The organism is Pseudomonas sp. MIL19 (genome assembly GCF_028680365.1).
Classification (GTDB): Bacteria; Pseudomonadota; Gammaproteobacteria; order Pseudomonadales; family Pseudomonadaceae; genus Aquipseudomonas; species Aquipseudomonas spirodelae.
The window spans coordinates 1-52,079 of record NZ_JAPPVG010000027.1 but is presented as its reverse complement, the minus strand read 5'-3'; the positions used below and the strand labels follow the sequence as shown (position 1 = coordinate 52,079).

General features: G+C 58.3%; 45 protein-coding genes, 2 tRNA genes and 3 rRNA genes. 24 read left to right on the top strand and 26 right to left on the bottom strand.

Features of this window, described 5'->3' with window-relative positions:
- Positions 1 to 549: 549 nt before the first annotated feature.
- The 3 genes from rpoD to rpsU form a co-directional block, all read right to left on the bottom strand.
- Entirely contained in the window at positions 550 to 2,397 is a 1,848-nt protein-coding gene (gene rpoD / locus N1078_RS15515; protein WP_274089060.1) for an RNA polymerase sigma factor RpoD, read from the bottom strand.
- A 67-nt stretch (positions 2,398 to 2,464) separates the two neighbouring features.
- Positions 2,465 to 4,450, bottom strand: a complete 1,986-nt coding sequence (dnaG, locus tag N1078_RS15510) for a DNA primase (RefSeq protein WP_274089059.1) — start codon at positions 4,448 to 4,450, stop codon at positions 2,465 to 2,467.
- A 139-nt stretch (positions 4,451 to 4,589) separates the two neighbouring features.
- Positions 4,590 to 4,805: a 30S ribosomal protein S21 gene (gene rpsU / locus N1078_RS15505; protein WP_003290642.1), complete on the bottom strand. Its 216-nt coding sequence runs from the start codon at positions 4,803 to 4,805 to the stop codon at positions 4,590 to 4,592.
- Positions 4,806 to 5,009: 204 nt separating this feature from the next.
- Here rpsU and tsaD point away from each other — a divergent pair, with 204 nt between their 5' ends.
- Positions 5,010 to 6,035 (top strand): tRNA (adenosine(37)-N6)-threonylcarbamoyltransferase complex transferase subunit TsaD, encoded by a 1,026-nt coding sequence (tsaD, locus tag N1078_RS15500; protein WP_274089058.1) that lies wholly within the window; start codon positions 5,010 to 5,012, stop codon positions 6,033 to 6,035.
- A gap of 26 nt (positions 6,036 to 6,061) precedes the next feature.
- Here the strand turns inward: tsaD and plsY are convergent, their stop codons facing one another.
- A complete protein-coding gene (gene plsY / locus N1078_RS15495; RefSeq protein WP_274089057.1) occupies positions 6,062 to 6,631 on the bottom strand; it encodes a glycerol-3-phosphate 1-O-acyltransferase PlsY in 570 nt (189 codons plus the stop codon).
- A gap of 73 nt (positions 6,632 to 6,704) precedes the next feature.
- Here plsY and folB point away from each other — a divergent pair, with 73 nt between their 5' ends.
- Both folB and folK read left to right on the top strand, forming a co-directional pair.
- Complete coding sequence (gene folB, locus N1078_RS15490) at positions 6,705 to 7,061, top strand: dihydroneopterin aldolase (RefSeq protein WP_274089056.1); 357 nt, start codon at positions 6,705 to 6,707, stop codon at positions 7,059 to 7,061.
- Entirely contained in the window at positions 7,052 to 7,588 is a 537-nt protein-coding gene (gene folK / locus N1078_RS15485) for a 2-amino-4-hydroxy-6-hydroxymethyldihydropteridine diphosphokinase (protein WP_274089055.1), read from the top strand. Before folB ends, folK begins: the two co-directional genes overlap by 10 nt.
- On the opposite strand, the gene N1078_RS15480 is transcribed toward folK, so the two are convergent.
- The 11 genes from N1078_RS15480 to lptD all read right to left on the bottom strand — a co-directional run bounded on the left by N1078_RS15480 (position 7,585) and on the right by lptD (position 21,825).
- Entirely contained in the window at positions 7,585 to 8,829 is a 1,245-nt protein-coding gene (locus tag N1078_RS15480; RefSeq protein WP_274089054.1) for a multifunctional CCA addition/repair protein, read from the bottom strand. The genes folK and N1078_RS15480 overlap by 4 nt on opposite strands.
- Positions 8,830 to 8,972: 143 nt before the next feature.
- Positions 8,973 to 10,541 (bottom strand): SpoVR family protein, encoded by a 1,569-nt coding sequence (locus N1078_RS15475; protein ID WP_274089053.1) that lies wholly within the window; start codon positions 10,539 to 10,541, stop codon positions 8,973 to 8,975.
- A complete protein-coding gene (locus N1078_RS15470) occupies positions 10,538 to 11,809 on the bottom strand; it encodes a YeaH/YhbH family protein (protein ID WP_274089052.1) in 1,272 nt (423 codons plus the stop codon). The genes N1078_RS15475 and N1078_RS15470 overlap by 4 nt, the downstream gene beginning before the upstream one ends.
- Before the next feature lie 96 nt (positions 11,810 to 11,905).
- Entirely contained in the window at positions 11,906 to 13,828 is a 1,923-nt protein-coding gene (locus tag N1078_RS15465) for a PrkA family serine protein kinase (protein WP_274089051.1), read from the bottom strand.
- Positions 13,829 to 14,104: 276 nt separating this feature from the next.
- The gene (gene glpE / locus N1078_RS15460) at positions 14,105 to 14,434 is read right to left on the bottom strand and encodes a thiosulfate sulfurtransferase GlpE (RefSeq protein ID WP_274089050.1); all 330 of its coding nucleotides are present in this window, start codon (positions 14,432 to 14,434) and stop codon (positions 14,105 to 14,107) included.
- Positions 14,431 to 15,252, bottom strand: coding sequence for a symmetrical bis(5'-nucleosyl)-tetraphosphatase (locus N1078_RS15455; protein ID WP_274089049.1), 822 nt, complete (start codon positions 15,250 to 15,252; stop codon positions 14,431 to 14,433). Before N1078_RS15455 ends, glpE begins: the two co-directional genes overlap by 4 nt.
- Positions 15,252 to 15,632 (bottom strand): Co2+/Mg2+ efflux protein ApaG, encoded by a 381-nt coding sequence (apaG, locus tag N1078_RS15450; protein WP_274089048.1) that lies wholly within the window; start codon positions 15,630 to 15,632, stop codon positions 15,252 to 15,254. Before apaG ends, N1078_RS15455 begins: the two co-directional genes overlap by 1 nt.
- Positions 15,633 to 15,663: 31 nt before the next feature.
- The gene (rsmA, locus tag N1078_RS15445) at positions 15,664 to 16,476 is read right to left on the bottom strand and encodes a 16S rRNA (adenine(1518)-N(6)/adenine(1519)-N(6))-dimethyltransferase RsmA (protein WP_274089047.1); all 813 of its coding nucleotides are present in this window, start codon (positions 16,474 to 16,476) and stop codon (positions 15,664 to 15,666) included.
- A 107-nt stretch (positions 16,477 to 16,583) separates the two neighbouring features.
- Positions 16,584 to 17,585 carry a 4-hydroxythreonine-4-phosphate dehydrogenase PdxA gene (gene pdxA / locus N1078_RS15440; protein ID WP_274089046.1) on the bottom strand — a complete coding sequence of 334 codons (1,002 nt, stop codon included), beginning with the start codon at positions 17,583 to 17,585 and terminating at the stop codon, positions 16,584 to 16,586.
- 150 nt (positions 17,586 to 17,735) lie between these two features.
- Entirely contained in the window at positions 17,736 to 19,028 is a 1,293-nt protein-coding gene (locus N1078_RS15435; RefSeq protein ID WP_274089045.1) for a peptidylprolyl isomerase, read from the bottom strand.
- Entirely contained in the window at positions 19,009 to 21,825 is a 2,817-nt protein-coding gene (gene lptD / locus N1078_RS15430) for an LPS-assembly protein LptD (RefSeq protein ID WP_274089044.1), read from the bottom strand. Before lptD ends, N1078_RS15435 begins: the two co-directional genes overlap by 20 nt.
- Before the next feature lie 125 nt (positions 21,826 to 21,950).
- On the opposite strand from lptD, the gene N1078_RS15425 reads away from it, so the two are divergent.
- From N1078_RS15425 to N1078_RS15415, 3 genes are read left to right on the top strand one after another with little or no spacing between them, the layout of a single operon-like run.
- Positions 21,951 to 22,967: an aminoglycoside phosphotransferase family protein gene (locus N1078_RS15425; RefSeq protein ID WP_274089043.1), complete on the top strand. Its 1,017-nt coding sequence runs from the start codon at positions 21,951 to 21,953 to the stop codon at positions 22,965 to 22,967.
- Positions 22,964 to 23,635 (top strand): N-acetylmuramate alpha-1-phosphate uridylyltransferase MurU, encoded by a 672-nt coding sequence (gene murU, locus N1078_RS15420; protein WP_274089042.1) that lies wholly within the window; start codon positions 22,964 to 22,966, stop codon positions 23,633 to 23,635. Before N1078_RS15425 ends, murU begins: the two co-directional genes overlap by 4 nt.
- Before the next feature lies 1 nt (position 23,636).
- Positions 23,637 to 24,398, top strand: coding sequence for a DnaJ domain-containing protein (locus N1078_RS15415; RefSeq protein WP_274089041.1), 762 nt, complete (start codon positions 23,637 to 23,639; stop codon positions 24,396 to 24,398).
- Positions 24,399 to 24,400: 2 nt separating this feature from the next.
- Here N1078_RS15415 and N1078_RS15410 read toward each other — a convergent pair whose 3' ends face one another.
- On the bottom strand, positions 24,401 to 25,423 hold the full coding sequence (locus tag N1078_RS15410; protein WP_274089040.1) for an alpha/beta hydrolase family protein: 1,023 nt from the start codon (positions 25,421 to 25,423) through the stop codon (positions 24,401 to 24,403).
- Positions 25,424 to 25,558: 135 nt separating this feature from the next.
- On the opposite strand from N1078_RS15410, the gene rpe reads away from it, so the two are divergent.
- The 6 genes from rpe to trpC all read left to right on the top strand — a co-directional run bounded on the left by rpe (position 25,559) and on the right by trpC (position 31,143).
- The gene (gene rpe / locus N1078_RS15405; protein WP_274089039.1) at positions 25,559 to 26,233 is read left to right on the top strand and encodes a ribulose-phosphate 3-epimerase; all 675 of its coding nucleotides are present in this window, start codon (positions 25,559 to 25,561) and stop codon (positions 26,231 to 26,233) included.
- Complete coding sequence (locus N1078_RS15400; protein ID WP_274089038.1) at positions 26,230 to 26,949, top strand: phosphoglycolate phosphatase; 720 nt, start codon at positions 26,230 to 26,232, stop codon at positions 26,947 to 26,949. The genes rpe and N1078_RS15400 overlap by 4 nt, the downstream gene beginning before the upstream one ends.
- Positions 26,950 to 27,162: 213 nt before the next feature.
- Positions 27,163 to 28,656 (top strand): anthranilate synthase component I, encoded by a 1,494-nt coding sequence (gene trpE, locus N1078_RS15395; RefSeq protein ID WP_274089037.1) that lies wholly within the window; start codon positions 27,163 to 27,165, stop codon positions 28,654 to 28,656.
- Between the two features lie 11 nt (positions 28,657 to 28,667).
- A complete protein-coding gene (locus tag N1078_RS15390; RefSeq protein WP_274089036.1) occupies positions 28,668 to 29,261 on the top strand; it encodes an aminodeoxychorismate/anthranilate synthase component II in 594 nt (197 codons plus the stop codon).
- A complete protein-coding gene (gene trpD / locus N1078_RS15385) occupies positions 29,261 to 30,310 on the top strand; it encodes an anthranilate phosphoribosyltransferase (protein WP_274089035.1) in 1,050 nt (349 codons plus the stop codon). Before N1078_RS15390 ends, trpD begins: the two co-directional genes overlap by 1 nt.
- A complete protein-coding gene (gene trpC, locus N1078_RS15380; protein ID WP_274089034.1) occupies positions 30,307 to 31,143 on the top strand; it encodes an indole-3-glycerol phosphate synthase TrpC in 837 nt (278 codons plus the stop codon). The genes trpD and trpC overlap by 4 nt, the downstream gene beginning before the upstream one ends.
- A gap of 59 nt (positions 31,144 to 31,202) precedes the next feature.
- On the opposite strand, the gene crp is transcribed toward trpC, so the two are convergent.
- Positions 31,203 to 31,847 (bottom strand): cAMP-activated global transcriptional regulator CRP, encoded by a 645-nt coding sequence (gene crp, locus N1078_RS15375; RefSeq protein WP_090256093.1) that lies wholly within the window; start codon positions 31,845 to 31,847, stop codon positions 31,203 to 31,205.
- A gap of 234 nt (positions 31,848 to 32,081) precedes the next feature.
- Between crp and N1078_RS15370 the strand changes: the two genes are divergently transcribed.
- Positions 32,082 to 32,507, top strand: coding sequence for an OsmC family protein (locus N1078_RS15370; RefSeq protein ID WP_090243951.1), 426 nt, complete (start codon positions 32,082 to 32,084; stop codon positions 32,505 to 32,507).
- Between the two features lie 68 nt (positions 32,508 to 32,575).
- On the opposite strand, the gene coq7 is transcribed toward N1078_RS15370, so the two are convergent.
- From coq7 to N1078_RS15355, 3 genes are all read right to left on the bottom strand, one after another.
- Entirely contained in the window at positions 32,576 to 33,223 is a 648-nt protein-coding gene (coq7, locus tag N1078_RS15365) for a 2-polyprenyl-3-methyl-6-methoxy-1,4-benzoquinone monooxygenase (RefSeq protein ID WP_274089033.1), read from the bottom strand.
- A 110-nt stretch (positions 33,224 to 33,333) separates the two neighbouring features.
- Positions 33,334 to 34,167, bottom strand: a complete 834-nt coding sequence (locus N1078_RS15360; RefSeq protein ID WP_274089032.1) for a formylglycine-generating enzyme family protein — start codon at positions 34,165 to 34,167, stop codon at positions 33,334 to 33,336.
- On the bottom strand, positions 34,152 to 34,490 hold the full coding sequence (locus N1078_RS15355; protein WP_274089031.1) for a histidine triad nucleotide-binding protein: 339 nt from the start codon (positions 34,488 to 34,490) through the stop codon (positions 34,152 to 34,154). Before N1078_RS15355 ends, N1078_RS15360 begins: the two co-directional genes overlap by 16 nt.
- Positions 34,491 to 34,545: 55 nt before the next feature.
- On the opposite strand from N1078_RS15355, the gene N1078_RS15350 reads away from it, so the two are divergent.
- On the top strand, positions 34,546 to 36,027 hold the full coding sequence (locus N1078_RS15350) for an AAA family ATPase (RefSeq protein ID WP_274089030.1): 1,482 nt from the start codon (positions 34,546 to 34,548) through the stop codon (positions 36,025 to 36,027).
- Between the two features lie 4 nt (positions 36,028 to 36,031).
- Here N1078_RS15350 and N1078_RS15345 read toward each other — a convergent pair whose 3' ends face one another.
- The 4 genes from N1078_RS15345 to hemJ form a co-directional block, all read right to left on the bottom strand.
- A complete protein-coding gene (locus N1078_RS15345) occupies positions 36,032 to 36,823 on the bottom strand; it encodes an SDR family NAD(P)-dependent oxidoreductase (protein ID WP_274089029.1) in 792 nt (263 codons plus the stop codon).
- A gap of 55 nt (positions 36,824 to 36,878) precedes the next feature.
- The gene (locus tag N1078_RS15340) at positions 36,879 to 37,823 is read right to left on the bottom strand and encodes a DUF805 domain-containing protein (protein ID WP_274089028.1); all 945 of its coding nucleotides are present in this window, start codon (positions 37,821 to 37,823) and stop codon (positions 36,879 to 36,881) included.
- 195 nt (positions 37,824 to 38,018) lie between these two features.
- Positions 38,019 to 38,981, bottom strand: a complete 963-nt coding sequence (locus tag N1078_RS15335) for an NAD(P)H-dependent flavin oxidoreductase (protein ID WP_274089027.1) — start codon at positions 38,979 to 38,981, stop codon at positions 38,019 to 38,021.
- A gap of 24 nt (positions 38,982 to 39,005) precedes the next feature.
- Positions 39,006 to 39,434: a protoporphyrinogen oxidase HemJ gene (hemJ, locus tag N1078_RS15330; protein ID WP_274089026.1), complete on the bottom strand. Its 429-nt coding sequence runs from the start codon at positions 39,432 to 39,434 to the stop codon at positions 39,006 to 39,008.
- 135 nt (positions 39,435 to 39,569) lie between these two features.
- Between hemJ and argC the strand changes: the two genes are divergently transcribed.
- From argC to erpA, 4 genes are all read left to right on the top strand, one after another.
- Positions 39,570 to 40,604, top strand: coding sequence for an N-acetyl-gamma-glutamyl-phosphate reductase (gene argC / locus N1078_RS15325; RefSeq protein ID WP_274089025.1), 1,035 nt, complete (start codon positions 39,570 to 39,572; stop codon positions 40,602 to 40,604).
- 68 nt (positions 40,605 to 40,672) lie between these two features.
- Positions 40,673 to 41,326, top strand: a complete 654-nt coding sequence (locus tag N1078_RS15320; protein WP_274089024.1) for a DUF6776 family protein — start codon at positions 40,673 to 40,675, stop codon at positions 41,324 to 41,326.
- 9 nt (positions 41,327 to 41,335) lie between these two features.
- Positions 41,336 to 41,746 carry a bactofilin family protein gene (locus tag N1078_RS15315; protein WP_274089023.1) on the top strand — a complete coding sequence of 137 codons (411 nt, stop codon included), beginning with the start codon at positions 41,336 to 41,338 and terminating at the stop codon, positions 41,744 to 41,746.
- Positions 41,747 to 41,822: 76 nt separating this feature from the next.
- Positions 41,823 to 42,173, top strand: a complete 351-nt coding sequence (gene erpA, locus N1078_RS15310) for an iron-sulfur cluster insertion protein ErpA (RefSeq protein ID WP_274089022.1) — start codon at positions 41,823 to 41,825, stop codon at positions 42,171 to 42,173.
- Between the two features lie 79 nt (positions 42,174 to 42,252).
- Here the strand turns inward: erpA and N1078_RS15305 are convergent, their stop codons facing one another.
- Complete coding sequence (locus N1078_RS15305) at positions 42,253 to 43,344, bottom strand: anhydro-N-acetylmuramic acid kinase (protein ID WP_274089021.1); 1,092 nt, start codon at positions 43,342 to 43,344, stop codon at positions 42,253 to 42,255.
- 3 nt (positions 43,345 to 43,347) lie between these two features.
- Entirely contained in the window at positions 43,348 to 44,754 is a 1,407-nt protein-coding gene (locus N1078_RS15300; RefSeq protein WP_274089020.1) for a peptidoglycan DD-metalloendopeptidase family protein, read from the bottom strand.
- 211 nt (positions 44,755 to 44,965) lie between these two features.
- On the opposite strand from N1078_RS15300, the gene tyrS reads away from it, so the two are divergent.
- From tyrS to rrf, 6 genes are all read left to right on the top strand, one after another.
- Positions 44,966 to 46,165, top strand: a complete 1,200-nt coding sequence (tyrS, locus tag N1078_RS15295) for a tyrosine--tRNA ligase (protein ID WP_274089019.1) — start codon at positions 44,966 to 44,968, stop codon at positions 46,163 to 46,165.
- Between the two features lie 694 nt (positions 46,166 to 46,859).
- Positions 46,860 to 48,396, top strand: a 16S ribosomal RNA gene (locus N1078_RS15290).
- A 65-nt stretch (positions 48,397 to 48,461) separates the two neighbouring features.
- A tRNA-Ile gene (locus N1078_RS15285) sits at positions 48,462 to 48,538 on the top strand.
- Between the two features lie 31 nt (positions 48,539 to 48,569).
- Positions 48,570 to 48,645 (top strand) — tRNA-Ala (locus N1078_RS15280).
- 244 nt (positions 48,646 to 48,889) lie between these two features.
- Positions 48,890 to 51,779: ribosomal RNA gene (locus tag N1078_RS15275) — 23S ribosomal RNA — on the top strand.
- Positions 51,780 to 51,917: 138 nt separating this feature from the next.
- A 5S ribosomal RNA gene (rrf, locus tag N1078_RS15270) occupies positions 51,918 to 52,033 on the top strand.
- Together the 16S, 23S and 5S rRNA genes with 2 tRNA genes alongside form the textbook arrangement of a ribosomal RNA operon.
- The last annotated feature ends 46 nt before the right edge of the window (positions 52,034 to 52,079 follow it).

Sequence of the window (52,079 nt, the reverse complement as noted above, 5' to 3'; positions counted from 1 at the left end):
CTGGTAACAAAATCAGCAATCCGCCCTGGGTCAAATTTCAATCGGCAGGGTGGGTCAATTTTCCATCAGCGCCAACACGCTAGGTTACGCACGACTTCGCTGGGCTTGCAGCGTTTCTAGGCAACTCATAATCCTTTGGTCCACGGTTCGAGTCCGTGTGGGCCCACCATAGAAAACAAAGAGTTAGGCCAGCCTTCGAGCTGGCCTTTTTCTTTTCTGCGCTAAAAGGTTTTTGGGTCACTCTATTGCTCGTCACTGAAGCTGAATGCCGTTCCCGCACATACCTCCTCAGCGCCCACTCTGGTCGAGTTTCCTCTACCCCTGACTGAGGCCTTAGCGTTTGGCAGGCTTGTGATGCAGTCCCATTGGTGTGGTTGCGAGATCGCCATGTCTGTTTGGCTGCTATTAACGCCAGTCGCCAAGGAGGTCGACCGAAAGCGCGAGCTTGCGTTAGCTCGTGTGCTGGACGGCGAGGAGGGGTGTTGTGCTTAGGTGTTTGGAGTAGTTGCCCAGAATGCAAAACCCCCGGCAGGGCCGGGGGTTTTGGTGTTACTCGTCGAGGAAGGAGCGCAGGTGTTCGCTTCTCGTCGGGTGGCGCAGCTTACGCAGCGCCTTGGCTTCGATCTGACGAATCCGCTCACGCGTTACATCGAACTGTTTACCAACTTCCTCGAGGGTGTGGTCGGTATTCATGTCGATGCCGAAGCGCATGCGCAGTACTTTGGCTTCACGTGCGGTGAGGCCGGAGAGTACGTCGCGAGTCGCTTCTTTAAGGCTCTCTACGGTGGCAACATCGATTGGCGACTGCATGGTCGAGTCTTCGATGAAGTCGCCCAGATGCGAGTCTTCGTCGTCACCGATCGGGGTCTCCATGGAGATCGGCTCTTTAGCAATCTTCAATACCTTGCGGATCTTGTCCTCAGGCATTTCCATGCGTTCGCCCAGCTCTTCCGGGGTCGGTTCGCGACCCATTTCCTGCAACATCTGTCGGGAAATACGGTTGAGCTTGTTGATCGTCTCGATCATGTGCACCGGAATACGGATGGTGCGGGCCTGGTCGGCGATCGAGCGAGTGATCGCCTGACGGATCCACCAGGTAGCATAAGTCGAGAATTTGTAGCCGCGACGGTATTCGAACTTGTCTACCGCTTTCATCAAGCCGATGTTGCCTTCCTGGATCAAGTCGAGGAACTGCAGGCCACGATTGGTGTACTTCTTGGCAATCGAGATCACCAGGCGCAGGTTGGCTTCAACCATCTCTTTCTTCGCGCGGCGGGCCTTGGCCTCACCGATCGACATGCGACGGTTGATGTCCTTGATTTCAGCCAGGGTCAGCTCGCACTCGGCTTCCAAGGCAGAAAGCTTTTGCTGGCAGCGCTGGATGTCGCCTTGCAGGTTGCCGATGGCTTCTGCGTACTTGGCTTTGCCTTTGGCTAGGCCAGCGGCCCATTCCTGGTCAACTTCGTTGCCTGGGAAGAGCTTGAGGAAGTCCGCACGCGGCATCCGTGCATCACGAACGCAGAGCTGCATGATCGCGCGTTCTTGGGCGCGCAGGCGCTCAAGAGAGCTACGAACGCGTACAACCAGCGCTTCGTACTGCTTGGGTATCAGCTTGATTGGCATGAACAGCTCGGCCATTTCTTTCAGCGCGGCAATGCCTTGCTTGCTGTTGCGGCCATGCTTCTTCAGTACTTTCTTAGCGGCTTCAAGGGCTTCGCCAATCGCGGTGAAGCGGCGCAGAGCCTCTTCAGGGTCCGGACCACCGTCGCCTTCTTCTTCCTCTTCGTCACTGTCACTGTCATCACTGTCGTCGTCGCTGTCTTTGTCAGCGTCGCCGTCTGTGGTGGGGACAGGTGCGGCTGCTTCGGCCGGGGCGATACCATCGTCCGGGTCGATATAGCCGTTGAAGACTTCAACCAAACGGCCACCGTCGGTGGTGACACGGGTGTACTCGGCAAGAATGCTGTCGACAGTGCCGGGGAAATGGGCGATAGCGCCCATCACTTCACGGATGCCTTCCTCGATGCGTTTGGCGATTTCGATCTCGCCTTCGCGGGTCAGCAATTCTACGGTACCCATTTCACGCATATACATGCGTACCGGGTCCGTCGTGCGGCCGATATCCGTCTCAACCGCAGCCAACGCTGCAGCGGCTTCTTCAGCGGCTGCCTCGTCGGTGTCGGCGTCGGCCAGCATAAGAGAATCCTTATCTGGCGCAACCTCGAATACGTTGATCCCCATGTCGTTAATCATGCGGATGATGTCTTCCACCTGCTCCGGATCAGAAATATCTTCCGGCAGGTGGTCGTTGACCTCTGCGTAAGTCAGGTAACCCTGCTCACGACCCAGTGTGATCAACTCTTTGATACGAGACTGTTGTTGCGCTTTTCCGGACATAACACCCTATCCACTGAAGGTCTTGGCGGGCAAAAAACAAGCCGCGGATTATACCCGAGTAGTTCCCCTAAGCGCCAGTTGGGCTTGGGATTACTGGTGATGCATTACGGCTCAGCAAGTTGCGCAGCTGGTCTTTCTCTTCTGCGCTTAACTCACTTTGACGGGCTTTGCGCAGCAAATGTTCCAGGCTGCGCTCGCGTTGGCGGGCTACCAAACTAGTTATAGTGTCGAAAAACTGTTGTTCAAGGTTGTCGGCTGAAATTAGCCATTCCTTTTCTGCCAGGGCGCGTAACAGGCGGCCCTGTTCGGTGCCATGCCAGCGCGCGATCAGCTGCAGTGAGCGCAGGTTCGGGCTCTTCTGTAGTGCGCCCAGCAAGGCGACCAGCAATTGTGCGTAGGTGTCGTCTTCGGCGGCGAAGTGGCTGACATCTTCGACTTTTTGCGCCAGCTGCGGGTGATGCAGCAGGGTGCGCAGGGCGCTCAGGTGTGGCGACTCGACGCTGACTGCAGTGCGAGGCGCGCGCGGAGCAAACTCGCCTTGGCCCTTTTTGCTCCACTTGCCGCCATCTTTCTTCCAGTTGCCCTTACTGCCCTTGCCGTTGTTGCGCTCGAATTGTGGCGTCGGGCTGGGGTTTTCGTATTCGTTGCGGCTCGGCTCGACATCGTAATAGGCGCTGTCGGGGATGTCGGTGTAATCCGGGTAGTCGCTGGGCGGTGCGCTGCTGTGGCTGGGTTGGTTGTTGCGTGCGGCCGAAGCGGGTGGCGGTGTGGCGTCCGCAGAAAGGCCGGTGATCTCACTCAGGCGCTGGCGCATGAGGATGCGCAGGTTGTTGCCGGGGATCTTGTCGATCAGCGGTGCAGCCAGAGTCATCAGGTGCGCTTTACCTTCCAGTGAGCGCGGGTCAGCTTCTTCGCTGAGTTGCTGGAAGAAGTAGTCGGCCAGTGGCTGGGCGTGCTGGTTGATGCGGGCGCGAAAGGCGTCGGTGCCTTCGCTGCGCACGAGTGTGTCGGGGTCTTCGCCGTCGGGCAGGAACAGGAAGCGTGCGCGGCGGCCATCTTGCAGGCTCGACAGGGTGGCTTCCAAGGCGCGCCAGGCGGCATTGCGCCCTGCAGCGTCGCCGTCGAAGCAGAACAGTACGCTCGGTACGACGCGGAACAGGCGCTTGAGGTGTTCTTCGCTGGTGGCGGTGCCGAGGGTGGCGACGGCGTTACGCAGGCCTTGTTGGGCCAGGGCGATGACGTCCATGTAGCCTTCAACCACCATGATCTCGTCGAGGTCGCGGTTGTGCTTGCGCGCTTCAAACAGGCCGTAGAGCTCCTGGCCCTTGTGGAACACCGGGGTTTCCGGGGAGTTCAGGTACTTCGGTTTTTCGTCGCCCAATACGCGGCCGCCGAAGGCGATCACTCGGCCACGGCTGTCGCGAATGGGGAACATGATGCGGTCGCGAAAGCGGTCGTAGCGCTTGCCGCTTTCGGCGTTCTCGATCAGCAGGCCAGCGTCGATCATCGCCTTTTGCTGCAGGCTATCGCTGGCTAAGTGCTTGAGCAGGTTGTCCCAGCCGGGCGGCGCGAAACCCATGCCGAAGTCGCGGGCGATTTCGCCGGAGAGGCCGCGGCCTTTCAGGTAGTCGATTGCCGCTTTGCGCTGCGGGTGGTTTTTCAGGGCCTGTTTATAGAACTCGGCGGCAGCCGTCAGCAGCGGGTAAAGCGGTGAGTCGGTGGGCTGGCGTGGCTTGTTATTGCGTCCGCCTTCCTCGCGTGGCACTTCCATGCCGGCGCGCTTGGCCAGGTCCTCGATGGCCTGGGGAAAGTCCAGCTGGTCGTGGTCCATGACAAAGCCCAAGGCGTTGCCACCGGCGCCGCAGCCAAAGCAGTAGTAGAACTGTTTATCCGGGCTGACGCTGAACGAGGGGGTCTTTTCTTTGTGGAACGGGCAGCAGGCGGTGTAGTTCTTGCCGGCTTTTTTCAGTTGGACGCGCGAGGCCACCACGTCGACGATGTCGGTGCGGTTGAGCAGATCATCGATAAAGGACTGTGGGATCAGGCCGGCCATAGGCGCTCAGAATACTGTTATGCGCCGAGGCAGAACAGGTAGGGGCAAAAACTAAAAGACTCCGTCGTCGCCCGAAGGTTACGCGGAGTCTAAAAGCGAAACCCGGCCGAAGCCGGGTATCAGGCGCTGCTTGTACTGATTAGTACAGGCGAACGCTGCGGCGCTGCTCGCGCTGCACTTTCTTGGCGTGACGCTTAACAGCAGCAGCTGCTTTGCGCTTACGCTCTGCAGTTGGCTTTTCATAGAATTCACGGCTGCGAACTTCAGCCAGAACACCGGCTTTTTCACAGGAGCGCTTGAAACGACGCAGAGCTACGTCGAAGGGTTCATTCTCTTTAACTTTGACGGCTGGCATCCAGGGCGTACCTTCTTTATTACCGGTGGTAACGTTACTCCTGGCAGATGACGCTGGAGAACGTAGTTTTTAAGGGTTGCGGATGTTACCGCCTCATCGCGAGGAATGCAAAGCCTCTAATCGAAAAGCGCTGGCCGGCGTGCGGTAGCCGCCCTTATCATGCGCGCCTTCGAAGTTGCACACTCTACTACAAAGGCACTGCCCATGCTGGTTCTGGGATTGGAAACCTCTTGCGACGAAACCGGTGTCGCGCTCTATGACAGCAAGCGGGGGCTGCTGGCCGACGCGTTGTTCAGCCAGATTGACCTGCACCGCGTGTATGGCGGTGTGGTGCCGGAGCTGGCGTCGCGTGATCACGTCAAACGCATGCTGCCGTTGATTCGCCAAGTACTCGATGAGGCCGGCAAGGTTGCGTCTGATATTGACGCGATTGCTTACACGGCGGGTCCCGGCCTGGTCGGCGCGCTCCTGGTGGGGGCCTCTTGTGCGCAGGCGTTAGCGTTCGCCTGGGATATTCCGGCGCTCGGTGTGCACCATATGGAAGGCCATTTGCTGGCGCCGATGCTGGAAGAGCAACCGCCGGCGTTTCCGTTCGTCGCTTTGTTGGTGTCCGGTGGTCATACCCAACTGGTGCGCGTCGATGGCATCGGCCAATACCAGTTGCTGGGCGAGTCGCTTGACGATGCGGCCGGTGAGGCGTTCGACAAGACGGCCAAGCTGATGGGGCTGCAATACCCAGGTGGGCCGGAGATTGCCCGCTTAGCGCTGAGCGGCACGCCAGGGCGCTTCAAGTTTCCGCGGCCGATGACCGATCGCCCGGGGCTGGAATTCAGTTTCAGCGGCCTGAAAACCTTCACCCTGAATACGTGGCAGCAATGCCAGGCGGCGGGTGATAACTCCGAGCAGACCCGCTGCGACATCGCCTTGGCATTTCAGCAGGCGGTGGTCGACACCCTCACGATCAAGTGCAAACGCGCCCTCAAGCAAACCGGGTTGAATAATCTGGTGATCGCCGGCGGTGTGAGTGCCAACCGTGCGTTGCGCGAGTCGCTGGAGAAAATGCTCGGCGAGTTGAAGGGCGAGGTGTTCTACGCCCGCCCGGCATTCTGCACCGATAACGGTGCGATGATCGCCTATGCCGGCTGCCAGCGTTTGCTGGCGGGGCAGCACGAAGATTTGAGCATCAAGGTGCAGGCGCGCTGGCCGATGGAGCAGCTGCCTGCGCTGTAAATGCTGGCTGGGCTCGGTTGGCCGATTTAGAAATGCCGCTCACGGCCGGCGAACAGATCGCGTAAATTGCCGCGATGTCGCCAGACGATCAGCCCCGTCAGTACACAGACGGGGAGCAGGGCTGCCGGTTGTTGCCAAGCTAAAAGTGGCAAAGTCAGCGGCGTGGCAATCAGTGCAGCCAGTGAGCTGGTACGGGTGAGAATAAAGGTAAGCAACCAGGCGGTAATCGCCAGTAATGCTGCCGGTGGGTAAAGGCCCAGTAGCATGCCTGCGGCTGTGGCGACGCCTTTGCCACCATGGAAGTTGAAGTACAACGGGTACAGGTGGCCGATAACGGCGGCCAAGCCGATCCAGGCTTGCTGCTGCAGGTTGAAGCCGAGCAGGCTGGCGATCACAACCGGTAGCAGGCCTTTGAGCAGGTCGCCGAGCAGCGTCAGGACGGCCAGGCGTTTGCCGGCTAGCCTGAACATATTGGTTGCACCGGGGTTGCCCGAACCACTGGCGCGCGGGTCCGGCCCGCCGGCCAGGCGGCTGAGCAGAATGGCGAAGGACAACGAGCCGAGCAGGTAGGCGAGGGTCGCCAGCAGCCAAAACATGGTATCCATTCCGGGCAAGGGAGCCCTGATTCTAACTAGGTGCGACAGCCTTGTCGTGCCGCGGAGAGCGTGCTTGGACACAGTTTTTATCGAGGGTCTGGAAGTCGACACAGTTATTGGCGCCTACGACTGGGAGCGGACCATTCGTCAGTGTTTGCGCTTGGACCTGTACCTGGGCTGGGATAACCGTCCCGCTGCGGCCGGTGATGAATTGGAAAAAGCGTTGGATTACGCCTGTGTGTCACAGCGTATCCAGGCGTTTGCCAGCGAGTCGCAATTCATCCTGGTGGAAACCTTTGCCGAGCGCCTGGTGCAGGTGCTGATGAGCGAATTCCACATCCCGTGGGTGCGCCTCAAGCTGACCAAGCCCGGTGCGGTGCCCGCAGCCAGCGGTGGTGTCGGCGTGGAGATCGAGCGCGGATGTCGCTAACACGGGTTTTATTGGGGCTGGGCAGCAATATCGAGCGCGAAATGCACTTGCATGCCGGCCTCGAAGCCTTGGCGGAGCTGTTGCGCGATATGCGTTGCTCGCCAGTATTCGAGAGCCAGGCGGTTGGCATCAAGAGCGGACCGTTCTTCAATCTTGTGGTGGCTGGTTATAGCGAGCTGTCGCTGGCGGACCTGGATCGGCGGCTGAAGTTTATCGAAGCCGACAACGGCCGCTACGCGCCTGAGCGCAAAGGCTTGCCGCTGGATATCGATGTTTTGCTGTATGGCGACTTAGTCGGCAATTACGACGGCCTGATTCTGCCGCGTGCGGAAATCTTGAGGAATGCCTTTGTGCTCTGGCCCCTGTCGTTGCTGGTGCCGGATGTGTTGCACCCCGGGCAGCAGCGCAGCTTTGCCGAGCTCTGGCAGGGCGCGCAGATTGAGCAGCAGTTGTGGCCGGTGGCATTCAGCTGGCGTGGCCAGCCGTTAACCCCGGCGCCGTTGCTTGAGGCTTACCCCGCCGCCTAGTGCTGCGATGGCGACGCGCTGTAGTCGGCTTTGAATGCAGTCAGTGCATTCAGCCGCTCGCGATTTAACGCCTCACCCAACTCAGCCCCCTTGAACCCTTGCGCCAACAGAGGTTGCACCGCTACCGCTCGGGCTGCCTGCATAGCCGCGCGCAGGTAGTCGGCCTGCGGGTAGGGGCGTTGCTCTAGGCCTAGGCGCCCGCGGGCGTCCATTTCGCAGGCCGCGATAAACTCTTCAAAGCGTTGCGGGCGGCGGAATACATCGAAGCCCTGCAGCAGCTTCAGCAGCGTCGACGCCTTCAGCTCCAGGGCGCGATGACCGTGAGTGTGGAATTCACCGACCTGCAGGGCCAGCTCTTGGCAATCCTTGGGGGCTTTGCAGCGTTGGTTGATCGCGCGGATCAGCTTCAAGCCTTTGACCTCATGGGCGATATGCCGCGGCCATTCAGTTTCAGGCGTCAGGCCCTTGCCGACATCGTGCAGCAAGCACGCCCAGCGTACGGTAAGCGGCTGCTGGTGTTCGGCGCATTGGCGCAGCACGCTCAGCACATGCTCGCCGGTGTCGATTTCCGGGTGATGGGCTGCGGGCTGCGGGATGCCGAACAGTGTGTCGACTTCGGGCAGCAGGACCTGCAAGGCGCCGCAGTCGCGCAGCACTTGGATAAACACATCTGGGCGCGGCTCCATCAGGGCGCGGGATATTTCCTTCCAGCTGCGCTCGGGCGTCAGCGCGCTTAGCTCGCCGGACTCGCTCAGTTCACGCATCAGCGCCAGGGTTTCTGCCGCGACCGTAAAGCCCAGTGGGGCGTAGCGGGCTGCAAAGCGGGCCACACGCAGCACGCGCAAGGGGTCTTCGGCGAAGGCCGGGGATACATGGCGCAGCAGCCTGGCGTCGAGGTCGCGCTGGCCGCCATAGGGGTCGATCAGCTTGCCTTGGTCATCTTCGGCCATGGCGTTTACCGTGAGGTCGCGGCGGATCAGGTCTTCTTCCAGTGTCACGTCCGGGCTGGCGAAGAAGGTGAAACCGCCGTAGCCACGCCCGCTTTTGCGCTCGGTGCGGGCCAGAGCGTATTCTTCGCCGGTCTGCGGGTGTAGAAATACCGGAAAGTCTGCGCCTACCGGGCGGTAGCCCAATTCGAGCATTTGTTCGGCGCTGGCACCGACCACCACCCAATCGATTTCACTGATGTCTCTGTTGAGCAGGCGATCACGCACTGCACCGCCCACTTTAAAAATCTGCATGACAAATCCTCCGTTGTGCAAAGCATAACGGCTGGATGGTGCGGCTGTCTGGTTGGCGCCTTGGCCGGGCACTGGGCGTACGCTCAGTGTGCCGGCCGGCTGCGGCGCTTAGGTGGGGGCGCCGGATAAAGCGGTGCCAATGCTCAAATGGGCGGAATCATCAGGTCGAGGCGCGGGTAGTCGCTGCCTTGTGCCGTTTCATGCTGCGGCGGTACGTGCTGGGTGCCGATCAGTTGATCGCCTTGGTACATCTCCAGATGAATATTGAAACCCCACAGGCGGTGCAGGTGCTTCAACACTTCCTCGGTGGAGTTGCCCAGTGGTTTGCGGTCGTGCTGTTGGTGGCGCAGGGTCAATGAGCGGTCACCACGGCGGTCGATGCTCCAGATCTGTACGTTGGGCTCGCGGTTACCCAGGTTGTACTGCGCGGCCAGGGTTTCACGAATCTGCTGATAGCCGGGTTCGTCATGGATCGCTGGGACATACAGTTCGTCTTTCTGGTCGTCATCGAGAATGCTGAACAGCTTGAGATCGCGGATGACCTTGGGCGACAGGTACTGCAGGATGAAACTCTCATCCTTGAAGCTGGTCATGGCGAATTTCAGGGTGCTTAGCCAGTCGCTGCCGGCGATCTCCGGGAACCAGCGCTGATCCTCTTCGGTGGGCGACTCGCAGATTCGGCGGATGTCGCGATACATGGCAAAGCCCAGGGCGTAGGGGTTGATGCCGCTGTAGTAGGGGCTGTCAAACGGCGGCTGGTAGACCACGCTGGTGTGCGACTGCAGAAACTCCATCATAAAACCTTCGGTCACCAGGCCTTCGTCGTACAGGTCGTTCATCAGGGTGTAGTGCCAGAAGGTCGCCCAGCCTTCGTTCATCACCTGGGTCTGGCGCTGTGGGTAAAAGTACTGGGCGATCTTGCGCACGATGCGGATGATCTCGCGCTGCCAGGGCTCGAGCAGCGGGGCGTGCTTCTCCAGGAAGTAGAGGATGTTTTCCTGCGGCTCGGCAGGGAAGCGTTTGTCGTCCTTTTCGCCGCCTTTGCTGGCGCTTTTCGGGATGGTGCGCCAGAGGTCGTTGATCTGCTTTTGCAGGTGCTCTTCGCGGTCCTTCATGCGCCGCCGTTCTTCTTCGGCGGAAATCGGGTAGGGGCGTTTGTAGCGGTCGACGCCGTAGTTCATCAGGGCGTGGCAGGAGTCGAGCAGGTCCTCCACTGCGTCGATGCCATGGCGTTCTTCGCACTGCATGATGTACTGCTTGGCGAAGACCAGGTAGTCGATGATCGAGCTGGCATCGGTCCAGGTGCGGAACAGGTAGTTGCCCTTGAAGAAGCTGTTGTGGCCGTAACAGGCGTGGGCAATCACCAAGGCCTGCATGCAGATGGTGTTCTCTTCCATCAGGTAGGCGATGCACGGGTCGGAGTTGATCACGATTTCGTAAGCCAGGCCCATCTGCCCACGCTTGTAGCCTTTCTCGGTGCTGAGGAAATGTTTGCCATAGGACCAGTGGTGATAGCCCAGCGGCATACCGACCGAGGCGTAGGCGTCCATCATTTGCTCGGCAGTGATTACCTCGATTTGATTGGGGTAGGTGTCCAGTGCGTAACGCTCTGCCAGGCGGCCGATTTCGCGGTCGTATTGGCGAATGAGGTCGAAGGTCCACTCTGAACCCGTGGAGATCGGTTGGCGTCGTTTATCTTGGGCATGGGTCATGTGGCAAGCCTCCGCTGAAACAGGTCGCGGAATACCGGGTAGATATCACCTGCAGAAACCAGCTGCTGTTGAGCAAAGGTATCGGCAAATGCCTCGCTGACCTGCTCGTACTCGAACCACAGCGCTTGGTGCTCGCGCGGGGTGATCTCTACATAGGTGAAGTACTGCACAAGCGGCATGATCTGATTGATCAGCAGGTCCCGGCATACGGGGGAGTCGTCATTCCAGTTATCGCCATCCGACGCCTGGGCAGCGTAGATATTCCATTCGTTGATTGGGTAACGCTCGGTCATGACCTCGTGCATGAGCTTGAGTGCACTGGAGACGATGGTGCCGCCGGTTTCCCGCGAATAGAAAAACTCCTCCTCGTCGACTTCCTTGGCGCTGGTGTGGTGGCGGATAAACACCACGTCGATTTTTTCGTAGTTCCGCTTAAGGAACAGGTACAGCAGGATAAAGAAGCGCTTGGCGATGTCTTTGGTCGATTGGGTCATCGAACCGGAGACGTCCATCAAACAGAACATCACTGCCTTCGAGCTGGGGTTGGGCTGTTTGACCAGCAGGTTGTACTTGAGGTCGAAGGTGTCGAGAAACGGCACACGCTTGATCCGGGCGCGCAGTTTGCTGATGTCCTCTTCAAGCGCCTGGATATCACCCAAGTTGTCCGGCTGCTCCAGCTTCAAGCGTTCCAGTTCGGCCTGGGCGGCTTTGAGTTTGTTGCGGCTACTGCCGGACAGGGCAATACGCCGGGCGTGGGCCGAACGCAGGGTGCGGACGATATTGATGCGTGATGGGTTGCCTTCGTTGCTGATGCCGGCGCGTACGCTTTTGAAGGTGTCGCTGCCCGTCAGATGGCGCTTGATCAGGTTGGGCAACTCCAGGTCTTCAAACATAAAGTCGAGAAACTCTTCCTGGGTGATCTGGAAGACGAACTCATCCATGCCTTCGCCGGAGTTGCTCGCCTTACCGGCGCCTTGGCCGCCGCCACCGCCTTGCGGGCGGGCAATCTTCTCGCCGGTGGTAAATTCGCGGTTGCCGGGGTGCACGGTGGTCTGACGGCCACCGCGGCCGTGATGCAGTACCGGCTCGTCGATGTCGCGACCGGGGATGCTGATTTGTTCGCCGTGCTCCATGTCGGTAATGGAACGGCGGCTGACCGCCTCTTCCACGGCCTTCTTGATATGGTCACGGTAACGCCGCAGGAAGCGCTGGCGGTTCACCGTGCTCTTGTTCTTGCCGTTCAGGCGTCGGTCGATCACATGGCTCATCACTGCCCTCCGTGCACTGCAGGTATCAAGTGCCGTCGTTGCAGAACCATATAGTTGCGTGCTCTGCAGCGCCGGCAGCTGAAGCGTCAGGCCGTTTTATTGCGATTTACGAACCCGTAGATACCACTCAGACAGCAGGCGCACCTGCTTGTCGGTGTAGCCGCGCTCGACCATGCGAGTGACGAAGTCGTTGTGTTTCTGTTGGTCCTCCTTGCTCGCCTTGGCGTTGAAGCTGATGACCGGCAGCAGGTCTTCGGTGTTGGAGAACATCTTCTTCTCGATCACCACGCGCAGTTTCTCGTAGCTGAGCCAGGTCGGATTCTTGCCATTGTTGTTGGCGCGGGCGCGCAATACGAAGTTGACGATCTCGTTGCGGAAGTCCTTGGGGTTGCTGATGCCTGCAGGTTTTTCGATCTTCTCCAGTTCTTCGTTGAGGGCCACGCGGTTGAGGATTTCGCCGGTTTCCGGGTCGCGGTATTCCTGGTCCTGAATCCAGAAGTCGGCGTACAGCACGTAGCGGTCGAAGATGTTCTGCCCGTACTCGCTGTAAGACTCCAGGTAAGCGGTCTGGATTTCCTTGCCGATAAATTCGATGTAACGCGGCGCCAGGTATTCCTTGATAAAGCGCAGGTAGCGCTCGCGGGTTTCTGCCGGGAACTGTTCCTGCTCGATCTGCTGCTCCAGCACGTAGAGCAGATGCACCGGATTGGCGGCGATCTCGTGGGGGTCGAAGTTAAATACCTTGGAGAGAATTTTGAAGGCAAAGCGGGTCGACAGGCCGTTCATGCCCTCGTCGACGCCGGCGGTGTCGCGGTACTCCTGAATCGACTTGGCTTTGGGGTCGGTGTCTTTGAGGTTCTCACCGTCATACACGCGCATTTTCGAGTAGACGTTGGAGTTTTCCGGCTCTTTCAGGCGGCTGAGTACGGTGAACTGCGCGAGCATCTTCAGCGTATCCGGCGCACAGTGGGCATTGGCCAGAGAGCTGTTGAACAGCAATTTGTCATAGATTTTGATCTCGTCAGTCACGCGCAGGCAGTACGGCACTTTGACAATGTAGATGCGGTCGATGAACGCCTCGTTGTTTTTGTTATTACGGAAGCTGTGCCATTCCGATTCGTTGGAGTGCGCCAGCAGAATGCCGCTGTAAGGAATCGCGCCGAGGCCTTCAGTACTGTTGTAGTTGCCTTCCTGAGTCGCAGTGAGCAGTGGGTGCAGCACCTTGATCGGCGCCTTGAACATCTCGACGAACTCCATCAGGCCCTGGTTGGCCCGGCACAGTGCGCCTGAGTAGCTGTAGGCGTCGGCATCGTTCTGCGGAAACTCTTCCAGCTTGCGGATATCCACCTTGCCGACTAGGGCGGAGATGTCCTGGTTGTTCTCGTCGCCTGGCTCGGTCTTGGCCACGGCGATCTGGTTGAGGATCGAAGGGTAGAGTTTGACCACGCGGAACTGGCTGATATCGCCGCCGAACTCCTGCAGGCGTTTAGTTGCCCAGGGCGACATGATGCTGCCCAGGTAGCGCCGCGGAATGCCGTAATCCTCCTCGAGAATCCCGCCATCTTCGGCGTCACTGAACAGGCCAAGTGGCGACTCGAATACGGGCGAGCCCTTGATTGCGTAGAACGGCACTTTTTCGATCAGGTGCTTGAGCTTTTCTGCCAGGGACGATTTACCGCCGCCCACCGGGCCAAGCAAATAGAGAATCTGTTTCTTCTCTTCCAGGCCCTGAGCGGCATGGCGGAAGTAGGAGACGATCTGGTCGATGCACTCTTCCATCCCGTGGAAGTCGGCAAAGGCCGGATAGCGGCGGATCACCTTGTTGGAGAAGATGCGCGACAGCCGTGGATCGGTTGAGGTGTCGAGCAGTTCAGGTTCGCCAATGGCCAGCAGCAGGCGCTCGGCTGCTGAGGCATAGGCGCTACGATCTTGCTTGCACAGTTCGAGGTACTCCTGGAGGGAGAGTTCCTCCTGGCGAGTCGCTTCGAAACGTTGTTGGAAGTGGCTGAAAATGCTCATGACTTCACCTCGCTCGATGCGCAGAGCCGGTGCGGGGTCGGTCAGATGCTGGGTCGCCCCCGGTGCGGATGCAGCCGGGATAAATCCCCCCAGATCACCTAAAAGTCATACCGATGGCCCGATGCCGTTTGGCCGGCTCTACCTTGTTTTGGATGGCCTGAGCTAAAGGATAGTTCGGAATCGGCAGGGGCAAGGGGCGCGCAACGATAACAGGATATTACCGTTGGTCGGGAGTGGTCGGCAGGCCGCTGCTGGTGCGGCCTGGCGCTTAAAAAATTATTCTTCGGGTGATTGTGCCGTCTGGTCGGGGAAGGTGGCGCGCCACAGCTCGAAACCGCCATCGAGGCTGTAGACATCACTAAAGCCCTGGCCGACTAGGTAGGCCGCCGCACTCTGGCTGGAGTTGCCGTGATAGCAGGCGACGATCAGTGGCGCATCGAGATCAGCCTGCGTAATAAAGCCGTGCAGTGAGTGGTTGTCGAGGTGTTGCGCGCCACTGATGTGGCCGGCGGCGAAGCTCTGCGGGTCACGGATGTCGACCACCACGGCGCCCTGTTGGCGTAAGGCCTGAGCCTGCTCGGGGGGGATGCGTTTAAATTCGCTCATGCTTGCTCCTTACAGTCGCAGCTGTATTTCTCGCCACTATCGATATTCATCAGGGTCATGCTGGCGCCCCATACACAGCCGGTGTCCAGGGCAATCACGTCGGGCTCCGAGGATTGCCCCTCGAGCGCTGCCCAGTGACCGAAGATGATCCGTTGGCCACGGGTTTTGCGCTGTTTGTAGCTGAACCAGGGGGCATAACCAGGTGGGGCGCTGCCGACGCCTTCCTTGCTTTTCAGGTCGAGGGTGCCATCGGCTTTGCAGAAACGCATGCGCGTAAAGTAATTGGTGATCACCCGCAGACGGGGCACGCCGTGCAGGTCGCTCTCCCACTTGGCCGGTTCATTGCCGTACATGCCGTCGAGAAACAGCGGCAGGCGTGCATCATCGCGCAGGACTTCCTCGACCTCGGCGGCACGTTTTAGGGCTTTGCTCATGGTCCATTGTGGCGGGATGCCGGCATGCACCAGCGCGGTGTCGCGAGCCTCGTCGTAATGTAGCAGTTTTTGCCGACGCAGCCAGTCGAGCAAGTCGGCGGCATCCGGCGCATCAATAATCTCGCGCAGGGTGTCACCTTTTTTCAGCCGCTCAATATTGTGCGCAACCGCCAGTAGGTGCAGGTCGTGATTACCCAGCACGCAGGTCAGCGCGTCACGCATGTTGTAGAGAAAACGCAGCGTCGCCAGGGATTCAGGGCCACGGTTGACCAGGTCGCCGACCAGCCATAGCTTGTCTTGTGCTGGGTCAAAGGCCACACGCTCAAGCAGGCACTGTAGCGGTTTCAGGCAACCTTGCAGGTCGCCGACGGCGTAGGTGGCCATTAGTGCAGCGAACCCGGCACCGCCAGGCGGAAGGGCGCAATTGTCGCCTCAAAGCGTTTGCCGTCTTCGGCGAGCATTTGATAGCTGCCCTGCATGATGCCGACTCGGGTGGTCATCACCGTGCCGCTGCTATAAGTGTGGCTAGCTCCCGGCTCGATCAGCGGTTGCTGGCCAACAACACCGGCGCCACGCACCTCCTGCACACGGCCATCGCCATCGGTAATCACCCAGTGCCGCGAGAGCAGTTTGGCCGGGATTTCTCCGGTGTTGCTCACTGTTACGGTGTAGGCGAAGGCAAAGCGACTCTGCTCCGGCTGCGATTGCTCTGGCAGGTAGCGGGTCACGACGCTGACGTCGATGTGGTAGCGCGAATCGCTCATGGGTCATTAGCTCGGTAGGCAGAAAGCCAGTTTAGTCGCTGTCAGTCGCGGCAGGTTGTTCGGCCAGCTTGTCCGCCAAACGGACAAATGCGGCCAGGTCCAGTTGCTCCGGGCGCAAGCTGCCATCCACGCCTGCGGCTTCGATGTCATCGGCGGTTAGCAAGGCTTTAAGGGTGTTGCGCAGGGTTTTGCGGCGCTGGTTAAAGGCCTCGCGGACCACGCGCTCGAGCAGACGATGATCCTTGGCAGGGTGTGGCAGCACTTCGTGCGGCACCAAGCGGACAATAGCCGAGTCGACTTTGGGCGGCGGGTTGAACGCGCCAGGGCCGACGTTAAACAGGTGCTCCACGCGGCAGTGGTACTGCACCATGATCGACAGGCGGCCCCAGTCGCCACCACCCGGCGTTGCCGCCAGACGCTCGACCACTTCCTTTTGCAGCATAAAGTGCATGTCGCGAATCAGCGCGGCGTTGTTCAACAGGTGGAAGATTAGCGGAGTGGAGATGTTGTACGGCAGGTTGCCGACCACGCGCAGGCTGTGTGGCGCCGCCTGCAATTGGTTGAAATCAAATTTGAGGGCGTCGCCCTGGTTCAGGCGGAAGCGCGGGTTGCTGCCGAACTGGTGTTGGAGGATAGGCACCAGGTCGCGGTCGAGTTCAATCACGTCGAGCTGCGCGCCGCTGTTGAGCAGGCCTTCTGTTAGCGCGCCTTGGCCCGGGCCGATCTCCAGCATGTGCTCGCCTTCGCGGGCATGGATGGCGCGCAGGATGCGGTGAATAACCCCAGCGTCATGCAGGAAGTTCTGGCCAAAACGCTTGCGCGCGCGGTGTTGGTATTCGGACATGCAGCAGCTCCAGGCTTCAACCCAGGGGCTTGAAGCGAATGTAACGCGAGTAGAAAGCCCGGCAGTTTAACAGCATTGGCGGCGCACGCCTGTGCTTGGCGTCGTGCTCAGCAGCTTGCCACCTGGCTTTCGGCCATTGCGTAAGCGGTTTGCAGGGCGACCTGTAGGCTGCCACTGTCGATCTTGCCGCTGCCGGCTAGGTCCAGCGCGGTGCCGTGGTCGACCGAGGTGCGGATGATCGGCAGGCCAAGGGTGACGTTTACCGCTGCGCCAAAGCCTTTGTACTTGAGCACGGGCAGGCCTTGGTCGTGGTACATGGCCAGCACCGCGTCGCAATGCTCCAGGTGTTTGGGGGTGAACAGGGTGTCCGCCGGCAGCGGGCCGATCAGGTTGATGCCTTCGTTGCGCAGCTGTTGCAGCGCGGGCTCGATGACCTCGATCTCTTCACGGCCCAGATGGCCGCCTTCGCCGGCATGCGGATTGAGGCCGCACACCAGGATGCGCGGCTTAGCGATGCCGAATTTCGTGCGCAGGTCGTGATTGAGGATGCGTGTGACCCTGCTCAGACGGTCTGCGGTGATGGCCTCCGCCACATCCTTGAGCGGCAGGTGGGTGGTCACCAGCGCCACGCGCAGGCCGTGGGTCGCGAGCATCATCACCACTTGCTCGGTGTGGGTCAGCTCGGCAAGAAACTCGGTATGGCCAGAGAAGGCAATCCCGGCTTCGTTGATCACGCCTTTGTGTACGGGGGCAGTAATCATCCCGGCAAAGTGCCCGTCGAGGCAGCCTTGTCCGGCGCGGGTGAGCGTCTCCAGCACATAGTGCGCATTGCTTGTGTTCAGCTGGCCCAGCTCGACAGGGGCGGCCAGCGGGGTGTTCCAGACATACAGGCTACCGGCTGGGGCAGCCTGGCTCGGCCAGGATTCAGGGCCGACGCTGATCAGTTGAATCTTCACCCCCAGCAGCCGGGCGCGTTCGGCCAGCAAGTCCAGGCTGGCGATGGCTATCAGCGCATGCGGCTGCGCTTCTCTGGCGAGCAGCAGGCACAGGTCGGGACCAATACCGGCTGGTTCACCGGGGGTGAGGGCAAAAAGTCGGGCGGCAGTCATCGGCGGGCTCTCAGTTATGCGCCAACTCGGTTGGTGCGTCAGTTTAGGGTAGCGCTGCGGTAATCGATCAGCATGAAAAAGCCCGGCGATGCGTGTGCATAAGCCGGGCTTGATCTGTAGCGTCCGTCAGCGTGGCGTGGGCCTAGCTGGTCAGAGTTTGATCTCGACGTAGGCTTCGTCACGGATCTGGCGCAACCAGGCTTGTAGCTCTTCATCGTACTTACGGTTACGCAGCACGGTCAGGGCTTGCTGCTCACGGAACTCGGCGCTGCTGTCAGTGGCGCGGCGGCCCATGACTTCGAGTACGTGCCAGCCGTAAGGGCTCTTGAAGGGCTTGGATAATTCGCCAGCGGGCGTGTTGTTCATCACCTCGCGGAACTCGGGCACCAAGACGCTCGGGTCGATCCAGCTCAATGTGCCGCCGTTTAGCGCTGAGCCTGGGTCTTCAGAGAAGTTCTTCGCCAGTTCGGCAAAATCTTCACCGGCCAGAATGCGCTGATGCAGGCGCTCGACCAAGCGCTTAGTCTCGGCTTCACTGCGGATCTCGCTAGGCTTGATCAGGATGTGACGCACATTGACTTCATCACGCACCTGGCTGTCGCCGCCACGTTTTTCCAGCAGTTTGATCATGATAAAGCCGCCGGGGGTGCGCATCGGCTCAGTCGCTTGGCCAACCGGCAAGGCGCTCAGCATGGCGTCAAACGGTGGAGGCAGTTGACCTGCCTTACGCCAGCCCATTTCGCCGCCTTCCAGCGCGGTTTCACTGGCCGAGTTGGCAATAGCTAGCTGGGCGAAGTCGGCACCCTGTTGCAGCTGTTGATACAGGTCGCGGGCTTTACGCTCAGCGGCCTGAATCTCCTCAGGCGAGGCGCCTTCGGTCACAGGGATCAGGATGTTGGCCAGGCGGAACTCTTCCGACAGCTGCATCTTGCCCAGATCGGATGCGAGGAAGTTCTGCACTTCCTGATCGGTCACTTGGATGCGCTCTGCCACGCGGCGTTGGCGCACGCGGCTGATGATCATCTCGCGGCGCACTTGGTCACGGGCATCGGTGTAGGACAGGCCATCTTTCGCCAAGGCGGCGCGGAACTGCTCGATGCTCATGCCGTTGCGCTGGGCAATGGTGCCGATGGCCTGGTTCAGCTCTTCGTCAGTAATGCGAATGCCTGAGCGTTCACCGATCTGCAACTGGATGTTCTCGATGATCAGGCGCTCCAGCACCTGCTGGCTGAGTACGCTTGCGGGCGGCACAGAGGCACCGCGTTGGGCGATGGTCTGCTGCACTTCACGCAGGCGTGAATCGAGTTGGCTTTGCATGACGACATCGTTATCGACAATCGCTACAACGCGGTTGAGTGGTTGTACTTCAGCCTGTGCTGCAGTACCCAGAAACAGCGCGCCCAACAGCAGCGGGCGCACGCAATCAGAAAGCTTGATCTTCACGTTCACGATAACCTTGAATGCCTTGGTCGAGGAAAGACTCCACTTTATTGCCGACTACACCGCCCAGACCTTTGAGAACGATCTGCAGGAAGATGCCGCGGTCAGCCTGGTCGTTTAGCGACGGGTTCAGGCTGACTTCGTCGTAGTCGATCCAGTAGCGGTTGATCAGTCGCAGTTTCCAGCAGCAGCTGTCGTACTCGAAGCCGGCAAAGGCTTCCAGGGTGCGGTCGCGGCCGTAGTCATACTGCCAACGGGAGATCACGTTCCACTGTGGCACGATCGGCCAGATAACCGAGAAGTCATGCTGACTGATCTTGTAGTAGTCCTTGATGTATTCGGGTGAGCCAACTGTGCCGTAGTCTCCGCCGCCGACTACCCAGTTGCCACTGGATTCGTCAAAGCGCACGGTGTCATTACGGTAGCGATAACCGGCGTTAACCACCTTGTTCGGGTTGTCTTCTGGCTGGTAGTGGAACATCGCGCTGCCGGAGCGGGTGCTGTGGCTGTCTGGATCCCAGTTGAAATCCGACGAGAAGCGCCAGTCGCGGTTAAAGCGATACAGGTATTCAAGCGCATAAGGCGATACCGAGGCTGTTGCGTCAGCGCGAGTACGGTAGTCAATGCCTGGCAGCTGTACCTGGCGGTCTTCAAAGTAGAAGGCCTGGCCAATGCTGAAACGCTGGCGTTCAAAACCGTTGCTCTCAATCAAGCGGCTGGTGATGCCCAGCGACAGCTTGTTCTCATCGCCGATGCGGTCCTTGCCGGAGAAGCGGTTTTCACGCCACAGCGAGGAATAGCTAAAGGTACTTTCACCCGTGTCGAAAACCGGGATATCGGTTTGGTCTTCTTCCGGTACATAGAGGTAGAAGGCGCGCGGCTCCAGTGTTTGGCGGAACTGGGTGCCGAACAGCTGAGTGTTGCGGTCGAAGTACAGGCCGCTGTCCAAGCTGAACATGCCTACGCCACGGTTCTGGTTGCTCTTGTAGTTTTGCTCTGCAAGGAAGCTCCCTACCTGAGCGTTGGCAATATCAGCTTTGCCCTGAGAGTCCAGGCTCAAATTGTATTGGGTCTGCAGGTATTTGACCTGTGGCTTGATATAGCCCCAGCTCCAGTTCAACGGCAGGCTAATACCTGGTTCAACATGTAAGCGCTCGCCGTTGGCACGCGCTAGACCTTGCAGGTTGGTGTCGTACCAAGGTGTACCAACTGTGCCATCGGCGTTAAGCGGACCGCCGTCTTCATCTATAAAGTTGCCTTTGCGCAGGTCGCGATCGAAGCGCACGTATTCTGTGCCATAGCTGAAGTTAACCCCGGCAGGTTTAAATGGCAGTACGCCATCCAGAGTCAGTTGCGGCAGGCGGTTATAGGGGGTGATGTCGGTGATGTTGGCCAGCTCGTAAGCGTGAGCGTTCAGCCGTGCGGTATAGCCTTCACCGCGATAAGTCAGGGTGCCGCGTTGGTCGACGTAACTGCTGAAGCCAATGCCCAGGTCTGTACTCAGGTCCTGGAAGTAGTAAGGGTCACTGATGTCGGTGTAGTCGACTTCTGCCAGCAGGCGATCGTTGAGCCCCTGCTTGTGCTGCCAGCTGTACATCCAGCGTTGGTCTTCCGCGTCGGACTGCAGTTTGCGGTCGTCATTGCTGTCTTGCAGGAAGGCGCCGCCGACTTGACCTTCGCTGTTCTTGGTGAGGTAGCGGAATTCGCCTTCCATCAGCAAGCCACGATCAGCCATATAGGTTGGGTACAACGTGGCGTCGTAGTTAGGTGCCAAGTTGAAGTAGTAAGGCGTTTGTAAGGTCAGGCCGTTATCACTTGAGCTGCCGATGCTCGGCGGCAGGAAGCCGGACTGACGACGGTCATCAATTGGGAAGTAAATATACGGTGTGTAGAACACCGGAATATTCTTCACCCGCAGGGTCACGTTAGTCGCGGTACCGAAGCCGGTGGCCGGGTTCAGGGTGATGTTATTACCCTTTAAGTGCCAGGCGTTGCTGCCGGGCTCGCAGCTGGTATAGGTGCCGTCTTTGAGGCGGATAATCGCGCTTTCTTCGCGCTTGGCGTAGAGCGCATTACCGCGGATATGGCTCTTGTGCAGGACATATTCGGCGTTATCGACTTTGGCTTCGCCGTTGTCCAGTTGCAACTCGGCGCGATCACCGACCACCAGCATGCCCTGATCACGCAGGCGCACGTTGCCGATCAGTTCGCCGCGGTTTTCTGTCTGGCGCAGGTTGGCTTCATCTGCTTCTACCTGCATGCCGGCCTGGCGCAGCACCACGTCGCCCGCGAGGGTGGCGACCTGTTCTTCCTGCTCATAGCGCGACGCTTTGGCCGAGAGGAACATCGGCGCTTCATTCATCGGCGTTTGGTCATTCATGCCCGGCCGAATCGGCTCGACATAAGCGCCTGCGCAGTAAGGGCCGGTTTCAGCCAGCTGGGCGGCGCTGAGGTTTTCACGCGGCACCCAATCGAGGTGGCTGTAGTCAGCGCTACGTGATGCCAGAACCTTGCCGCGGCTTTCGGTAACCAGTGTTGCTTGCGCCGCTTTAGCTTGGGCGGGTTCGGCTGTGCCGTCGGCGGCCTTGCTACTGGCGAGCGAATCACGTTGTACTGGCCGGGCTGGCAGGGCAGCATTGCTGGCTTTCGGGGCGCATGCCCAGCCGCCGCTGGCGGAAACCTGGCAATCGTACTGTTCGGCAGCAACGGCAAATGGAATGGCCACGGGTTGAAGCGCCAGGAGGCTGCTAGTAACCAAGAGTGGGAATTTTTTACGAAACGCGGGGTATTTTACTGCCATCTTATTTTATCCGGGCTTCCTGCGCGCCAATGGCCCTGAGGCCGCACGCCTCTCGATGGGCTTGAAAAGATGCTGGATAATAAAGCATGACCCGCGCAACGGCTAGCGCCGTCGGAGACCTTGTAATGCCTGATGAAGATGTACGCCTAAAACTCCTCGAAAACTGGCTGGAGCCGCTGCTGCCAGCGCTTTTTGCTGAGCAGGGCTGGGGCGCCGTACCCGCTGCCACGCTGACGCCTGCGAGTAGCGATGCCAGTTTTCGCCGTTATTTCCGTTGGCAAGGTGGTGCACGGACACTGATCGTGATGGACGCGCCGCCGCCGTTGGAGGATTGCCGGCCGTTCGTCACGGTCGCGCAGTTGCTGGCTGAGGCCCACCTCAACGTGCCGCAGATTCTTGCGGCTGATCTTGAGCGTGGGTTCCTCTTGCTCAACGATTTAGGCCGGCAGACCTACCTGGATGTCATTAATGAAGACAATGCGGATGCCTTGTTTGCCGATGCGATGCAGGCATTGCTGGCGTTTCAGCAGCTGCCGATGACCACGCCATTGCCCAGCTACGACGACGCGCTGCTGCGTCGCGAGCTGCAGCTATTCCCCGAGTGGTATGTGCAGCGGCATCTTGAGGTTGAGTTCACGCCGGCGCAGCAGGCGGCTTGGCAGCGTGTGAGTCAGCTGTTAATCGACAGCGCCTTGGCGCAGCCCAAGGTGTTGGTGCATCGCGACTATATGCCGCGCAACTTGATGCTCAGTGAGCCGAATCCCGGCGTGCTGGATTTTCAGGATGCGGTCTACGGCCCGGTAACGTATGACATCACCTGTTTGTTCAAGGATGCGTTCCTCAGCTGGCCCGAGGCGCGCGTACACAATTGGCTGGAGCAATATTGGCTGCAGGCGCGTGAGGCGGGTGTGCCGGTGCAACCGTTGCTGGAAGACTTTTTGCGCGCCAGCGATTTGATGGGGGTTCAGCGTCATCTCAAGGTGATTGGCATCTTCGCGCGCATTTGCCACCGCGATGGCAAGCCCAAGTACCTGGGGGACGTGCCGCGCTTCTTCTCTTATATAGAAGCGGTATTGGCGCGCCGGCCGGAGTTGGCTGAGCTGGGTGAGTTGTTGGTCAGTCTGCAGCGGGCGCCGGCATGAAGGCGATGATTCTGGCTGCCGGCAAAGGTGAGCGGTTGCGCCCATTGACCCTGCACACGCCCAAGCCATTGGTGCGCGCGGCAGGTGTGCCAATGATTGAGTATCACCTGCGTGCTCTGGCGGCGGCCGGTTTTACCGAGGTGGTGATCAATCACGCCTGGCTCGGTCAGCAGATCGAGGACTATCTGGGTGATGGTTCGCGCTTCGGTGTCCGCATCGCCTATTCCGCAGAAGCCGAGCCGCTGGAAACCGGCGGCGGGATTTTCAAGGCCCTGCCATTGCTGGGTGATCAGCCTTTTGCACTGATCAATGGCGATATTTTCACCGACTATCCCTTTGCCGAGCTGCGCCGCCCCATGGTGGGGTTGGCCCATCTGGTGCTGGTGGCGAACCCTGGCCATCACGCGGGCGGTGATTTTTGCCTGCGAGCTGGGCGGGTCAGCGATGCGCAGGTCGCCCAGGAAAGTTTGACCTACAGCGGCATGGCGGTACTGTCGCCGGCGTTGTTTGCCAACTGCCAGCCGGGCGCCTTCAAGCTTGCGCCTTTGCTGCGTGCGGCGATGGCGGTAGGGCAGGTCAGCGGTGAGCAATTTGCCGGCTGTTGGGTGGATGTTGGCACCCATGAGCGGCTGGCGGAAGTTGAGCGTCTACTTGAGGCGCGCCACTAAGATGCTCTGGCCTGCGACCCTGCTGGGAGCGGTTGCCGGGCTGGCAGTCGCGAGTATTCCGGGTGCCCTGCTGGGCGGTTTATTGGGGCAGGTGCTGGATCGACGTTTGCGCCTGCAATCCTGGTCTGCCTTGCGTGAGCGTTTGGGGGGGCGTGCGCAAACGCGTGATGAGTGGCTGCTGTTTGTTTTGTTGGGGCGTTTGGCGAAAAGTGGTGGGCGTGTGCTGCCGGCGCATATTCAGCAGGCGCGGGCAGAAATGCAGCGTCTCGGGCTGAGCAGCGACGGTCAGCGTCAGGCGGTTGCGGCATTCGCCCAGGGCAAGACCGGACGTGACAGTCTGCGCGGCCCCTTACGACGCCAGCATGAACATGCTGAGATGCTGCTGCGTGCTTGCTGGCGTATGGCGTGGGTGGATGGTCAGGTCGGTCAGGCTGAGCGTGAACTGATCATGCTGTGGGGCAAGTGGTTGCAGGTGTCGTCGGTCACTCAGGCGCAGTTCAGTGACGCCTATGCGCCTCAGCAGGTGCATCTGGCTTCGACGGCCAGTGGTGCCTATCAGCGTGCACTGAGTCTGTTAAATGTCAGTGCCGATGCCGAGCCTGCGCGCATAAAACAGGCGTACCGGCGCTTACTCAGTCGCCATCACCCCGACAAGCTTGCGGGGAGTAACGCCTCGCCAGAACGTGTCCGTGAGGCGACCGAGCGAACCCGTGAGTTGCATCAGGCCTATGATCTGATTCGTCAGCGTCATGGCTTCCGTTAGGACTATTTCACCTGCAGCTTGAGCGTTAGCCAGCCGCGGATACGCCGGTAGAGTTGTTCCTGCTCGGCTTCGCGATTGCCTGGTAGGGCTTTCATTGCGACCTGTGTATAGCCGCTCTGCTTTTGCCGCTTGCTGGCTTGCGAGCGTTTGAGCGCGGCAGTGCGATCGGCGGGCAGGTCCTTGTAATAAAAGTCGCCGGTGGCCAGCGGAAGTTGCGGGATCAGCTCATCCAGTGGCGGTGTGTAGCCGGCCGGCAACGCTGCGGCGACCATTAACAGGTTGTGAATATTGCCTGGCTTGCGTTCGGCCAGGTAACGCGCGGCCCAGTACGCGCCGCTGCCGTGCCCAAGCAGGACGATGGTCTTGGCTTGCTGTTGTTCGGCAAAGCCGATGGCCGATTCGATGCGCGCCAACACTCGGTCGGCATGGGCTTGCTGCTGCTCTTCGATACTTTTCGCTTTGCTCGCAGCCGTTTCGGCGCTGTCGAGCGAGTTGTCGCGGGTATCTGCGCGGGGCGCATCTACGGGTGTGTTGGCTTCCTCGTTTGACGCCGTTGCCGGATCGGCTTCGGCCGGGGTTTCACTCGGGGCTTGCGTTTGCGGTGCTGGGCTGCGCCGCGGCGGTGCATCGCCGTTTGGGTCGGGCAGGGTCAGGCTGAGGCTGTGCCAGCCAGCATTGGGCAGTTTGTGGCGTAAAGGGCCAACACTTTGCGGCCAGTCGGCCGTTTCAGCATCGCCCGGCAAGATGATGACCACGCCGCTGGATTCTGCGGTGTTGGCGGGTAACCAAAGCGCGAGAAAGCGTTCATCGCCTGCCTGCAGATGCTGTTGTTCCTGCGGTTCCAACTGCTGTGCAAGTGCGGTCGCTTCCATTTCGCTGCGCTCGGCCAGGGGCGCACGTACGGGCTCGGTTGCTTCGGCCGCGGTGTCAGTTGAGGTGGTGTCTGCGGCGGCCTGCTCTTCGGCATGCAGCGGGCCGGTTAATAGCAGCAGGCTCAGAGCAGATGCGGCGGCGCGCAGAAACATGGGGCTCTCCAGGATGTGTCGTATGCGCCCAGCCTAGCCTTTTCAGTCCTGCTTTGTCAGGTGTCGCTGAGCGCACCAGGCCGGCGATGGGGCTGGTACAATGCGCGCCATCCGTGAATACCCCCGAGGTGCGTTATGCAACCCTTCGCCATTGCTCCGTCGATCCTTTCCGCTGACTTCGCTCGTCTGGGTGAGGAAGTGGACAAGGTGCTCGCCGCCGGGGCTGACATCGTGCACTTCGATGTGATGGACAACCACTATGTGCCGAACCTGACGATTGGCCCGATGGTTTGCGCGGCGCTGCGCAAGTACGGCATCACCGCACCGATTGATGCACACCTGATGGTCAAACCCGTGGATCGCATCATCGGTGACTTTATCGAGGCAGGCGCGAGCTACATCACGTTCCACCCGGAGGCGTCCGAGCATATCGACCGCTCCCTGCAGCTGATCCGCGAGGGTGGCTGCAAGGCCGGCTTGGTGTTCAACCCGGCCACGCCGCTGGATGTGCTCAAGCACGTCATGGACAAGGTCGACATGGTCCTGTTGATGAGCGTTAACCCCGGTTTCGGTGGGCAGAAGTTCATCCCTCATACCCTGGAAAAGCTCAAAGAGGCGCGCGCACTTATCGATGCATCCGGGCGCGACATTCGCCTGGAAATCGACGGAGGGGTCAATGTGCAGAATATCCGTGAAATCGCTGCCGCCGGTGCCGACACCTTTGTAGCAGGTTCAGCCATCTTCAATCAGCCCGACTACAAAGCGGTGATCGACGCCATGCGCGCTGAACTGGCGCTGGCGCGCGGATGAGTCTGCTGCGCGAGCTGTTTCAGGGTGAGTTGCCGCGCCTGGTGATGTTTGACCTGGACGGTACCCTGGTCGATTCGGTGCCGGACCTGGCCGCAGCGGTTGATAAGACCTTGCTCGTGTTGGGGCAGCCAGCGGCGGGTTTAGAGCAGGTGCGTAATTGGGTGGGTAATGGCGCGCGGGTTTTAGTGCGCCGCGCCCTGGCGGGTAGCCTTGAACACGCCGAGATCGATGACGCGGACGCTGAGCAGGCGCTGCAGCTGTTTATGCAGTACTACGCCGAAAGCCATACGCTGACCCAGGTTTACCCTGGCGTGCGGCAAACCCTGGACTGGTTGCGCGAGCAGCAGGTCGAGCTGGCGATAGTGACGAACAAGCCTGAGCAGTTTGTCGCGCCCTTACTGGATGAGAAGGGCTTGGGTGGCTATTTCCGCTGGATCATCGGTGGCGATACCCTGCCTCAGCAGAAGCCTGACCCTGCAGCGTTGTTGCATGTGATGCAGCTGGCGAGGGTTGACGCCGACCAGGCGCTGTTTGTTGGCGACTCACGCAACGATGTGCTGGCGGCTCGCGCTGCGGGGGTGCTGTGTGTGGCGCTGAGTTATGGCTACAACCATGGTCGGCCGATTGCCGAGGAGAACCCCGCGCAAGTGCTGGATAACTTGGCAGGCTTGTTGTGCTCGGCCGAGTCAGCGCTTTTGCCGGGCCTTGCGGGTTGATTCGGCTCTAGCCCTGCGCTAGTGTGGCCGCACTCCTATCCCGCCTGAATTAAGAGAGTTTCGTGGTGGTTACCTGCACGCGTTGGTCGGCAAGCGCCGATATGAAAATCATCAAGGCTTTGGCCCGTTGGCGCTGGCGCCTCTGACCTGATCTTGGCCGCCCAGTCGGCACGCTTGCACACGACCGAATTACCTCAAGCCACGAGGCTGATCATGACCCGCGAAGAATTCCTGCGTTTAGCCGCTGCCGGCTATAACCGTATTCCTGTTGCCTGCGAAACCCTGGTGGATTTCGACACGCCACTGTCCATCTATCTGAAGCTGGCTGACGAAGCCAACACCTACTTGCTTGAGTCCGTGCAGGGTGGCGAGAAGTGGGGGCGCTACTCAATTATCGGCCTACCGGCGCGCACCGTACTGCGTGCCTATGAGCACGATGTAACGGTCAGCGTCGATGGCGTGGAGGTCGAGCACCATCACTGCGAAGACCCTCTGGCCTTTGTCGAGCAATTCAAAGATCGCTACAAGGTGCCGACCCTGCCGGGCCTGCCACGCTTTAACGGTGGATTGGTCGGTTACTTCGGCTATGACAGCGTGCGTTATGTCGAGCCCAAGCTGGCCAAGGGCGTGAACCCGGATGCTCTGGGCACCCCGGATATTCTGCTGATGGTGTCCGATGCCGTGGTGGTGTTCGACAACCTTGCCGGCAAGATGCACGCCATTGTGCTGGTTGACCCCGCTGATGCCGATGCGTTGGAACAGGGGCAGGCGCGTTTGCAGGAAATTCTGCACAAGTTGCGTCAGCCGATCACTCCGCGCTTGGGTGTTGACTTGGCAGCGCCTGCAGCTGCTGATCCAGACTTCGTTTCCAGTTTCAAACGCGATGATTACGAGCACGCGGTTAAGGCGATTAAGGATTACATCCTCGCTGGCGACTGCATGCAGGTGGTGATCTCGCAGCGCATGTCGATTCCCTTCAAAGCGGCGCCGATTGATTTGTATCGCGCGCTGCGGTGTATCAACCCGACGCCTTATATGTACTTCTTTAACTTCGGCGACTTCCATGTGGTCGGCAGCTCGCCAGAAGTACTGGTACGCCTGGAAGATGGCTTGGTCACCGTGCGCCCGATTGCGGGCACACGCCCGCGTGGCGCGAACGAAGAAGCCGATCTGGCCTTGGAAGAAGACCTGCTCTCTGATGCCAAAGAGGTCGCCGAGCACCTGATGCTGATTGACCTGGGTCGCAACGATGTTGGCCGGGTGGCCAGTACCGGCAGCGTCAAGCTCACCGAGAAGATGGTGATCGAGCGCTATTCTAACGTGATGCATATCGTCTCCAACGTTACCGGCCAGTTGAAGGAAGGCTTAACGGCGATGGACGCGCTACGCGCGATTCTGCCGGCCGGCACCTTGTCCGGCGCGCCGAAGATTCGCGCCATGGAAATTATCGATGAGCTGGAGCCGGTCAAACGTGGCGTCTACGGCGGTGCGGTGGGTTACCTGGCCTGGAACGGCAATATGGACACCGCCATCGCCATTCGTACCGCGGTGATCAAAAACGGTGAGCTGCATGTGCAGGCTGGCGCCGGCATCGTGGCCGACTCAGTGCCCGCGTTGGAGTGGGAGGAAACGCTGAACAAGCGTCGCGCCATGTTCCGTGCTGTAGCGCTCGCCGAGCAAACCGTCACTGAACCGTCCACGCGCTGAGGAGTCCCGCCATGCTGCTGATGATTGATAACTACGACTCCTTTACCTACAACGTGGTGCAGTACCTGGGCGAGTTGGGTGCCGATGTTCACGTGATTCGCAACGACGAGCTGTCGATTGCTGAGATCGAAGCGCTGCAGCCTGAGCGCATCGTGGTGTCGCCCGGCCCGTGCACTCCGACCGAGGCGGGGGTGTCCATCGAGGCCATCCTGCATTTTGCCGGCAAACTGCCCATTCTCGGTGTGTGCCTCGGCCACCAGAGTATTGGCCAGGCGTTTGGCGGCGATGTGGTGCGCGCACGCCAGGTGATGCACGGCAAAACCAGCCCGGTCTTTCATCGTGATCTGGGTGTGTTTGCAGGCTTAAACAATCCGCTGACGGTCACCCGATACCACTCGCTGGTGGTCAAGCGCGAAACTCTTCCGAACTGCCTGGAAGTGACGGCCTGGACTCAGCACGCAGACGGTTCGGTGGATGAAATCATGGGCCTGCGCCACAAGACGCTGCATATCGAGGGTGTGCAATTCCACCCCGAGTCGATTCTCACCGAGCAGGGCCATGAACTGTTCGCTAACTTCCTCAAACAACAAGGAGGCCTGCGCTGATGAATATCAAGGAAGCCCTCAATCGAGTGGTCAATCAGCTCGACCTTAGCACCGAAGAAATGCAGGACGTGATGCGCGAGATCATGACCGGTCAGTGCACGGATGCGCAGATTGGCGCATTCCTGATGGGCATGCGCATGAAGAGCGAGACCATCGACGAGATCGTCGGAGCTGTCTCGGTGATGCGTGAGTTGGCCAGCCATGTGCACCTGCAGACCCTCGACCATGTGGTGGATGTGGTGGGTACTGGCGGCGATGGCGCCAATATCTTTAACGTGTCGACGGCTTCAAGCTTTGTGGTCGCCGCAGCTGGCGGCAAGGTGGCCAAGCATGGCAACCGTGCGGTGTCGGGCAAGAGCGGCAGTGCCGATCTACTTGAGGCCGCAGGTATTTACCTGCAGCTGACGCCCGAGCAAGTGGCGCGTTGTATCGACAGCGTGGGTGTCGGCTTTATGTTCGCCCAAGTGCACCATTCGGCGATGAAGTACGCCGCCGTGCCGCGTCGTGAGCTGGGGCTGCGCACCCTCTTTAATATGCTCGGCCCGTTGACCAACCCGGCTGGAGTCAAGCATCAAGTGGTTGGTGTATTCAGTCAGGCACTGTGCCGACCACTGGCCGAGGTGCTCAAGCGCCTGGGCAGTCAGCATATTTTGGTGGTGCACTCGCGCGACGGTCTGGATGAGTTCAGCCTGGCGGCTGCGACCCATGTGGCCGAGTTGAAGGATGGGGTGATCAGCGAGTATGAAGTGCTGCCGGAAGACCTCGGCCTAAAGAGCCAGAGCCTGATCGGTTTGGCCGTGGAAAGCCCGGAGGCTTCGTTAGCGCTGATCCGTGACGCGCTGAGCAAGCGTAAAACTGACGCCGGGCAAAAGGCCGCGGACATGATCGCGCTGAATGCCGGTGCGGCGTTGTATGCGGCAGATCTGGCGACTAGCCTGAAAGAAGGTGTAGCGCTGGCTCACGATGCTTTGCACACAGGGTTGGCCTGGGAGAAGTTGCAGGAGTTGGTGTCCTTTACCGCCGTATTCAACGAGGAGAATGCCGGGTGAGTATTCCAACTGTTCTGGAGAAGATTCTTGCGCGCAAGGCTGAGGAAGTGGCCGCCCGTCGCGCTATCATCAGTCTCGCCGAGCTTGAGCAGCAGGCGCGCAGCGCCGATCCGGTGCGTGGCTTTGCTCAGGCCTTAATGGCCCAGGCTAAGCGCAAGCAACCCGCGGTGATCGCCGAAATCAAGAAAGCGTCGCCGAGCAAGGGCGTGCTGCGCGAGCACTTTGTGCCGGCGGAGCTTGCCCAGAGTTATCAGAGCGGTGGCGCTACCTGTCTGTCGGTGCTCACGGATATCGATTTCTTTCAGGGCGCCGATCGTTATCTGCAAGAAGCCCGCTCGGCCTGTTCACTGCCGGTGATCCGCAAAGACTTTATGATCGACCCGTACCAGATCGTCGAGGCGCGCGCGCTCGGTGCCGATTGCGTGCTACTGATCGTTTCAGCCCTGGAAGATGGGCAGATGGCCGAGCTGGCCGCCACGGCCAAAGCCTTTGATTTGGATGTGCTGGTGGAAGTGCATGACGGCGATGAGTTGGAGCGTGCGCTGAAGACGCTGGATACGCCGCTGGTGGGCATTAACAACCGTAACCTGCACACCTTCGAGCTCAACTTGGAGACCACCCTTGATTTGCTGCCACGGATTCCGCGTGACCGCTTGGTGGTGACTGAGAGCGGTATTCTCAATCGCGCTGATGTCGAGTTAATGGAGATCAGCGAGGTCTATGCCTTCCTGGTGGGCGAGGCGTTTATGCGCGCAGACAATCCTGGGGTTGAGCTGGAGCGCTTGTTCTTCCCTGAGCGCAAGCGGGTGGTCACTTCGCCTGACGTGGACTGATTCACCAAGCCACAAAAAAGCCGACGCATGCGTCGGCTTTTTTGTTGGCGTTTGCAGGCTCAGCGGGTGCCGAAGACCACCATGGTCTTGCCCTTGACGTTGACCAGCCCTTGCTCTTCCAAGGCCTTGAGTACACGCCCGACCATCTCCCGCGAGCAGCCGACAATACGGCCGATTTCCTGGCGGGTAATCTTGATCTGCATACCGTCAGGGTGCGTCATGGCATCAGGCTGTTTGCACAGGTCCAAGAGGGTGCGTGCTACGCGGCCAGTGACATCGAGAAAAGCCAGGTCGCCCACTTTACGCGTGGTGTTGCGTAGGCGTTCGGCCATCTGGCTGCCCAGCGCATACAGAATGTCGGGGTCTTGCTGGGTGAGTTCGCGGAACTTGGCGTAGCTCAGCTCCGCGACTTCGCACTCAGTCTTGGCGCGCACCCAGGCGCTGCGTTCTTTTTCCGCCCCGTCCTTTTCAAACAGGCCCATTTCACCAAAGAAATCGCCGGAGTTGAGGTAAGCAATGATCATTTCTCGACCATCATCGTCTTCGATCAGAATAGTGACCGAGCCTTTGACGATGAAGAACAGGGTTTCGCAGCGATCGCCCGCGTAGATGATGGTGCTTTTGGCGGTGTAGCGACGACGGTGGCAATGCGCGAGAAGCTTGTCGAGATTTTTTATTTTAGGTGTGAGGGTAATAGCAACCATGCCCGAATCCCGAATTTATAAGAGTAAGCCGTTGTTTGGCTGGCGTTTCTAATAATAGTTATCTGCACAAGTGTGCCAGTAATCAGGCGCCATCTTAACAAACACCCTTATAACAGATGTGGATTTGCGACCTGGCTAACAGTTAAGCGCGGAACTTAAGCGCAAGTGGAGCATGACAGCTTGGCAAAAGTGCTGTGCTAAGCTGCGTTCCTTTTTAACAGCGGAGCCTGGGCAATGAAAGCGCGGATTCAGTGGGCCGGCGAAGCCCTGTTTATTGGTGAGTCGGGTAGCGGCCATGCAGTGGTCATGGACGGTCCGCCTGAGAGCGGTGGACGTAACCTGGGTGTGCGGCCGATGGAAATGTTGCTGATCGGTCTGGGCGGCTGCAGTAACTTTGATGTCGTCAGCATCCTGAAGAAGTCGCGCCAGGCGGTAGAAAGCTGCGAGGCGTTTCTGGAGGCTGAGCGGGCCACGGAAGAACCCAAGGTGTTTACCAAGATCCACCTGCATTTTGTGGTCAAGGGCCGTGGCTTGAAAGAGGCGCAGGTCAAGCGTGCGGTCGAGCTCTCAGCTGAGAAGTACTGCTCGGCGTCGATCATGCTGGGGCGTGGTGGCGTCGAGATCACGCATGATTACGAAATTATCGAGCTGGCTGAATAAGCAGTCGCGCGATTGCCGTGATAGAAAAAGGGCACCGAGGTGCCCTTTTTTGTGCCGCTGATTCAGCGTTATACGCGGTACGTGGTGCTGGTCATCACCTTGGCCAGCAGGCTCATGCCGAACTTTACCGGCGCGGGGAAGCGCAGGCCGCCGGCATCCAGGGCGTTGCAGGCATGCTGTTCTTCATCAACGCGCATCTGCTCGAGAATCGCCCGGGACTTCTGGTCGTCCTGGGGGATTTGCTGCAGGTGCTCGTCGAGGTGTTTGACCACTTGATCTTCGGTGGCCGCCACAAAACCCAGGCTGACTTTGTCACTGATCAGTCCAGCCGCCGCGCCGACGCCAAAAGACAGGCCGTAGAACAGCGGGTTAAGAATACTGGGCTGGCTACCGAGTTGACGGATGCGTTGTTCGCACCACGCCAAATGGTCGATTTCTTCATCGGCAGCATGCTCCATGGCCTGGCGCACCTGTGGCAGCTTGGCCGTCAGGGCCTGACCCTGATACAGCGCCTGGGCGCACACCTCACCGGTGTGGTTGATACGCATCAGGCCAGCAATATGCTGGGTCTGCGCGTCATCCAGCTCAGCTTCTGGCTGCACGATGGCCGGTGACGGTCGAGTGGGCTGACCACTGAAGGGCAGCAGGGTGCGCAGCGCGGCATCGGCTTGCAGTAACAGGCGATCAACAGGTGAAAATTGACGTTCGCTGGCCATTGGGACCTCCGGCGATGACTACGGCGCTCAGTTTACTCCAAACCATACGGAGGGTCTGTTGACGTTTCGTCGCAGCCGTTGCTTCGCCTCAACAAGGCAGATGCGCATCTTTAAGGCAGCTCGCGCAGCACGCGAAACCCCAGGGCGTAGTTCGTATGCTGCGGCTGCTTCATGTCGCGCTGGCTACTGCGCAGGTAGCCGGGGCCGCTGTTCCACGCACCACCGCGCACCGTCCGCGGGCTGTTGTCGAGTAACCCTGCAGCGACTCGCTCGCTACCGTCGAAGGGGCTGGCAAACCGCGAGGCCGTCCATTCCCAGACATTACCCGCGGTGTCGTGCAAGCCAAAGACGTTGGCGCTGAACTGGCCGATGAACGCGCTCTTATTCTGGATCAGGCGTGAGGTGGCGCAGCCACGGCAATGCGCGCGCGGCTGCGTTTCCGGGCTGTCGAGCTGTTCGCCCCACCAGTAATAGCTATCAGTTCCCGCACGTGCGGCATATTCCCATTCGGCTTCAGTGGGCAGTCGATAACGCTGCCCGGTGACCTTGGATAACCACTGGCAGTAGGCCACGGCCTGATACCAGGAGACGTTGATCACCGGCCGCTGTGCCGACAAGCCCCAGCCTTCGTTATCCGGCATCAGCGTGGCGGTGGCCGCGGCGTACTGCTGCCAGTCGGCAAAGCTGACCTCGTAGCGACCCATAGCAAACGGGCGGTTGATTTCAATGGGCGTCAGTGGCCGTTCATTATGATTACCGCGACCGCTGTGATCGCCCAGCACGTAATGCCCGGCCGGCAGCACAATCAGTGACGGCCCCTGCTTGTTTTCGCCTAGAGGGTCGCTGAATACATGGCCTGGTGTTTGCGCTTGCGCCGGAGCACTGCTCAACAGGCCGAGCAGCATCAGCGTCGCCAGGTACTGGCGCTTCAACCCGGCGGCCATGCCAGCTGCCGTTGACCCAGTACGTGCATATGAATGTGATAGACGGTTTGGCCACCCAGCTCGTTGCAGTTCATCACCACTCGGAAGCCGTCATCGCAGCCTTGCTCTTTGGCTAGGCGCTGGGCCGTGATGAGGATGTGCCCCGCCAATGCGGTATCGGCTTCGTTCAGGTCATTGAGGGTGCGGATATGTTTTTTCGGGATGACCAGGAAATGCACCGGCGCTTGTGGGCCAATATCGTGGAAGGCAATCACCTGATCATCTTCATAAAGCTTGCGCGCCGGTATTTCACCAGCGACGATCTTGCAGAACAGACAGTCCATGGACGGTCTCCTGGCCGCTAAAAAGAGGCCCGAGTTTAGTGGACAAGGAGTGCGGGTGAAAAACGATATTCACGACCTGGGGCTGGTGCTGGATTCCAAAACCAAGCTGGTGCTGATTGAGTCCTGGGACGAGGTACGGGTTCTGGAAACCCTGACCAGTCTGGCGGTTCGCCGCGGCCTCGGTTTGCAGGTGTGGTCGGTGACCGAGGGGCTGCAGCGCCTGGGTTTTTCTGTTCAAGAGCCCGTCGACAGCGCCACCACGGAGCCGGAAGCTGCGCTGCGCCTGATCAAGGCGGATCCGCAACCGACGCTGTATGTGATGTGTGACCTGCATCCGTTTCTCGACGACAACCCCAAGCTGGTGCGACTGCTCAAGGAAATCGCCATGAGCGAGCTGCCCAGCAAGCCGACGCTGGTGCTGGTGTCCCACGCTTGCCGGTTGCCGCCGGAGGTGCAGCGTTACGCCTCGCGCTTCAGCCTGTCGCTGCCGTCTGAAGAAGAGTTACTGGCCATCGTGCGCGACGAAGCCACTGGCTGGAGCGCCCGCAATCGCAATGCCCGCGTGCGCACCGATAACCGCACCTTGCAGCAGGTGGTGAAGAACCTGCGTGGCCTCAGCCATGCCGAGGCCCGTGCGCTGGCGCGTAATGTGATCTGTGATGACGGTGCGATTACCCAGGAAGATTTGCCGGAGCTGAATAAGACCAAGTTCCAGTTGCTTGACCTCGATGGTGTGTTGAGTTTCGAGTACGACACGGCACGTTTCGCCGAGGTGGGCGGGCTTGGCAACCTCAAACGCTGGCTGGGTGAGCGGCAGAGCATCTTCCTTGAGGGTAAAGGCGTTGATCTGCCGAAGGGCGTGCTGCTGGTCGGTGTGCAGGGCGGCGGCAAAAGCCTGGCCGCCAAGGCGATCGCCGGTCTCTGGGGCTTGCCTTTGTTGCGCCTGGACTTTGCCTGCCTATACAACAAGTTCTTCGGTGAGACCGAACGTAACCTGCGCGAAGCCTTGAAGCTGGCCGAACAGATGTCGCCGTGTGTGCTGTGGATCGACGAGATTGAAAAGGGTTTGGCCAGCGGTGACCACGATGGCGGCGTCAGCCAGCGTGTGCTTGGTACTCTCCTGACCTGGATGGCCGAGCGCAAGGCGCCGGTATTTATGGTGGCCACCGCCAACGTTATCTCGCGATTGCCGCCAGAGTTGCTGCGCAAGGGGCGGTTTGATGAGCTGTTCTTTGTCGACCTGCCGGATGCGCCCGTGCGTGGCGAAATCTTCCGTATTCATCTGCTGCGCCGCGAGTTGGATCCGGCGAGCTTTGATTTGGCTGAGCTGGCGGCGATTTCTGAAGGGTTTTCCGGTGCAGAGATTGAACAGGCAGTAGTGAGTGCCCTGTATGCCGCGCAAGCGCAGCAGCAGCCGGTTGCCCAAGCGGTGTTGCTGCAAAGCATTCAGACCACCGCGCCGCTTTCAGTGGTCATGGCCGAGGATCTTGCAGCCCTTCGCGCCTGGGCGGATGGGCGCACGGTGAGTGCGGGGTAGGAGATTAGAGCGGTTTGCCGAACTGACGATTCAAGCGTGCACTGATCCGCCTAACCAGCCAGCGTGGCCCCAGGCGTGAGCTGAGGGCGAGCAAGCGGTTGCGCCAGCCAGGGATGATGATCGCGCGATTTTTATCCAGCGCCCTGACGGTGATGAGTGCGACTTCTTCGGCGCTCATCATCAACGTGCCGCTCTGTAAGGCTGTGGCATCCACGCTCGCGTTGCGGAAAAACGCGCTGCGGGTCGGGCCCGGACACAGCACGGAAACCTTGACGCCGTAGGGCTTGAGTTCCTCGCGCAGGCCTTCAGAGAAGTGCAGCACATAGGCTTTGCTTGCGTAGTAGTTGCTCATGCCCGGGCCCGGTTGAAAGCCGGCCACCGAAGCCACGTTGAGAATTTGCCCGCTGCCTTGGCCGGCCATGACGGTGCCAATGGCGTGACAGAGGCGGGCGAGGGCGAGGACGTTCAGCTCGATCAACGCCTGCTCGCGCGCCCAGTCCTGGGCGACATAGACGCCACAGGTGCCAATGCCGGCGTTATTCACCAGCAGGTCGATATGCAGTTGGTTTTCTTCCAGTTCATGCAACAAGCCGCTGACGCGCAGTGGTTTGCTCAAATCGCAGGTACGAAACAGCACCTCCACTGAGAAACGCTGGGTCAGCTCGCTGGCGATACTTTCCAGGGCATCACGCTGGCGTGCTACCAGAATCAGATTACGCCCTCTCCGGGCCAGGGCTTCGGCAAGTGCCAGGCCAATGCCACTGGAGGCTCCAGTGATAAGCGCGTAACGGCTCATAGGTTCTCCGTGAAGGAGCCTTGCGGCTCCATGCACTGGCTAAGGTGGTGATGGGTTAAAGGTTGGCGCCGGTCAAAAAAGCCAGCGAAGGCAGCGCAATCGCCAGAATAATACCCAGCGCTATCGCAGCCAGCCACAAGCCGGCCAACACTTTAACGGCGGTGCTGTTCGGCGGTGGCGGTGGGCCGAAGCGGTTGGCTTCGGTGCTGCCGGGAATAACAAACATCAGCAGAGAAAACACTCCGCCGATCACGGGCACCAGGGTGACCAGCAGCAGCCAGCCAGTCCAGCCGATGTCATGCAGGCGCTGCACGCCGAACATGATACCGACTACCGCTACCGCGATCCCCACCACGACCATCAAGAGACCGCCGAGGATCTCCGAGACAGCAAAGAACCCGGCCGCGATACCGAACAACGGCAGGCACGCCAGCATCAGCACCATCGTCCATGCTAGGTAACGTAAGCGGCCGATTCGCCCGTCGGTGGTAAAGGTATTCAGCTCGCCGAACGCTGGCAGCGTTTCGCCCAGTGCTGCCTTGGGTGTGGCGTAAGGAGTGGCGACTGTGCTGGTCACTTGCGGTGTGTTTTCCGCGAGCTGGGCCTGGCGAGCCATGAATTTCTCGATAACGATGCCGCAGGCTGAGCACTCGATGCCTTTGGCTTGTGGATGAGCGCATTTGGGACAAATCATCTGGGCGTCGCTGGCAGGTTCACTGCCTTGCCCGCGGTGGTCGTCGGTGTCCACTAGGCTCAGGCTGGCAGCCAAGTCCGGCTCTTTGCGTACCTTTGCCCCGGCACCCTGCAGGGCTTTGAGGTACTGGTCGGCCTCGTTTTCGCTGAGATCACGTTTGATCTCGACTGTGCCGCCTTTAAACAGCGAGTTGATTCGGGTGTGGTCGCTCTTGAACAACCGTGCGAGATTCTCCTTGGCGGTTTCCATGCTTATGTCAGGCATCAACTCGCCGTTGAACACAATCTTGAAGCGGGCTTGGGTCATGTCGGCGTCCTTGTCGGTGCCTGAGTGGATTCGCGTGTCAGACTATCTGCCGCGCAGGCCAGTGAACAAGCCACTTTGCACGTAAATGTGTGTTTGTTTACGCCCCATGTCGCCATGCTGGGCCTCGCATGGCGGCGTAGGTTACTTGTGCGGATTCGCGCGCGCCTTGAGGGTCAGTTGGCTGACTTAAGAGCGTTATCGTGGCCAGCGCTGTTGCAGTTGCAGGCTGTGCTTGAGTGCCTCGCGGTATTCGCGGTCGAGGCGGCTGATCAATTGCTCGACACTGGGCAGATCGCTGATGTTGCCAACGCCCTGGCCGGCCGACCACACGGTTTTCCAAGCCTTGGCTTCTTCATCCATGGGCTTGAGCTTCTCGCCATAGTTGATTTCGCCTTTGCTCTGCAGCTGCTTGAGATCGTAGCCGGCCAGTTCCAGGCTTTGGCGCATAAAGCTCGCGGGTACTCCGGAAACGGCCGGGGTGTGAATGATGTCGGCGGCTTTGGCGTCGAGGATCATCTGCTTATAGGCGTCGGAGGCGGCGTTTTCCTGGGTGGCGATCAAGCGTGTGCCGAGGTAGGCGAGGTCGGCGCCAAGCAATTGGGCCGCCAGCACTTCGTGGCCCTGATTAAGGCAGCCGGCCAGCAGCAGAGTTTTGTCGAAGAACTGGCGAATTTCGGCGATCAGTGCGAACGGGCTCCAGGTCCCGGCATGCCCACCGGCGCCGGCGGCCACCGCGATCAAACCATCGACGCCGGCTTCGGCGGCTTTCTCGGCATGCCGGCGTGTGGTCACGTCATGGAACACCAGGCCGCCGTAGCTGTGCACCGCATCCACCACTTCTTTTACCGCGCCGAGGCTGGTGATCACGATGGGTACGCGCTGCTCGACACAGATCGCCAAGTCTGCCTGTAGGCGTGGGTTACTGCCATGCACGATCAAGTTGACCGCATAGGGTGCCGCTTTAACGTCCAGACCTGCTTCGATTTCCTCTAGCCAGTCTTTGAAACCGCTGCTCTCGCGCTGGTTCAGCGCCGGAAAGCTGCCGACAATACCGTTGTTGCAACAGGCCAGAACCAGTTGCGGATTAGAGACCAGAAACATCGGCGCTGCGACGACGGGAAGGCGCAGGCGTTGTTCGAGCAGGGCCGGAAGCGACATGCAGAAATCCTCTTGTTGCAGTGATTAGAAAGGGCGAACCACAACCAGAATGACGATGCCCAGTAAGGCCAGCACGGGTGCTTCATTGAACCAGCGGTAGAACACATGGCCGCGCTGGTTTTCATTGCGAGCAAACGCCTTGAGTTGGGCGCCGCACATAAATTGGTAAACCACCAGTAGGGCAACCAGGCTCAGCTTGGCGTGCATCCAGCCCTGGCTGAAGTAGTAGCTGGGATTAAGGCTGATCAGCCACAGGCCGAGGCCGACGGTGAGGATCAGCGATGGCCACATAATCCCGCGGTAGAGCTTGCGCTCCATGATGCAAAAGCGCTCGCGGCTGACCTCGTCGGTGCTCATGGCGTGGTAAACGAATAGGCGTGGTAGGTAGAACAAGCCGGCGAACCAACAGACCATGGCAATGATGTGCAGGGCCTTGAGCCATAGATAGAGCATTGTTTGAACTCGTGCTGAAAAGTGCCTCGATAGTAGTGGTCATGAGCGCCTGCGTCATCACTGGCGGTTGGCCCCCGGCCGAAGCGCCCGTATCATCGGCAGCTTTCCACTGCTGGTAAGGCAAAGGGGCAAATGATGATCAAGGTCGGAATCGTCGGCGGCACGGGTTATACCGGAGTCGAATTGTTGCGTTTGTTGGCGCAGCACCCGCAAGCACAGGTCGAGGTGATTACCTCGCGCTCCGAGGCCGGCATGCGTGTCGACGAGATGTACCCGAACCTGCGCGGTCATTACGACAGCCTGGCGTTTAGCGTGCCGGATGCCGCCACGTTGGGGGCTTGCGATGTGGTGTTTTTCGCCACGCCGCACGGTGTCGCTCATGCGCTGGCGGGCGAGCTGCTGGCGGCGGGAACCAAGGTGATCGACCTGTCGGCTGACTTCCGCTTGCAGGACGCCGATGAATGGGCGAAATGGTACGGCCAGCCACACGGCGCACCAGACCTGCTCCCAGAGGCAGTCTACGGCTTGCCTGAGGTCAATCGTGAGGCAATCAAACAGGCGCGCTTAATCGCGGTGCCGGGCTGCTACCCCACGGCTGCACAGCTGGCGCTGATCCCGTTGCTTGAGGCCGGCCTGGCCGATACCTCGCAAATTATCGCCGACTGTAAGTCTGGGGTGAGTGGTGCCGGGCGCGGTGCCAGTGTCGGCTCGCTGTTTAGCGAGGCGGGCGAAAGCATGAAGGCCTATGGGGTCAAGGGGCATCGGCACTTGCCGGAAATTCGTCAGGGCCTTCAACGAGCGGCGGGTCAGGCGGTCGGTTTGACCTTCGTGCCACACCTGACGCCGATGATTCGCGGCATTCACGCCACGCTTTATGCCACCGTGGTTGACCGTTCCGTTGACCTCCAAGCGCTGTTCGAGAAGCGCTATGCAAACGAGCCCTTTGTGGATGTGATGCCCGCCGGCAGCCACCCGGAAACCCGCAGCGTGCGGGGCGCCAACGTCTGCCGTATCGCCGTGCACCGCCCGCAGGATGGTGATCTGGTGGTGGTGCTGTCGGTCATTGATAACCTGGTCAAGGGCGCGTCGGGCCAGGCGGTGCAGAACATGAATATTATCTTCGGTCTTGATGAGCGCCTGGGCCTGTCCCACGCCGCCCTGCTGCCCTGATGGCAGGGTGGGAGGTTCGGCCAAGCGATCCTGGACGTACTCGACGGCAGTGCCTGCTGAGTGTGCTGGTGCTGCTGTGTATTGCGCTGGCTTTTTATGCTGGCAGTTTGTGGCAGCAGTCCATAGCTGGTGCCGTGCAGTCGGCCAAACAGGCTCCGGATGAGTCGTTAGCCCGTGAGGTCGAAGAGCTACGCCAGCGTGTGGCGGTACTGAGCAGCACGGAAATGCTCAGTCAGCAGGCCAACGAGCAGAGTCGTTTGACGATCAAGCTCTTGGAAGAACAGATCTACAAGCAGCAACAGGATCTGGCGTCCTACAAAGGCGTTCTGGCCCCGGCCAGTCGTCGCGAAGGTCTACGCATTAAGACCTTTGAGTTGCAGGCCACGGACAGGCCTGAGTATTTCCGCTACAAGATACTCCTTAGCCGCGTGGGTAAAGGTGAGGCGCCGCTGGAAGGCCAGTTGCAGGTCTCAATCGTCGGTCAGCAAGGTGGACAGGCCGTAACGCTCGAGTTAGCCGCGCTGACGACTGGCTTGCCGGATGCGTTGCCTGAGCAAGCGTTTGCCTTTTCCTTTAAGCACTTTCAGGCAATCCCTGAGGCCGGCCAATTCGCTGAGCTGAAGCTGCCTGAGGGGTTTGTCCCGCGCGAGATTAAAGTGCGCGCTGAGGTACAGGGCGAGAAGCCCTTGTTGCGCACATTTGAATGGAACAAAGAGGAGTGATGGTTCTGTATGTGGAGTAAAGACAAAGCGCGCGCTGATGTGCAGCGTTTCGCGGGCAAGACCAGCCTGATTGCGGTCGGGGCTGAGTTGCATGGCGATTTGCGCTTTCAAGGGGCTGTTCAGGTTGATGGAAAGGTTATCGGTAACCTGGTTGCCAGCGAAGGTATGGTGCGTGTCAGCGTGCAGGGCCGGGTTGAAGGCGAGATACGTGCACCCCATATAGTGATTGATGGTGAAGTCGAGGGTGATGTACACGCCAGTGGTCGCCTTGAACTTGGCGTGCGCGCTCGGGTGCGCGGCAATCTGTACTACGCCTTAATGGAAATGGCCATGGGGGCGCAAATCGATGGGCGTCTTTGTCGGTTGCAGGACGACGCGAGACCATTGGAGTTGCCAGCGTCTCTGGATGAAGCGCAATAGTTGACCGCATTTGTAGGGTAAGCGGATAATGCCCATCAAACTGCAGTTTGGCGCTTAGCGCCGGGAGTTAATCAGCATGAGCGTCGAAACCTTCACCCCTAGTGCTATGCAATTTACGCAGGGCGCGGCGAATAAGGTGAAGAACCTGGTCGATGAAGAAGGCAACCCACGCCTGAAGTTGCGTGTGTTTGTAACCGGTGGCGGTTGTTCTGGCTTCCAGTATGGTTTCACCTTCGATGAAGACGTCGCTGATGATGACACCATCGTTGAGCGCGAAGGCGTGAGTCTTGTGGTCGACTCGATGAGTTTCCAGTACTTGGCTGGTGCCGAGGTCGACTATCAGGAGGGCCTGGAAGGCTCGCGGTTTGTGATCAACAATCCGAACGCCACTACTACTTGCGGCTGCGGTTCTTCGTTTTCGATCTAGGTTCTAGGCTGTTCAAGTCAACGCCGTGCTTTGTGTACGGCGTTTTCGTTTCTGCGCGTAGCAGATGCTGGCGCGGTTATCAGGCTGGATAGATCGCCCCGAGCACGCGCAGCCCTTGTGCGCCTGTGACGCTCGGCCGGTTAGCAGGTATGCCCTCCAGGCAACAGTGCGCCAGCCAGGCAAACGCCATAGCTTCTACCCAGTCAGCGGGTACGCCATGCTCATCGGTGCTGCTCACTTGGCTGTTGGGCAGCAGCTGCGCAAGTCGACGCATCAGCGTGCGGTTGTGTGCACCGCCGCCGCAGACCAGCAGCATCTCAGTGTTTTTCTGGGCGCCCTTGAGTGCGTCGGTAATGCTGATGGCGGTCAATTCCAGCAGGGTAGCTTGCACGTCAGCTGCTGCTAGCGCGGGCTGCTTCTGCAGATGTTGGTCCAGCCAGGCAAGGTTGAACAGCTCGCGGCCTGTGCTTTTCGGCCCTTGGGTTTGGAAGTAGGCGTCGCTCAGCAAAACCTGCAGGAGCGGCATTTGCACCGATCCGCTGGCGGCCCATTGACCATCTTGGTCGTATGTCAGGCCTTGATGGCGTTTGATCCAGGCATCAAGCAGTACATTGCCTGGCCCGCAGTCAAAGCCGTGTACGGGGCGCTCCTGCTCCAGCAGGCTGAGGTTGCTGAAACCGCCAATATTGAGAATGGCACGGGTGCTGTTTGCGTGCGCGAACAGTGCGTCGTGGAACGCTGGGACCAGAGGCGCGCCTTGGCCTCCGGCGGCAACATCCCTACGGCGGAAGTCACTGACGACGCTGATGCCGGTCAGTTCGACGAGCAAGGCAGGGTTGCCAATCTGGATGCTAAAGCCGCGCGTGGGCTCGTGGCGCACGGTTTGGCCATGACTGCCAATAGCGCGGACTTCGTCTGCTGCTATGCCATGTTGCTTCAGTAGTGCATTGATGCCTTGAGCCGCGAGCTGTACCCACTGCTGCTCGGCAATGGCTGCGCGGGCCAGTTCATCGTGGCCGGAAGCGCACAGGCTCAGTAGGGTGCCACGCAGTTCGTCTGGCATGGGCAGGTAAAGCGTGCCTATTAGGCGGGTGTCACGTTCTTGCTCGATTAGCGCAATGTCCAGTCCATCCAGGCTGGTGCCGGACATCACGCCAAGGTAGAGGGGCATGGTTCAGCGCTGATTATTCAGAGCGAGCATTGTGGACTTCTCTTTGTCCATTTGCGCCATCAGCGGTTTGCTCAGCTGCATAAACCGGGCTTTCTCGCTGTTGGCGATAGGGTCGGCCATTGGCAGCTTTTGGCTCAGCGGGTCAACGTGCACGCCATTAACTTGGAATTCATAGTGCAGGTGTGGCCCTGTGGACAGGCCTGTGGTGCCGATATAGCCAATGATCTGGCCTTGCTTGACGTTGCCACCGGTGCGTACACCCTTTGCGAAGCCCTGCATGTGCGCGTACAGCGTACGGTAGCGCTGGCCATGCTGGATGATGACTGCGTTGCCATAGCCGCCATGTCGCCCGGCCAACGAAATACGGCCGTCGCCTGCTGCTTTGATTGGGGTGCCGCGGGGAGCTGCATAATCAACGCCTTTGTGGGCGCGAATCTTATTCAGGATTGGATGGCGACGACCATTGGAAAAGCGCGAGCTGATACGGGCGAAGTCTACCGGTGTACGGATAAAGGCCTTGCGCATGCTTTCGCCATTGGCGCTGTAGTAACTGCTATTACCCTGTTTGTTGGTATAGCGCACCGCAGTATATGTCTTGCCGCGGTTGGTGAAACGTGCGGAGAGAATGTTGCCGGTTCCGACTTGCTTGCCGTTGACCACTTTCTTTTCGAAGATCAGCTCGAATTCGTCACCTTCACGAATATCCATGGCGAAGTCGATGTCGTAGCCAAATATGTTGGCCAAGTCCATGGTCAGGTTGTGCGACAGGCCGGCACGTTTGGCCGATAGAAACAGCGAGCTGTTGATCACGCCATGGCTATAGCTGGTTTGAATCTCTGGTTTAACCAGTTCACGCTTGAAGGTGAAACCTTTCTCGCTCTTTGCCAGAACAATGCTTTCCAGGTCGCTGAGCTTGCTGTGCAGGCTTTCAAGCTGGCCGTCAGCGCTCAGATTGAATTCAAGCGGCTGGCCTACCTTTAAACGAGTCAGTTGTTTGGCTTCTTTGCTGCTGTTGAGTACTTCATGCAGGGTCGTTGCGCTCAAGCCGACTTTGGCAAATACCGTGGACAGGGTATCGCCGTTTTGCACGTTAATAATGTGGTGCAGTGGGTCGGCTTCTTCTGGCGTATCGATCTGAGTGGTTTTCAGCTCGTCGGCAGTCGAGGTCTCGGCAGCAGCGGTATTGGCGAAGGGGGACTGATTCGACTGCGATGTCGTAGGTGTCGGCTCCGCTTGTTGTTCGGCGTACTCGGAACCGTTGTCCAACTCAAGGTTGAGGTAGGTTTTCTTGGCTTCAACTTCGCGAGTGGGAAATACCAGTAGGGTTAGGCTCAGTAGTGCGGCGACGCCGCTGGCCGCCAAAATATGGCTTTTGGGGTAGAGCGGTGGCGCTTTAGTTGTAGAGGTCATAGGCGGCTTTTGACTTTAAAAATGGAAAGAAATAGATAAAAAAATGATGAATATGCAGTAACTGTATAAAATATAACCAAATCGCTTGCTAGGCAACCCCGGTTGTCGCGAGGTGATCTTAGCTTTGGTGGATGGTTGGCAGAACTTGTGATTTGTCCGCGATCTTGTATGGTTGGTTCCCTTTTGTTTTTGAGTGGTCGTGAGTCCTGTCATGAAGTCGGTTGAAGAGCAGTTGGCGCTGATCAAGCGCGGCGCAGAAGAGGTTTTGGTTGAGGCTGAGCTGGTTGAGAAGCTTAAGCGTGGTCAACCGCTGCGCATCAAGGCGGGTTTTGATCCGACCGCACCGGATCTTCACCTTGGGCACACCGTGCTTATTAATAAGCTGCGACAGTTCCAAGAGCTGGGGCACCAGGTGATCTTCTTGATCGGCGATTTCACCGGGATGATTGGTGATCCGAGTGGTAAGAGTGCGACGCGCCCACCGTTGACCCGGGAGCAGGTTTTAGAGAATGCGGAGACCTACAAGACCCAGGTGTTCAAGATTCTCGATCCGGCGAAAACCGAAGTCGCTTTCAATTCCACGTGGATGGACAAGATGGGGCCGGCCGACTTCATTCGTCTGACCTCTCAGTACACCGTCGCCCGCATGCTTGAGCGTGATGACTTCAGTAAGCGCTATTCGACCCAGCAGCCTATTGCCATTCACGAGTTCCTCTATCCGCTGGTTCAGGGTTATGACTCAGTTGCGTTGCAGGCAGATGTTGAGTTGGGCGGCACTGATCAGAAGTTTAACTTGCTGATGGGGCGTGAGCTGCAGCGCTCTTATGGGCAGGCATCCCAGTGTGTTGTCACTATGCCGCTTTTGGAAGGGCTGGATGGCGTGAAGAAGATGTCCAAGTCTCTGGGCAACTACATAGGCATTCAAGAAGCGCCGGGTGTGATGTACAGCAAGTTGGTCTCCATGCCAGACGCGTTGATGTGGCGTTACTTCGAACTGCTCAGCTTCCGCTCAATGGAGGAGATTGAACAGTTCAAGCGCGATGTCGAGCAGGGCGCTAACCCTCGGGACGTGAAGATCAAACTGGCAGAAGAAATTGTTGCGCGTTTCCATGGTGAAGAGGCCGCGCTCACGGCCCATCGCTCGGCAGGTAACCGCATGAAAGAGGGGGAGTTGCCTGAGGATCTTCCAGAGATCGAAGTGCTTTCCGCTGATGACATGCCGATTTCTGCGTTGCTGAATAAAGCAGGCTTGGTTAAGAATGCGGCGATGGCGCGTGATTTGTTGGCGTCTGGTGGTGTGCGTGTCGATGGCGAGGTTGTAGATCGCGCCTTTATATATAAGGTAGGTGCAGTGCATGTTTGTCAGGCTGGCAAGAAGTCGTTTGCGCGTATCACGCTTAAGCTCGAGTAGCACTTAAGGCTCGAGTGCTGTGGCTGCTGCTCAGCTGTTGCGCGTTAAGTTCGACAAAGCCGTTGAAGCGTCAGCTTCAACGGCTTTGTCGTTTCTGCGGGCGACGCACATTGGTCGCTGGGTCGTGAGCTTACGGCGGACATTATGGAAAGGCCTAGCAATCGCCTCGCCTTTATAGTGTTCTCTCTATGTGGGACTGCTTTTCAGATGTGTGCGTCTCCTTAAACGTCTTATAAAACAATAGGTTGGTTTATAAGAAGGGTTGCAAAGCGGCGAAAGCTGCGTAGAATGCGCCTGGCTGGCAGGGTAGTGGTTTGATTCTGTTGGTGGTTCGATCGAGATGATCGAAAGCGGTAAAAGAGGTGGTTGACAGTGGTTTGAAACGCTGTAGAATTCGCCTTCCGCTGACGAGAGGCTAGGTGTTGATCGAAGGCGCAAGTGGTTGAGATTGAAAAGAAATTTTCGAAATCACTTGACGTAAGATGAGGCTGCTGTAGAATTCGCGCCTCGGTTGAGACGAAAGACTTAGCCACCGCTCTTTAACAACTGAATCAAGCAATTCGTGTGGGTGCTTGTGAGGTAAGACTGCTAGTCGCAAGATTATCAGCATCACAAGTTACTCCGCGAGAAATCAAAGATGTAACCAACGATTGCTGAGCTAAGTTTAGGGTTTTCTCAAAACCCAAGCAGTATTGAACTGAAGAGTTTGATCATGGCTCAGATTGAACGCTGGCGGCAGGCCTAACACATGCAAGTCGAGCGGTAGAGAGAAGCTTGCTTCTCTTGAGAGCGGCGGACGGGTGAGTAATGCCTAGGAATCTGCCTAGTGGTGGGGGATAACGTTCGGAAACGGACGCTAATACCGCATACGTCCTACGGGAGAAAGCGGGGGACCTTCGGGCCTCGCGCCATTAGATGAGCCTAGGTCGGATTAGCTAGTTGGTGAGGTAATGGCTCACCAAGGCTACGATCCGTAACTGGTCTGAGAGGATGATCAGTCACACTGGAACTGAGACACGGTCCAGACTCCTACGGGAGGCAGCAGTGGGGAATATTGGACAATGGGCGAAAGCCTGATCCAGCCATGCCGCGTGTGTGAAGAAGGTCTTCGGATTGTAAAGCACTTTAAGTTGGGAGGAAGGGTAGTAACTTAATACGTTGCTACTTTGACGTTACCGACAGAATAAGCACCGGCTAACTTCGTGCCAGCAGCCGCGGTAATACGAAGGGTGCAAGCGTTAATCGGAATTACTGGGCGTAAAGCGCGCGTAGGTGGTTCAGTAAGTTGGAAGTGAAATCCCCGGGCTCAACCTGGGAACTGCTTTCAAAACTGCTGAGCTAGAGTACGGTAGAGGGTAGTGGAATTTCCTGTGTAGCGGTGAAATGCGTAGATATAGGAAGGAACACCAGTGGCGAAGGCGACTACCTGGACTGATACTGACACTGAGGTGCGAAAGCGTGGGGAGCAAACAGGATTAGATACCCTGGTAGTCCACGCCGTAAACGATGTCAACTAGCCGTTGGGAGTCTTGAACTCTTAGTGGCGCAGCTAACGCATTAAGTTGACCGCCTGGGGAGTACGGCCGCAAGGTTAAAACTCAAATGAATTGACGGGGGCCCGCACAAGCGGTGGAGCATGTGGTTTAATTCGAAGCAACGCGAAGAACCTTACCTGGCCTTGACATGCTGAGAACTTTCTAGAGATAGATTGGTGCCTTCGGGAACTCAGACACAGGTGCTGCATGGCTGTCGTCAGCTCGTGTCGTGAGATGTTGGGTTAAGTCCCGTAACGAGCGCAACCCTTGTCCTTAGTTACCAGCACGTAATGGTGGGAACTCTAAGGAGACTGCCGGTGACAAACCGGAGGAAGGTGGGGATGACGTCAAGTCATCATGGCCCTTACGGCCAGGGCTACACACGTGCTACAATGGTCGGTACAAAGGGTTGCCAAGCCGCGAGGTGGAGCTAATCCCATAAAACCGATCGTAGTCCGGATCGCAGTCTGCAACTCGACTGCGTGAAGTCGGAATCGCTAGTAATCGTGAATCAGAATGTCACGGTGAATACGTTCCCGGGCCTTGTACACACCGCCCGTCACACCATGGGAGTGGGTTGCACCAGAAGTAGCTAGTCTAACCCTCGGGAGGACGGTTACCACGGTGTGATTCATGACTGGGGTGAAGTCGTAACAAGGTAGCCGTAGGGGAACCTGCGGCTGGATCACCTCCTTAATCGAAGACTTCAGCTTCTTCATAAGTTCCCACACGAATTGCTTGATTCATTGAAAAAGACGATTGGGTCTGTAGCTCAGTTGGTTAGAGCGCACCCCTGATAAGGGTGAGGTCGGCAGTTCGAATCTGCCCAGACCCACCAATTGTTGTGGGGTTTGGCCTTGTACGAATATGGGGCCATAGCTCAGCTGGGAGAGCGCCTGCCTTGCACGCAGGAGGTCAGCGGTTCGATCCCGCTTGGCTCCACCATATACAGCATCGTAAGAGCTCAGAAATGAACGTTCCTGCTAGCAGCAGATGAATGTTGATTTCTGGTCTTTGACCAGTAAGAAAATCGTTCTTTAAAAATTTGGGTATGTGATAGAAGTGACTGATTAATTACTTTCACTGGTAATTAATTTGGTCAAGGTAAAATTTGTAGTTCTCAATTGCAAATTTTCGGCGAATGTCGTCTTCACGTTAGAGACAATAACCAGATTGCTTGGGGTTATATGGTCAAGTGAAGAAGCGCATACGGTGGATGCCTTGGCAGTCAGAGGCGATGAAAGACGTTGTAGCCTGCGATAAGCTCCGGGGAGTCGGCAAACAGACTTTGATCCGGAGATCTCTGAATGGGGGAACCCAGCCAGCATAAGCTGGTTATCACACACTGAATACATAGGTGTGTGAGGCGAACCAGGGGAACTGAAACATCTAAGTACCCTGAGGAATAGAAATCAACCGAGATTCCCTTAGTAGTGGCGAGCGAACGGGGACTAGCCCTTAAGTTGATTTGAGAATAGTGGAAGGCTCTGGAAAGTGCCGCCGTAGTGGGTGATAGCCCCGTACACGAAATTCTCTTATCAATGAAATCGAGTAGGACGGAGCACGAGAAACTTTGTCTGAATATGGGGGGACCATCCTCCAAGGCTAAATACTACTGACTGACCGATAGTGAACTAGTACCGTGAGGGAAAGGCGAAAAGAACCCCGGAGAGGGGAGTGAAATAGATCCTGAAACCGTATGCGTACAAGCAGTGGGAGCCCACTTTGTTGGGTGACTGCGTACCTTTTGTATAATGGGTCAGCGACTTATATTCAGTGGCGAGCTTAACCGAATAGGGGAGGCGTAGCGAAAGCGAGTCTTAATAGGGCGACAGTCGCTGGGTATAGACCCGAAACCGGGCGATCTATCCATGGGCAGGTTGAAGGTTGGGTAACACTAACTGGAGGACCGAACCGACTACCGTTGAAAAGTTAGCGGATGACCTGTGGATCGGAGTGAAAGGCTAATCAAGCTCGGAGATAGCTGGTTCTCCTCGAAAGCTATTTAGGTAGCGCCTCGTGTATCACTGTTGGGGGTAGAGCACTGTTTCGGCTAGGGGGTCATCCCGACTTACCAAACCGATGCAAACTCCGAATACCAACAAGTGTCAGCACGGGAGACACACGGCGGGTGCTAACGTCCGTCGTGAAAAGGGAAACAACCCAGACCGTCAGCTAAGGTCCCAAAGTTATGGTTAAGTGGGAAACGATGTGGGAAGGCTTAGACAGCTAGGAAGTTGGCTTAGAAGCAGCCATCTTTTAAAGAAAGCGTAATAGCTCACTAGTCGAGTCGGCCTGCGCGGAAGATGTAACGGGGCTCAAACCATACACCGAAGCTACGGGTTCATCTTAGGATGAGCGGTAGAGGAGCGTTCTGTAAGCCTGTGAAGGTGAGTTGAGAAGCTTGCTGGAGGTATCAGAAGTGCGAATGCTGACATGAGTAACGACAATGGGAGTGAAAAACTCCCACGCCGAAAGACCAAGGTTTCCTGCGCAACGTTAATCGACGCAGGGTGAGTCGGCCCCTAAGGTGAGGCAGAAATGCGTAATCGATGGGAAACGGGTTAATATTCCCGTACTTCTAATTACTGCGATGGAGGGACGGAGAAGGCTAGGCCAGCACGGCGTTGGTTGTCCGTGTTTAAGGTGGTAGGCTGATTTCTTAGGTAAATCCGGGAAATCAAGGCCGAGAACTGATGACGAGTTGTCTTTTAGACGACGAAGTGGTTGATGCCATGCTTCCAGGAAAAGCTTCTAAGCTTCAGGTAATTAGGAACCGTACCCCAAACCGACACAGGTGGTTAGGTAGAGAATACCAAGGCGCTTGAGAGAACTCGGGTGAAGGAACTAGGCAAAATGGCACCGTAACTTCGGGAGAAGGTGCGCCGGTGAGGGTGAAGCATTTACTGCGTAAGCCCATGCCGGTCGAAGATACCAGGCCGCTGCGACTGTTTATTAAAAACACAGCACTCTGCAAACACGAAAGTGGACGTATAGGGTGTGACGCCTGCCCGGTGCCGGAAGGTTAATTGATGGGGTTAGCTAACGCGAAGCTCTTGATCGAAGCCCCGGTAAACGGCGGCCGTAACTATAACGGTCCTAAGGTAGCGAAATTCCTTGTCGGGTAAGTTCCGACCTGCACGAATGGCGTAACGATGGCGGCGCTGTCTCCACCCGAGACTCAGTGAAATTGAAATCGCTGTGAAGATGCAGTGTATCCGCGGCTAGACGGAAAGACCCCGTGAACCTTTACTATAGCTTTGCACTGGACTTTGAGTTTGCTTGTGTAGGATAGGTGGGAGGCTTTGAAGCGTGGACGCCAGTTCGCGTGGAGCCAACCTTGAAATACCACCCTGGCAACCTTGAGGTTCTAACTCTGGTCCGTTATCCGGATCGAGGACAGTGTATGGTGGGTAGTTTGACTGGGGCGGTCTCCTCCTAAAGAGTAACGGAGGAGTACGAAGGTGCGCTCAGACCGGTCGGAAATCGGTCGTAGAGTATAAAGGCAAAAGCGCGCTTGACTGCGAGACAGACACGTCGAGCAGGTACGAAAGTAGGTCTTAGTGATCCGGTGGTTCTGTATGGAAGGGCCATCGCTCAACGGATAAAAGGTACTCCGGGGATAACAGGCTGATACCGCCCAAGAGTTCATATCGACGGCGGTGTTTGGCACCTCGATGTCGGCTCATCACATCCTGGGGCTGAAGCCGGTCCCAAGGGTATGGCTGTTCGCCATTTAAAGTGGTACGCGAGCTGGGTTTAGAACGTCGTGAGACAGTTCGGTCCCTATCTGCCGTGGACGTTTGAGATTTGAAAGGGGCTGCTCCTAGTACGAGAGGACCGGAGTGGACGAACCTCTGGTGTTCCGGTTGTCACGCCAGTGGCATTGCCGGGTAGCTATGTTCGGAAAAGATAACCGCTGAAAGCATCTAAGCGGGAAACTTGCCTTGAGATGAGATCTCACTGGAACCTTGAGTTCCCTAAAGGGCCGTCGAAGACTACGACGTTGATAGGTTGGGTGTGTAAGCGCTGTGAGGCGTTGAGCTAACCAATACTAATTGCCCGTGAGGCTTGACCATATAACACCCAAACAATTTGATGTTTGTGTGTCTCTATGAAGACTGCAACAGCCGAAAATTTGCACAACTACAAACCACATCACATACCCAATTCGAGGTAGCGAGCCGCGCAAGCAGCACGACATCTCAGCTGAATCGCTTGACGACCATAGAGCATTGGAACCACCTGATCCCATCCCGAACTCAGTAGTGAAACGATGCATCGCCGATGGTAGTGTGGGGTCTCCCCATGTGAGAGTAGGTCATCGTCAAGCACCTACACCAAAACCCCCGATCAGGAAACTGGTCGGGGGTTTTACT

What these genes read in the sequence shown, in the direction of transcription:
- N1078_RS15355 (WP_274089031.1), bottom strand. Translation starts at nt 34,490, where the DNA reads ATGGACTGTCTGTTCTGCAAGATCGTCGCTGGTGAAATACCGGCGCGC.
- N1078_RS15305 (WP_274089021.1), bottom strand. Translation starts at nt 43,344, where the DNA reads ATGCCCCTCTACCTTGGCGTGATGTCCGGCACCAGCCTGGATGGACTG.
- rsmA (WP_274089047.1), bottom strand. Translation starts at nt 16,476, where the DNA reads ATGTCCGAATACCAACACCGCGCGCGCAAGCGTTTTGGCCAGAACTTC.
- N1078_RS15390 (WP_274089036.1), top strand. Translation starts at nt 28,668, where the DNA reads ATGCTGCTGATGATTGATAACTACGACTCCTTTACCTACAACGTGGTG.
- glpE (WP_274089050.1), bottom strand. Translation starts at nt 14,434, where the DNA reads ATGAGCGAATTTAAACGCATCCCCCCCGAGCAGGCTCAGGCCTTACGC.
- N1078_RS15465 (WP_274089051.1), bottom strand. Translation starts at nt 13,828, where the DNA reads ATGAGCATTTTCAGCCACTTCCAACAACGTTTCGAAGCGACTCGCCAG.
- tsaD (WP_274089058.1), top strand. Translation starts at nt 5,010, where the DNA reads ATGCTGGTTCTGGGATTGGAAACCTCTTGCGACGAAACCGGTGTCGCG.
- N1078_RS15410 (WP_274089040.1), bottom strand. Translation starts at nt 25,423, where the DNA reads ATGTTTCTGCGCGCCGCCGCATCTGCTCTGAGCCTGCTGCTATTAACC.
- N1078_RS15300 (WP_274089020.1), bottom strand. Translation starts at nt 44,754, where the DNA reads ATGACCTCTACAACTAAAGCGCCACCGCTCTACCCCAAAAGCCATATT.
- trpD (WP_274089035.1), top strand. Translation starts at nt 29,261, where the DNA reads ATGAATATCAAGGAAGCCCTCAATCGAGTGGTCAATCAGCTCGACCTT.
- N1078_RS15475 (WP_274089053.1), bottom strand. Translation starts at nt 10,541, where the DNA reads ATGACCCATGCCCAAGATAAACGACGCCAACCGATCTCCACGGGTTCA.
- N1078_RS15400 (WP_274089038.1), top strand. Translation starts at nt 26,230, where the DNA reads ATGAGTCTGCTGCGCGAGCTGTTTCAGGGTGAGTTGCCGCGCCTGGTG.
- N1078_RS15370 (WP_090243951.1), top strand. Translation starts at nt 32,082, where the DNA reads ATGAAAGCGCGGATTCAGTGGGCCGGCGAAGCCCTGTTTATTGGTGAG.
- rpoD (WP_274089060.1), bottom strand. Translation starts at nt 2,397, where the DNA reads ATGTCCGGAAAAGCGCAACAACAGTCTCGTATCAAAGAGTTGATCACA.
- rpe (WP_274089039.1), top strand. Translation starts at nt 25,559, where the DNA reads ATGCAACCCTTCGCCATTGCTCCGTCGATCCTTTCCGCTGACTTCGCT.
- N1078_RS15345 (WP_274089029.1), bottom strand. Translation starts at nt 36,823, where the DNA reads ATGAGCCGTTACGCGCTTATCACTGGAGCCTCCAGTGGCATTGGCCTG.
- tyrS (WP_274089019.1), top strand. Translation starts at nt 44,966, where the DNA reads ATGAAGTCGGTTGAAGAGCAGTTGGCGCTGATCAAGCGCGGCGCAGAA.
- N1078_RS15315 (WP_274089023.1), top strand. Translation starts at nt 41,336, where the DNA reads ATGTGGAGTAAAGACAAAGCGCGCGCTGATGTGCAGCGTTTCGCGGGC.
- lptD (WP_274089044.1), bottom strand. Translation starts at nt 21,825, where the DNA reads ATGGCAGTAAAATACCCCGCGTTTCGTAAAAAATTCCCACTCTTGGTT.
- coq7 (WP_274089033.1), bottom strand. Translation starts at nt 33,223, where the DNA reads ATGGCCAGCGAACGTCAATTTTCACCTGTTGATCGCCTGTTACTGCAA.
- erpA (WP_274089022.1), top strand. Translation starts at nt 41,823, where the DNA reads ATGAGCGTCGAAACCTTCACCCCTAGTGCTATGCAATTTACGCAGGGC.
- crp (WP_090256093.1), bottom strand. Translation starts at nt 31,847, where the DNA reads ATGGTTGCTATTACCCTCACACCTAAAATAAAAAATCTCGACAAGCTT.
- dnaG (WP_274089059.1), bottom strand. Translation starts at nt 4,450, where the DNA reads ATGGCCGGCCTGATCCCACAGTCCTTTATCGATGATCTGCTCAACCGC.
- trpE (WP_274089037.1), top strand. Translation starts at nt 27,163, where the DNA reads ATGACCCGCGAAGAATTCCTGCGTTTAGCCGCTGCCGGCTATAACCGT.
- N1078_RS15415 (WP_274089041.1), top strand. Translation starts at nt 23,637, where the DNA reads ATGCTCTGGCCTGCGACCCTGCTGGGAGCGGTTGCCGGGCTGGCAGTC.
- N1078_RS15340 (WP_274089028.1), bottom strand. Translation starts at nt 37,823, where the DNA reads ATGACCCAAGCCCGCTTCAAGATTGTGTTCAACGGCGAGTTGATGCCT.
- N1078_RS15480 (WP_274089054.1), bottom strand. Translation starts at nt 8,829, where the DNA reads ATGCAGATTTTTAAAGTGGGCGGTGCAGTGCGTGATCGCCTGCTCAAC.
- plsY (WP_274089057.1), bottom strand. Translation starts at nt 6,631, where the DNA reads ATGTTTTGGCTGCTGGCGACCCTCGCCTACCTGCTCGGCTCGTTGTCC.
- N1078_RS15425 (WP_274089043.1), top strand. Translation starts at nt 21,951, where the DNA reads ATGCCTGATGAAGATGTACGCCTAAAACTCCTCGAAAACTGGCTGGAG.
- hemJ (WP_274089026.1), bottom strand. Translation starts at nt 39,434, where the DNA reads ATGCTCTATCTATGGCTCAAGGCCCTGCACATCATTGCCATGGTCTGT.
- argC (WP_274089025.1), top strand. Translation starts at nt 39,570, where the DNA reads ATGATCAAGGTCGGAATCGTCGGCGGCACGGGTTATACCGGAGTCGAA.
- N1078_RS15335 (WP_274089027.1), bottom strand. Translation starts at nt 38,981, where the DNA reads ATGTCGCTTCCGGCCCTGCTCGAACAACGCCTGCGCCTTCCCGTCGTC.
- murU (WP_274089042.1), top strand. Translation starts at nt 22,964, where the DNA reads ATGAAGGCGATGATTCTGGCTGCCGGCAAAGGTGAGCGGTTGCGCCCA.
- N1078_RS15455 (WP_274089049.1), bottom strand. Translation starts at nt 15,252, where the DNA reads ATGGCCACCTACGCCGTCGGCGACCTGCAAGGTTGCCTGAAACCGCTA.
- rpsU (WP_003290642.1), bottom strand. Translation starts at nt 4,805, where the DNA reads ATGCCAGCCGTCAAAGTTAAAGAGAATGAACCCTTCGACGTAGCTCTG.
- pdxA (WP_274089046.1), bottom strand. Translation starts at nt 17,585, where the DNA reads ATGACTGCCGCCCGACTTTTTGCCCTCACCCCCGGTGAACCAGCCGGT.
- N1078_RS15360 (WP_274089032.1), bottom strand. Translation starts at nt 34,167, where the DNA reads ATGGCCGCCGGGTTGAAGCGCCAGTACCTGGCGACGCTGATGCTGCTC.
- N1078_RS15470 (WP_274089052.1), bottom strand. Translation starts at nt 11,809, where the DNA reads ATGAGCCATGTGATCGACCGACGCCTGAACGGCAAGAACAAGAGCACG.
- folK (WP_274089055.1), top strand. Translation starts at nt 7,052, where the DNA reads ATGTCGCTAACACGGGTTTTATTGGGGCTGGGCAGCAATATCGAGCGC.
- apaG (WP_274089048.1), bottom strand. Translation starts at nt 15,632, where the DNA reads ATGAGCGATTCGCGCTACCACATCGACGTCAGCGTCGTGACCCGCTAC.